The following is a 46508-nucleotide window of genomic DNA, read 5'->3' as shown; positions in this document are numbered from 1 at the left end:
TTATACAGTGAGTCCTGTTTCGGACTTCTGTTGGCAAAACTGATCATTGCCCTTAAAACGACATCGCCCGCAGCCATCACTGACCGCGGGCGAAAGTGTAAAACAGGTGCCTTACCACCCTGACCTGACAACCGGATATGCGGGGATTACTCTCCGCACAACGGCTACTTCTTCGGTTCGTAAGCGAGAACAGCCTTAAACTCAATATTACGTTCCTTCACCGTAAACTCACACAGCGAGTCTCCGACCAGAAGCGTAAATCCCAGCACCGTCAAACACAGCACTATGACTGCCACAAGGGCATATTTCGTCAGCATGTTTATATTGCCTCCATGCGAAGAAGGGACTACCATCCAAATTGTTCGGGTTTGGAGTGGCAGCCCCAGGGTTGATAGAAATATCTCCTGGGGCTTCATCTTTCCAGACCTCAGAGTAAACCTGAAACCGGAAAGCTTCAGGCACCCGCAGTCATCTTACCCTTCCTTAGCAAAATAGCTGTTTATTTATACAGTTGGTCTTATTTCGGACTTCTCACTACGCATTAGATCAACCGAAACTAAGCCAGTTTTTCCTTCGCCCCTCAATCATCAAAATTCTCCGCCGCCAGCCAGCTCTGCCATAACTTGGCACATTGCAAAAGTAGCCAAACTTCTTCAGTCACAATCAGTTCACCATCACCAAAAAAAAGAAACATTCCAGAACTTCCGCATCTCCCCCGGCCGCTCCCACTTCTATACTGAAATGAAAACGCCAACATAAGAGAAACCTATGCCAATACCCGATTTTCAAGTCTCTGAACCTTTTACCCTCGGTATTGAACTGGAAATGCAGGTGGTTAATCCGCCGGGCTATGACTTAAGCCAGGACTCTTCAACGCTGATTGACGCGGTTAAAAATCAGATCACTGCCGGGGAAGTAAAGCACGATATCACCGAAAGCATGCTGGAGCTGGCGACGGATGTTTGCCGTGATATCAACCAGGCTGCCGGGCAATTTTCAGCGATGCAGAAAGTCGTATTGCAGGCAGCCGCAGACCATCATCTGGAAATTTGCGGCGGTGGCACGCACCCGTTTCAGAAATGGCAGCGTCAGGAGGTATGCGATAACGAACGCTATCAACGAACGCTGGAAAACTTTGGTTATCTCATTCAGCAGGCGACCGTTTTTGGTCAGCATGTCCATGTTGGCTGCGCCAGTGGCGATGACGCCATTTATTTGCTGCACGGCTTGTCGCGGTTTGTGCCGCACTTTATCGCCCTTTCTGCCGCATCGCCGTATATGCAGGGAACGGATACACGCTTTGCTTCCTCAAGACCGAATATTTTTTCCGCCTTTCCCGACAATGGCCCAATGCCGTGGGTCAGTAACTGGCAACAATTTGAAGCCCTGTTTCGTTGTCTGAGTTACACCATGATGATCGACAGCATTAAAGATCTGCACTGGGATATTCGCCCCAGCCCCCATTTTGGCACGGTGGAAGTTCGGGTGATGGATACCCCATTAACCCTTAGCCACGCGGTAAATATGGCGGGATTAATTCAGGCCACCGCCCACTGGTTACTGACGGAACGCCCGTTCAAACATCAGGAGAAAGATTACCTGCTGTATAAATTCAACCGCTTCCAGGCCTGCCGTTATGGGCTGGAGGGTGCCATTACCGATCCGCACACTGGCAATCGTCGGCCACTAACGGAAGACACCTTGCGTTTACTGGAAAAAATCGCCCCTTCCGCAGATAAAATTGGCGCATCGAGCGCGATTGATGCCCTGCATCGCCAGGTCGTCAGCGGTCTGAATGAAGCGCAGCTGATGCGTGATTTCGTCGCCGATGGCGGCTCTCTGATTGGACTGGTGAAAAAGCATTGTGAGATTTGGGTCGGAGAATAAGTCGGGAATTGCCTTACAGAAGAATATCCCTGACAATGGTGTTTTAACTTACATTTAACAATGTTATGAAACACCCTTTAGAAACCTTAACCACCGCAGCAGGCATTTTGCTGATGGCTTTCCTCTCTTGCCTGCTGCTGCCCGCCCCCGCACTGGGGCTGACGCTGGCACAAAAACTGGTGAACACGTTCCATCTGATGGATCTTAGCCAACTTTACACTTTATTGTTTTGCCTGTGGTTTTTAGTGCTGGGCGCAATTGAGTATTTTGTTCTGCGCTTTATCTGGCAACGCTGGTTCTCACTGGCGGATTAAACGTCGATTATCACCGTACTTCACGGCATACTTTGCTTATTCTCCTTCGCCTAAAGGAACGTTTATGGATAAGCAATCACTGCACGAAACGGCGAAACGCCTGGCCCTTGAGTTACCCTTTGTCGAGCTTTGCTGGCCTTTTGGCCCGGAGTTCGATGTTTTTAAAATTGGCGGCAAGATTTTTATGCTGTCGTCGGAGCTGCGCGGCGTCCCCTTTATCAATTTGAAGTCCGATCCACAAAAATCCCTGTTAAATCAGCAGATATACCCGAGCATTAAGCCAGGGTATCACATGAATAAGAAGCACTGGATTTCAGTGTATCCAGGCGATGAGATCTCCGAAGCGTTACTGCGCGATCTTATCGATGATTCATGGAATTTAGTGGTTGATGGCTTATCTAAACGCGATCAAAAAAGAGTGCGCCCAGAGTAAAAGCGAAAATCTATAGCGCATTTTTCTCGCTTACCATTTCTCGTTGAACCTTGTAATCTGCTGGCACCCAAAATTACATACACATGGAGTCTTTATGGATATCATTTCTGTCGCCTTAAAGCGTCATTCCACTAAGGCATTTGATGCCAGCAAAAAACTTACCCCGGAACAGGCCGAGCAGATCAAAACTCTTCTGCAATACAGCCCATCCAGCACCAACTCCCAGCCGTGGCATTTTATTGTTGCCAGCACGGAAGAAGGCAAAGCGCGTGTTGCCAAATCCGCCGCCGATAATTACGTGTTCAACGAGCGCAAAATGCTTGATGCCTCGCACGTCGTGGTGTTCTGCGCGAAAACCGCGATGGACGATGCCTGGCTGAAACAGGTTGTTGACCAGGAAGATGCCGATGGCCGCTTTGCCACGCCGGAAGCGAAAGCCGCGAACGATAAAGGTCGCAAATTCTTCGCCGATATGCACCGTAAAGATCTGCATGATGATGCTGAGTGGATGGCAAAACAGGTTTACCTCAACGTCGGTAACTTCCTGCTGGGCGTTGCGGCGCTGGGTCTGGACGCGGTGCCAATCGAAGGTTTTGACGCCGCAATCCTCGATGAAGAATTCGGTTTGAAAGAGAAAGGCTACACCAGCCTGGTGGTGGTTCCAGTGGGCCATCATAGCGTAGAGGATTTTAACGCGACTCTGCCGAAATCTCGTCTGCCGCAAAGTATCACCTTAACCGAAGTGTAATTCTCCTTTGCCGGGCATCCGCCCGGCTATTTCCCCTCAGATTTTCCTTATTTGCATAACCCTGTTTCAGCCGTCATCATAGGCTACTGTTGTATAAAGGAGACGTTATGCAGGATTTAATATCCCAGGTTGAAGATTTAGCGGGTATTGAGTTTGATCACACCACCTCGATGGTGATGATTTTCGGTATTATTTTTCTGACTGCCGTTGTGGTGCATATTATTTTGCACTGGGTAGTACTACGGACCTTCGAAAAACGTGCCATCGCCAGTTCACGGCTATGGTTGCAAATCATTACCCAGAATAAACTCTTCCACCGTTTAGCTTTCACCTTGCAGGGGATTATCGTCAATATTCAGGCGGTATTCTGGCTGCAAAAAGGCACCGAAGCGGCTGATATTCTGACCACCTGCGCGCAGTTGTGGATCATGATGTATGCACTGCTTTCAGTCTTCTCGTTGCTGGATGTTATTTTGAATCTGGCGCAGAAATTCCCGGCGGCGTCTCAGTTACCGCTGAAAGGGATATTTCAGGGGATTAAACTGATCGGCGCGATTCTGGTCGGCATTTTGATGATCTCGCTGCTGATTGGTCAATCGCCAGCGATTCTGATCAGCGGTCTTGGTGCAATGGCTGCCGTGCTGATGTTGGTATTTAAAGATCCGATTCTTGGTCTGGTGGCAGGTATTCAGCTTTCCGCGAACGATATGCTGAAACTGGGCGACTGGCTGGAGATGCCGAAATACGGCGCGGATGGCGCGGTGATCGATATTGGGTTAACCACCGTCAAAGTGCGTAACTGGGACAATACCATTACCACTATTCCTACCTGGTCTCTGGTTTCTGACTCCTTTAAAAACTGGAGCGGGATGTCAGCATCCGGCGGGCGACGTATTAAACGCAGTATCAGCATTGATGTCACCAGTATTCATTTTCTTGATGAAGACGAAATGCAACGTCTGAATAAAGCGCATTTGTTAAAACCTTATTTAACCAGCCGCCATCAGGAAATTAATGAGTGGAATCGCCAGCAAGGTTCTACGGAGTCGGTATTAAACCTGCGTCGAATGACCAATATTGGAACCTTTCGCGCCTATCTGAACGAATATCTACGTAACCATCCACGGATTCGTAAAGATATGACCTTAATGGTACGCCAACTGGCTCCTGGCGATAACGGTTTACCGCTCGAGATCTATGCGTTTACCAACACCGTGGTGTGGCTGGAATATGAAAGTATTCAGGCTGATATTTTCGACCACATATTTGCGATTGTCGAAGAGTTTGGTCTGCGGCTTCATCAGTCGCCAACCGGCAATGATATTCGCTCCCTGGCAGGTGCATTTAAGCAGTAATTAAAAAATCCGCTCTCATCGAATGGATGAGAGCGGATTCAGATGGTTGACTTCGTTTTGTCGGATGCGGCGTGAACGCCTTATCCGACTTACAGAATCGTTACAAATTGTAGGCCCGATAAGCTTGCGCATCGGGCAAATCAGCCTCACATCAGCTTAATTCGCTTTTCTACGCAATGTTTTAAACGCCACAAACAGGAATACAATCCACACCGGCAGCAAAATTGCCGACAAGCGCATATCATCCAACGTGCACATCAGCAGCAAAATCATGCCGAGGAAGGCAATGCAGAGATAGTTGCCGAACGGATAGAGCAGCGCTTTAAACTGTGTTTCTCGTCCCTGACGTCGCATCGCCGCGCGAAAACGCAGATGCGCCAGACAGATCATAATCCAGTTCAACAGCAGCGTTGCCACCACCAGCGCCATCAGCAGACCAAACGCTTTTTGCGGCAGCAGATAGTTAATCAGCACCACCAGAGAAGTGATCGCCCCGGAAAGCATCAGCGAGTTGATCGGCACACCGCGATGGCTAACGCGGGTAAGAAACTTCGGCGCATTACCCTGCACAGAAAGGCCAAACAGCATGCGGCTGTTAGAGTAAACCCCGCTGTTATACACCGACAGCGATGCCACCAGAATGACGAAGTTCAGCGCAGAAGCCACCACGTTGCTGTCGAGATTATGGAAAATCATCACAAACGGGCTACTGTTGGATTTCACTTCCACCCACGGGTAGAGCGCCAGTAAAACCACCAGTGAACCGATATAAAACAGCAGAATGCGATACACCACCTGATTTACCGCTTTCGGAATGCTTTTTTCCGGATCGCGCGCTTCAGCAGCAGTAATCCCAATCAGCTCCAGACCGCCGAAGGAAAACATGATCACCGCCAGGGACAAAATCAGCCCATTCCAGCCAGTGGCAAAGAAACCACCGTAGCGCCAGAGGTTGTCGATACTGGCTTTCTCGCCGCCGTGACCAGAAAACAGCAGCCACAGGCCAAAGCCAATCATGCCGATAATTGCCAGCACTTTAATCAGCGCAAACCAGAACTCAGTTTCGCCATATAAGCGCACGTTCACCAGGTTAACGGCGTTGATGATAATAAAGAAGGCGGCAGCCCAGATCCACGTTGGAACATCCGGGAACCAGTACTGCATATAGATGCCCGCAGCGGTCAGCTCAGCCATCCCCACCAGTACGAACATCACCCAGTAGTTCCAGCCAGAGAGGAAGCCCGCAAACGGTCCCCAGTATTTATAGGCAAAGTGGGCAAACGAACCGGATACCGGCTCCTCAACCACCATCTCGCCAAGCTGGCGCATAATCAGGAAAGCGATGATCCCGGCGACGCCGTAGCCCAGCAACACAGCCGGACCGGCCATCTGAATCGCCGGGCCAATGCCAAGAAACAGACCAGTACCAATGGCGCCGCCCAGCGCAATCAGTTGAATATGACGGTTATGTAATCCGCGATGAAGCGTCGGCTCTTGATTCGACGCAGTATCTTCCGATACGGTTGACGCGTTTTTCACGCCTTTCCCCTGTGTGTCTTTTTTGTTGAGGGGCACCTTTTAACATTTAGTGCCCATCGTCGCAAGACACAATCCACACGGTTAAACCGGGTATCTTGCTTTTATTTCCGTACCCGGTGTCGGTGCAGCCACATCAGCTTATACGCCGCCGGAATAATAAACAGCGACAGCAAAGGTGCGGTGATCATGCCGCCAATCATCGGCGCGGCAATCCGGCTCATCACCTCTGAACCTGCCCCCGTTCCCCACAAAATCGGCAGCAGACCCGCGATAATCACCGCCACCGTCATCGCTTTCGGGCGCACACGCAGCACTGCGCCGTGATACAACGCCTCATCCAGCTTCTGCTCGCTGAATGTTTGCGGATTATTCAACGACGGCTCTGCCTCTATGGCGTGACGTAAATACATCAGCATCACCACGCCAAATTCGGCGGCGACTCCCGCGAGGGCGATAAAGCCAGTGCCCGTTGCCACGGAAAGATGAAAGTCCATCCACCACAGCAACCAGATGCCACCCACCAGCGCAAACGGTACGCTGCTGATAATCAGTAACGCTTCACCCACGCGACGGAACGCCAGATACAACAGCACGAAGATGATCATCAACGTCATCGGCACCATGAGTTTCAGCTTATGGTTGGCGCGCTCCAGTAGCTCGAACTGCCCGGAGAATGCCACGCTGGTGCCCGGTTTTAACTGCACTTTCCCGGCAATCGCTTTTTGCAAATCGTGAACCACCGACACCATGTCACGATCGCGGGCATCGATATAAATCCAGCTTGTCGGACGCGCATTCTCGGTTTTCAGCATCGACGGTCCGGTAGAGACTTTAACGTCGGCCACATCCGCCAGGGTGATTTGCTGCTTCATCGGCGTCAGGATCGGTAGCTGGCGCAGCGCCTGTGGGCTATCGCGCCAGCTTTGCGGATAACGCAGATTAATTGGATAACGGGCAATCCCTTCCACCGTTTCACCAACCATCGCCCCACCCACCGCAGATGTCACAAACAACTGCACATCCGCCACCGTCATACCGTAACGGGCGGCTTTTTCACGGTTGATCTCAACGTTGATATAGCGCCCACCTTCCAGACGCTCGGCAAGGGCAGAAGCCACGCCTGGCACCGTTCGCGCCACTTCTTCAATTTGCTCCGCCATCGCGTCGATATCCGCCAGCACAGTGCCGGAAACTTTAATGCCGATGGGGCTTTTAATGCCGGTTGAGAGCATATCGATACGGTTACGGATTGGCGGCACCCACAGATTCGCCAGCCCCGGCAGACGCACGGTGTTGTCCAGTTCCTCAATGATTTTGTCCATCGTCATGCCTGGCCGCCACTGATCCTGTGGCTTAAGCTGGATGGTCGTTTCTACCATCTCCAGCGGTGCGGAGTCGGTGGCGGTTTCCGCTTTCCCGGTTTTGCCAAACACCCGCGCCACTTCCGGCACGCTCATAATCAGCTTGTCGGTTTTTTGCAGCATACTCGCCGCCTCCGCTGCGGAAATCCCCGGCAGTGTCGATGGCATATACAACAAGTCGCCTTCATTGATCTGCGGTAAAAATTCTCCGCCAACTTTATTGAGCGGCCAGAGAACCGTCAGCACCGAAAGCGCTGCCACCAACAGCGTGGTTTTCGGCCAGTGCAGTACTTTCAGCAATAGCGGATGATAAACACGAATCAAAAAGCGATTGAGCGGGTTACTGCTTTCCGGTGGAATTTTTCCACGGATCCAGTAGCCCATCAGGATGGGGATCACTACGATCGCCAGCAGCGCCGCGCCCGCCATCGCATACGTTTTGGTGAACGCCAGCGGGCCAAACAGACGCCCTTCCTGCCCTTCCAGGGTGAAGATCGGGATAAACGACAGCGTGATAATCAGCAGACTGATAAACAGCGCTGGCCCCACTTCAACAGATGCATCGGTGATCACCTGCCAGCGCGTTTTATTATCCAGCGTGGCGTCAGGATGCTGGTGCTGCCACTCTTCCAGCCGTTTATGCGCATTCTCGATCATGACGATAGCGGCATCGACCATCGCCCCGACGGCAATCGCAATACCGCCCAGCGACATAATATTGGCATTCAGCCCCTGGAAGTGCATGATAATAAAAGCAATACACAACCCCAGCGGCAACGAAATAATCGCCACCAGCGCCGAGCGCACATGCCAGAGAAACAGCGCACAGACTACCGCCACTACAATAAACTCTTCCAGCAACTTGCCGCTGAGGTTGTCGATGGCGCGGTCAATGAGCTGGCTGCGATCGTATGTTGTAACTATCTCCACGCCTTCCGGCAGACTGCTTTTCAGCGTTTCCAGTTTGTCCTTCACGGCAGCGATCACTTCACGGGCGTTTTTGCCGGAACGCAGGATCACCACCCCACCCGCCACTTCTCCTTCGCCATTCAGTTCGGCAATGCCCCGGCGCATTTCCGGGCCAACCTGGACCTTCGCAACATCACGCAGATAGACGGGCACGCCATTTTCACTGGCTTTTAAAACGATGTGATTAAAGTCGTCGAGCGTTTGCAGATAGCCGCTGGCGCGCACCATATATTCCGCTTCCGCCAGTTCGATCGACGAACCGCCCGCTTCCTGGTTTGAAGCATCCAGCGCGCTTTTTACTTCGGCGAGACTGATGCCATATTGCGCCAGGCGCTGGGGATCGATAACCACCTGATACTCTTTCACCACACCACCTACCGACGCCACTTCCGCAACGTCAGGGATAGTTTTTAACTCATATTTGAGAAACCAGTCCTGCAATGAGCGTAAATCGGCCAGATCGTGCTTACCGCTGCGATCCACCAGTGCATATTCATAGATCCAGCCAACACCCGTGGCATCTGGTCCCAACTCGGCGCTGACTCCCGCAGGCAGCTTACCCTGTACCTGGTTGAGGTACTCCAGCACCCGCGAGCGCGCCCAGTACGGATCAGTGCCATCTTCGAAAATGACATATACATAAGAGTCGCCAAACTGCGAGAAACCGCGCACAGTCTTCGCGCCAGGTACTGACAACATGGTGGTGGTTAGCGGATAAGTCACCTGATTTTCAACGATTTGCGGTGCCTGACCGGGATAGCTGGTTTTAATAATCACCTGCACATCGGAGAGATCCGGCAGCGCATCCACTGGCGTGTTAATGATAGTCCAGGTGCCCCAGATACTCAGAAACAACGCGCCCATCAGCACCAGAAAACGGTTCGCCACCGAGCGACGAATAATCCATTCAATCATTGGTTATTCCCTCAATGCGCATGGGTAGCACTTTCAGAGCGCATCCGCTCCAGTGCGCCAGAAATATTGGCTTCAGAATCAATCAGGAACAGGCCGCTGGAAACCACCTTTTCACCTTCCGCCAGACCAGAACGTAGCGCGGTGACGCCTTGCGACGCCTGGAAAACAGCAACGCGTTTCGGTACAAAGCGCCCGTCGGCATCAACGGTAATCACCCGCTGTTCGTTACCAGTATCAATCAGTGCCTGTGACGGAATGAGCAGCATCGGTTCGCTGGCGGTGTTGAGTTGCAACCAGGCGTTCATTCCCGGTTTTAGCGCCTCGTCGGCGTTGTCGACTTCCAGACGCAGTTGCAGCGTGCGGGTCGCGGCATCCACGCCGGGTAGAAGGGTCCATTTGCGGATGCTGAGCGTTTTATCCGGTCGCGCCGGAACGGTGAGCGTAAACTGCGAGGCATCTTTCACCAGCCAGGCGATGGACTCCGGGATCGCAGCAGTGACCCACACCGGGTCCATACCCTGAATTTTCGCGACCACGTTATCTTTGGCGATATTCATTCCCGCGCGCAGATCAAACGCGGTGATCACGCCATCAATGGGCGCTTTGAGCGTAAAGCGAGTCTGGATTTTTTGCGTGGCGATCAGGCGGCGAATATCGGCCTCCGGCATTCCCGCCAGCCGCAGGCGTTCAAGAATACCGTCGGTCTGGGTCGCCGTCCCGCCGGTTTCACGCAGCAGTAAATACTCACTCTGCGCTTCCACCCAGTCGGGAATGGTCAGGTCGAGAAGCGGTGTGCCCTTTTGCACTTTATCGCCCACGGTGAGCGGATACACCTTGTCGATAAACCCAGCGGCGCGGGCCTGCACAATGGCAAACTGATACTCGTTGTAACTGACATTCGCCGGGAAACTCTGGGCAAAAGTCAGCGGCCCGCGCGTGACGGTCGCCGTTTTCACCCCCAGATTTTGCGTCTGGGTCGGGTCAATGCGCACACCAGACGCAGAACTCTCTTCATCGGCATATTTCGGCACCAGATCCATATCCATAAACGGCGATTTACCTGGTTTATCGAACCGCGTATTGGGATACATCGGGTCGTACCAGAATAATATTTTACGTTCTGCGGTCGGCGTTTTTTCTGCGGGCGGTTCAGCCTTTGCAAACCAGGTAAAACCTGCCGCAGAAATAATACCGCCCGCGATCATGCTGCCGATAATAAGCGCGATTTTTTTCATCTCATTAAACCTGGGTTACTGGCTGACTTTAATATCCTGTAATAAAGAAAGGTTGCCCTGCTGGACAAAATTAAACGCTACTTTGTCGCCAGTTTTAATTTCACTCATTTTCGTCTGCGGGGTGATGGTAAAGCGCATGGTCATCTCCGGCCAGTTCACGGCGGCAATCGGATCGTGGTGGATGGTGATTTTTTTGCTTTCCAGATCAATAGTTTTTACCACACCGGTGGCGCTAATGACCTGTGGTTGTGCCTCGCTCATGGTTTCATGATGATGTTCGTTAGCCTGGGCATTAAAGCCAATAACAGTAAACAGACTGAACATTGCGACTTGCAGTGCTTTTTTCATTTATTCTCTCCTGAAGTTAAAAATTATTGCTGCCAACCGCCCCCTAAGGCGGTATATAAAGAAATTTCGTTAACCTGACGGGCATAATTCAGGTCGAGTAAAGTTTGTCGGGTTGCAAATAAGGAACGCTCGGCATCCAGCACTTCCAGATAACTTACCGCGCCGTGCTGATATAATGCCCGCGCCCGTTGCAACGTAATTTGCAGCGACGCCAGATAACGCTGCTGGGCGCTGATTTGATCGTTCAGGCTTTGACGTAATGCCAGCGCATCTGCCACTTCTTTAAAGGCGTTCTGAATTTTCTGTTCATAATTCACCACCGACTGCTGCTGGCGAATTTCGGCGATATCCAGATTGGCCTGGTTGCGTCCGGCATTAAAAATGGGGATCTCAATTTTGGGAATAAAATTCCACATCCCGCTGCTGGCGTTAAATAATGATGACAGATCGCTGCTGGCGGTTGATATTCCACTGGTCAGGCTTATAGACGGGAAAAATGCCGCACGCGCAGCACCAATATTGGCATTAGCCGCCATTAACGCGTGTTCAGCTTCCATAATATCCGGGCGCTGCAACAAGATTTGCGACGACAAGCCCGCCGGTAATTTAACGCTTTGCAGGCTGTCGCTGTTTACTGTCTGCGCTTGCGGCAGCTTGCCGTAGTTTCCCAATAACAGTTGCAATGCATTATTCGCCTGCGCCAGTTCCCCCTGACGTTTAGCGATATCACTGCGGGTACTTTCTATCACCCCGCGAGCCTGTTCCAGCGCCAGAACATTGCTGCTACCGGTCAACAGTTGTTTTTCAACAAACGCATATGACTGCTGATAATTACGCAGCGTTTCTTCGGCTATTTGTAATTGCGCATAAGCCAGTTGCTGATTGAAATAGCTTTGCGCGACATTAGAAACCAGCAGAATATGCACCGCGCGCTGAGCTTCCTCAGTGGCTAAATAATTTTGTCGCTCGGCTTCGCTCATGTTCTTTAAGCGACCGAAAAAATCGAGATCAAAGCTGGCGTTAAGGCCAGTCGAGAACTCCCGCGTCGTGGCTGAATCGCCTTTAAGATTGCCGCTCCAGCTGCCGCTACCCTCGCCATTGAGCTGCGGGTAGCGGTCGGCATCGGTCAGACGATATTGCGCCCGTGCCTCCTGCACTTTCAGCGTCGCCATGCGCAAATCCCGATTATTCACCAGCGCCTCGCTAATCAGCGTCTTCACCTGATTATCAACAAAAAAGGTGCGCCAGCCCGCGTTCTGGTAGTTATCTACCGCGTTAACCAGGCCGTTCTGGCTGAGTGAGAACTGCTGCGGCACGGGCATTGCCGGACGCTGATATTCCGGTGCCAGTGAACAACCGGTTAGCGCAAGGGCCACACAAAATGGCAGAAGTTTACAAGGAGACATAGGCACATAATTTCTGGTGATTTTATGCCGCCAACTTTACACGCCAGGCTCTGATTTTCCGGTGACAGGAAAATGACAAAATTGTCATTTTGCCAATAAGCGATTGCCATCTGATCCCGCTACTCTAGAATTGCCCGGGCAACATGCGGAGGAAATATGAAACTGTTGATTGTCGAAGATGAAAAGAAAACCGGCGAATACTTAACCAAAGGGTTAACCGAGGCCGGTTTTGTGGTTGATTTGGCCGACAACGGGCTGAATGGCTACCATCTGGCGATGACCGGAGATTACGACCTGATAATCCTCGATATTATGCTGCCGGACGTGAACGGCTGGGATATCGTGCGCATGTTGCGTTCCGCCAATAAAGGGATGCCGATTCTGTTGCTTACCGCGCTTGGCACCATTGAACATCGCGTCAAGGGGCTGGAGCTGGGAGCGGATGACTATCTGGTGAAGCCGTTCGCTTTTGCTGAACTGCTGGCACGGGTGCGCACTCTACTGCGGCGCGGAGCGGCGGTAATTATCGAAAGTCAGTTTCAGGTTGCCGATCTGATGGTCGATCTCGTCAGCCGCAAAGTCACCCGCAGCGGCACGCGCATCACTCTGACCACTAAAGAATTTACCCTGCTGGAATTTTTCCTTCGCCATCAGGGCGAAGTGCTGCCCCGCTCGCTTATCGCCTCGCAGGTGTGGGACATGAATTTCGACAGCGACACTAACGCCATTGATGTGGCGGTGAAGCGGCTGCGCGGCAAAATCGACAACGACTTTGAGCCAAAGCTAATTCAGACCGTGCGCGGCGTAGGCTATATGCTTGAGGTGCCGGATGGCCAGTAAGCCGTTTCAGCGCCCGTTTTCGCTGGCAACCCGCCTGACCTTTTTTATCAGCCTTGCCACCATTGCAGCGTTTTTCGTCTTTGCCTGGATCATGATCCACTCGGTAAAAGTGCATTTTGCCGAGCAGGATATTAATGATTTAAAAGAGATTAGCGCCACATTCAAGCGCGTTCTTAATCATCCCGAAGAGACACAAGCCCGACGCTTAATGACGCTGGAAGATATCGTCAGTGGTTATTCCAACGTGTTGATTTCCCTGGCAGATAGCCACGGTAAAACGGTGTATCACTCTCCCGGTGCGCCGGATATCCGCGAGTTTGCACGTGATGCCATACCCGATAAAGACGCTCGGGGCGGCGAGGTGTATCTCCTTTCCGGCCCGACAATGATGATGCCAGGCCACGGTCACGGGCATATGGAACACAGCAACTGGCGGATGATTAACTTGCCGGTTGGCCCGTTGGTGGACGGCAAACCGATTTATACGCTCTACATCGCGCTGTCTATCGATTTTCATCTTCATTACATTAATGATTTGATGAATAAACTTATTATGACAGCATCGATCATCAGCATCCTGATCGTCTTTATCGTGCTGTTGGCGGTACATAAAGGCCACGCGCCAATTCGCAGCGTCAGCCGTCAAATCCAGAACATTACCTCGAAAGATCTCGACGTTCGCCTCGATCCACAGACCGTGCCCATTGAACTGGAACAACTGGTGCTGTCGTTCAACCATATGATCGAGCGTATCGAGGATGTCTTTACCCGCCAGTCCAATTTCTCAGCGGATATCGCCCACGAAATTCGCACGCCGATTACGAATCTCATAACGCAAACGGAAATCGCCCTCAGCCAGTCGCGCAGCCAGAAGGAGCTGGAAGATGTGCTCTACTCTAATCTCGAAGAGCTGACGCGAATGGCGAAAATGGTCAGCGATATGCTGTTTCTCGCTCAGGCCGATAACAACCAGTTAATCCCCGAAAAGAAAATGCTCAACCTGGCGGATGAAGTTGGCAAAGTGTTCGATTTTTTCGAGGCGTTAGCGGAAGATCGCGGCGTAGCACTACGGTTTGTTGGCGACAAATGTCAGGTTGCGGGCGATCCGCTGATGCTGCGCCGGGCGCTAAGCAACCTGCTTTCTAACGCCCTGCGTTATACGCCGCCCGGAGAGGCAATTGTAGTGCGCTGCCAGACGGTCGATCACCAGGTGCAAGTTACCGTCGAAAACCCCGGTACGCCCATTGCGCCCGAGCACTTACCGCGTTTGTTTGACCGTTTCTACCGCGTTGATCCTTCCCGCCAGCGAAAAGGTGAAGGTAGCGGCATTGGGCTGGCGATAGTGAAATCGATTGTTGTCGCGCATAAAGGCACGGTTGCGGTAACGTCAGATGCGCGGGGGACAAGGTTTGTTATCGGGCTACCGGAGAGGGAGTGATTGGTCAGATAATACAGTGGATGTTAATTGAATTGAGAATTAGCTATTTCGTCACGAGAAAAAGCGTAAAATCCGTTTCGTGCAGATGGTGAGTTTTATCAGGGTATGGCGGTAGCGCAACTGCCTTCGGATAATATATATAGTGTGAATGTATACCCCAGATAACTTCACCATCCCAATATATTCTTGAGATTAAAATATCGTATATTAATCGTATGGGTGAAAATCCTGTTAATATTTTAACGAATCATGAGTACTATAAAGTGGAAAAAATCATAGAACAGATAAAACCATTTTGGACAAAATATGATTCTTTGTCAGAAAAAGATATGATGTTGTTAGAGTCCAATTTCACGCATCGTTTTCCAGAAGATATGAAAGAGTTTTTTCTGTGGTCTAACGGTGGAGCAGGTAAATTTCACAATATTTACATTTCCTTGTGGCCATTAGACGAAATCAAGGAATTAAATGATGGTTATTTAATCAATCATTATCTAGGTGAACAGTTCATGGCTTTTGGTTCTGATGGTGGGCCGATATGTTTTTTACTGGATTATCGTAATCCAGAACACACCAGAATATCTTCCGTAAATTTTGGTGACCTGGATATAGCTGAAGTAAAACAAATAGCAATTTCATTCGATGTTTTTTTAGAGTTGGCAGGAAATGGAGAAATTATAAGTAATAATTTATAATCAAGTAATTTCCCCTCACGCTGGCGATTGTCGTGGAATGCAGCGAAATTAATTTTATGAATAATAAAGTATTAGGGCAGGATTAAGACATAAGATACGGATAAAATTCTCATATACAAAGGATTACGAATGGCAACTGCAAGGATAAATGTTTTTTGCACGAATGAAGAGCTGTCTGATTGGCTCGCTATTATAGCCTCAAAGTATCAATTACATTCGATTTGGTTTGCGCTACAAGATGAATACTCTCAACAACTAAATATTTTAACAGAAAAAAATCCCTGTTGTAGCATATCGAATTTATCTTATGCCCAGCATTAAATCTAATAATAGAAAAATAAAGTTTAGTAGCATTGATCGTTGTTGTGGTTGGATTGAAATAAAACCGGGGCATTTAGTTGAGCATACCGGGGTAAAGATGTTACAACTTACTGAAATTAACACTACTGATTCTGAGGATAAATTAATATGTTTATGCAAAGCCATTAACTGGCTTAAACGACAGATTAAAACCAATGAATTCTCCGGTGTAACGGGAAGGAATATAATTTATGGTGGGAAAACTATTTACCCTCATATTTTCTATACGCATCAAGCCAAATCTCTTTTTTATGATAAAGTTATATGGAAACAAGACTTCCTATTCAATTCTGTCTATGAACCATTTTCACCTTAATTCTTTCAGCAAACTATATTAACCACGATGAATATGACTAAAAAAGAAGCATTAGCATTCCTTGCTCTAAATCAACCTATGCCTAATGATTATGACATCACTCAGGAACTTATCGATAAATATGACGACGTAAGACTTTATTTTTGTGCAAATCCTGCTGAAGAGGCCATACCGTTATTTTTACAATCCTTTGGGGAAGGTGATGGCTTAGGAGTATATCAGTTGGTCGAAGATTTTTTGTACAAGTGTGATAAAAACATTGTAGCTTCAAATATAGCCAACATACTGGAAAATCCTCTGACAATAAAAAGTGTCCGATATTGGTGTACATTATTAGCAATGGCTTTTCCCGATAACACCTTAATTAAAGGATTAAATATTTCTCTACAATCTGATGATGAAGATACCCGAGACATGGCTATGTTAAGTTTAAAGATGATTACAGAGGAATATAAAACATTTGAATTCCAATAATTCCCCCTTGCATAAAAGATCACCATCATGACAAAAACACAAGCAAAGTTGCTTATTTATAAAGCATTTGTTATTTTAACGTTCATTATTTCCCGGTTGAATATTAAACTTAATTAATCTAAAGAGAAATGAAGTTAGCCTTCCTGTACCCACAGCAACGCCGTCTTTTTGTTCAGCACGGGGAAAATGTTCTCCCCTGCTCACCTCCTCCAGGCACTTCCACAACATGATGACCTGATCGGTTGCCGCCTATCCTCCTCACCATGACCTTCACCTCCGCGCTTTTGTCTACATTCTACACAATCGGCAACTTTTATAACCAGTGTAAAAATAACGTGCCGCAATAATCCTACCTATTAATGATAAAAAGCTGTCACAATTCATAAAAAACTTTAATATACGCCACCCTAAACATAACCAGCGTTAATGTAAGGTTTTTGTGTGGACTGGCTTCTTGATGTTTTTGCAACCTGGCTATATGGCTTAAAAGTAATCGCGATAACGTTAGCGGTCATCATGTTCATCAGCGGGCTGGACGATTTTTTTATTGATGTCGTCTACTGGGTACGCCGCATTAAACGCAAGTTGAGTGTTTATCGCCGCTACCCGCGAATGAGTTACCGCGAACTGTATAAACCAGATGAAAAACCGTTAGCGATTATGGTTCCGGCGTGGAATGAAACGGGCGTCATCGGCAATATGGCCGAGCTGGCGGCGACCACGCTCGACTATGAAAACTATCATATCTTTGTTGGCACCTACCCCAACGACCCCGATACTCAGCGTGATGTTGACGAAGTGTGCGCTCGCTTCCCAAACGTGCATAAGGTAGTCTGCGCGCGTCCTGGCCCCACCAGCAAAGCCGACTGCCTGAACAACGTGCTGGACGCCATCACACAGTTTGAGCGTAGCGCCAATTTCGCTTTTGCTGGTTTTATTCTGCATGACGCCGAAGACGTAATTTCACCGATGGAATTGCGTCTGTTCAACTATCTGGTCGAGCGTAAAGATCTGATTCAGATCCCGGTATACCCATTCGAACGCGAATGGACGCACTTCACCAGCATGACTTACATTGATGAGTTTTCAGAACTGCATGGCAAAGATGTTCCGGTACGTGAAGCCCTCGCCGGACAGGTGCCCAGCGCAGGCGTCGGTACTTGTTTCAGCCGCCGCGCCGTGACCGCACTGTTAGCTGACGGTGACGGTATCGCTTTCGACGTGCAGAGTCTGACTGAAGATTACGACATTGGCTTCCGCCTGAAAGAAAAAGGTATGACGGAAATTTTTGTCCGTTTTCCGGTGGTGGACGAAGCCAAAGAACGCGAGCAGCGTAAATTTTTACAGCACGCGCGGACGTCAAACATGATCTGCGTGCGCGAATATTTCCCCGATACCTTTTCGACGGCGGTTCGACAAAAATCTCGCTGGATCATCGGCATTGTTTTCCAGGGCTTTAAAACCCATAAATGGACCTCCAGCCTGACGCTGAACTACTTTCTCTGGCGCGACCGCAAAGGGGCAATCAGTAACTTTGTCAGCTTCCTCGCGATGCTGGTGATGATCCAGCTTTTGCTGTTGCTGGCGTATGAAAGTTTCTGGCCCGATGCCTGGCATTTCCTTTCTATTTTTAGCGGCAGCGCATGGTTAATGACCCTGCTGTGGCTAAACTTTGGCCTGATGGTTAACCGCATCGTGCAGCGGGTGATTTTTGTCACTGGCTACTACGGTCTGACGCAGGGGCTGCTATCTGTCCTGCGTCTTTTCTGGGGCAACCTGATTAACTTCATGGCCAACTGGCGCGCGTTAAAACAGGTACTTCAACACGGCGATCCACGTCGTGTCGCGTGGGATAAAACAACGCATGACTTCCCCAGCGTCACTGGCGATACCCGCTCGTTGCGCCCGTTAGGTCAAATTCTGTTGGAAAATCAGGTCATCACTGAAGAACAACTCGATACAGCACTGCGTAATCGCGTCGAAGGTCTACGTCTGGGCGGTTCAATGCTGATGCAGGGGCTGATTAGCGCCGAGCAACTGGCACAGGCGCTGGCAGAGCAAAACGGCGTGGCGTGGGAATCTATCGATGCCTGGCAGATCCCTTCTTCGCTGATTGCCGCGATGCCGGCCTCCGTGGCGCTGCATTATGCAGTACTGCCGCTGCGTCTGGAAAATGATGAGTTAATTGTCGGCAGTGAAGATGGTATTGACCCGGTTTCGCTGGCAGCCCTGACGCGTAAAGTCGGACGCAAAGTGCGTTACGTCATTGTTCTGCGGGGACAAATTGTCACGGGGTTACGTCACTGGTATGCACGCCGACGCGGTCACGATCCGCGGGCAATGTTGTACAATGCGGTTCAGCATCAGTGGCTCACGGAACAGCAGGCCGGTGAAATCTGGCGGCAATATGTGCCGCATCAGTTCCTGTTCGCCGAAATACTGACCACGCTCGGTCATATTAATCGTTCAGCAATTAACGTGTTGTTATTGCGCCATGAACGCAGTTCTCTGCCGCTCGGCAAGTTTTTGGTCACCGAAGGCGTTATCAGCCAGGAAACGTTGGATCGCGTCCTGACAATTCAACGCGAATTACAAGTTTCGATGCAATCACTATTACTCAAAGCAGGTTTAAACACAGAACAGGTTGCGCAACTGGAGTCCGAAAATGAAGGAGAATAACCTTAATCGCGTCATCGGATGGTCTGGTTTACTGCTGACGTCTTTATTGAGTACCAGCGCACTCGCAGACAATATCGGCACCAGCGCAGAAGAGCTGGGGCTGAGCGATTATCGCCATTTTGTTATTTATCCCCGTCTCGATAAGGCGCTGAAGGCACAGAAAAATAACGACGAAGCAACCGCCATCCGCGAATTTGAATATATACACCAGCAGGTGCCGGATAATATTCCGCTGACTTTATACCTTGCGGAAGCCTATCGCCATTTTGGTCATGATGACCGGGCGCGGCTGTTGCTTGAGGATCAACTGAAACGTCACCCAGGAGATGCCCGACTTGAGCGCAGTCTGGCGGCTATTCCAGTTGAAGTGAAAAGCGTTACGACTGTTGAAGAACTGCTTGCCCAGCAAAAAGCGTGCGACGCTGCGCCGACCCTGCGTTGTCGCAGTGAAGTCGGGCAGAATGCCCTGCGGCTGGCACAATTACCTGTCGCCAGAGCGCAACTGAACGATGCGACGTTTGCTGCATCGCCGGAAGGAAAAACGCTGCGAACCGATCTGCTGCAACGCGCAATCTACCTGAAACAATGGTCCCAGGCAGATACGCTATACAATGAAGCACGCCAGCAGAACACATTAAGCGCGGCAGAACGCCGTCAGTGGTTTGACGTGCTTCTTGCCGGGCAGCTGGATGATCGGATCCTGGCGCTGCAATCACAGGGGATCTTCACCGATCCACAGTCATATATTACTTACGCGACCGCGCTGGCTTATCGTGGCGAGAAAGCACGCCTCCAGCATTATCTCATTGAAAATAAGCCGCTGTTTACCACGGACGCACAAGAGAAAAGTTGGCTCTATCTGTTATCTAAATACAGCGCCAACCCCGTTCAGGCGTTGGCGAATTATACGGTACAGTTTGCCGATAACCGCCAGTATGTTGTTGGCGCGACGCTACCGGTGCTGTTAAAAGAAGGTCAGTACGACGCAGCGCAAAAACTGCTCGCCACCCTCCCCGCCAATGAAATGCTTGAGGAGCGTTATACCGTTAGCGTAGCGACCCATAACAAGGCTGAAGCTCTGCGTCTGGCACGATTGCTGTATCAGCAAGAACCGACAAATCTTACCCGCCTGGATCAACTGACCTGGCAACTGATGCAGAACGAGCAGTCACGCGAAGCTGCCGATTTGTTGCTGCAACGCTATCCCTTCCAGGGCGATGCGCGCGTCAGCCAGACTTTAATGACGCGACTAGCGTCTCTGCTGGAAAGTCATCCTTACCTGGCAACTCCGGCGAAGGTGGCGATTTTATCGAAACCCTTACCGCTGGCGGAGCAACGTCAGTGGCAAAGTCAGTTGCCGGGTATTGCAGATAATTGCCCAGCAATCGTTCGCTTGCTGGGCGATATGTCGCCTTCCTACGATGCCGCCGCCTGGAACCGTCTGGCAAAGTGTTATCGGGACACGCTACCCGGTGTGGCGTTGTATGCATGGCTTCAGGCCGAACAACGGCAACCGAACGCCTGGCAACATCGTGCGGTAGCCTATCAGGCGTATCAGGTTGAGGATTACGCCACCGCACTGGCGGCCTGGCAGAAAATCAGTCTTCACGACATGAGCAATGAGGATCTGCTTGCTGCTGCCAATACCGCCCAGGCGGCAGGAAATGGTGCGGCTCGCGATCGCTGGCTTCAACAGGCAGAACAACGTGGGCTGGGAAACAATGCCCTCTACTGGTGGCTGCATGCGCAACGTTACATTCCTGGTCAGCCGGAACTCGCACTGAACGATCTCACGCGCTCAATCAATATTGCGCCTTCTGCCAACGCTTACGTTGCGCGGGCGACAATTTATCGCCAACGTCATAATGTCCCGGCGGCGGTGAGTGATTTGCGCGCCGCTCTGGAACTGGAACCGAATAATAGCAACACCCAGGCAGCGCTTGGTTACGCCTTGTGGGATAGCGGTGATATCGCACAGTCGCGGGAAATGCTCGAACAGGCGCATAAAGGGCTACCGGACGATCCGGCACTTATCCGACAACTGGCCTACGTGAACCAGCGTCTGGATGATATGCCTGCGACGCAGCACTACGCCCGGCTGGTGATTGATGACATTGATAATCAGGCTCTGATAACCCCACTGACCCCAGAGCAAAATCAGCAACGCTTCAATTTCCGCCGTCTGCATGAGGAGGTCGGTCGTAGCTGGACGTTCAGTTTCGATTCTTCTATCGGCTTGCGTTCCGGCGCAATGAGTACCGCTAACAATAATGTCGGCGGCGCAGCGCCAGGGAAAAGCTATCGTAGCTACGGGCAACTGGAAGCCGAGTACCGCATCGGACGCAATATGCTGCTGGAAGGCGACCTGCTCTCGGTTTACAGCCGTGTATTTGCCGATACCGGAGAAAACGGGGTGATGATGCCGGTGAAAAATCCGATGTCCGGCACCGGTCTGCGCTGGAAGCCGCTGCGCGATCAGATCTTTTTCCTCGCCGTCGAACAGCAGTTGCCGCTGAACGGGCAAAATGGCGCATCCGATACCATGCTGCGCGCCAGCCCTCATTCTTTAATGGCGGCAAATACAGCGACGAATGGCACCCGAACGGTTCAGGCTGGTTTGCCCAAAACCTGTACCTCGATGCGGCGCAATATGTCCGCCAGGATATTCAGGCGTGGACGGCAGATTATCGCGTAAGCTGGCATCAGAAGGTGGCGAACGGACAGACTATTGAGCCTTACGCTCACGTTCAGGACAACGGCTATCGGGATAAAGGCACTCAGGGCGCGCAGCTTGGCGGTGTCGGGGTCCGCTGGAATATCTGGACCGGCGAGACGCACTACGACGCCTGGCCGCACAAAGTCAGTCTCGGCGTCGAGTATCAACATACCTTTAAGGCGATTAATCAACGTAACGGAGAGCGCAACAACGCGTTTCTCACCATTGGAGTGCACTGGTAAATGCGTAAGTTCATTTTCGTATTGCTGACACTGCTTTTGGTCAGCCCTTTTTCCTTTGCGATGAAAGGTATTATCTGGCAACCACAAAACCGTGATAGTCAGGTTACCGATACCCAGTGGCAGGGGCTGATGAGTCAGTTACGTTTGCAAGGCTTCGATACCCTGGTTTTGCAATGGACCCGTTACGGCGATGCATTCACCCAGCCAGAACAGCGCGCGTTATTGTTTAAGCGTGCCGCAGCTGCGCAACAGGCTGGCCTGAAGCTGATTGTCGGGCTGAACGCCGATCCGGAATTTTTTATGCACCAGAAACAGTCATCCGCGGCGCTGGAAAGCTATCTTAATCGCCTGCTGGCTGCCGATCTCCAGCAAGCCAGATTATGGAGCGCCGCACCTGGCGTAATGCCGGATGGCTGGTACATCAGCGCGGAAATTGACGACCTGAACTGGCGCAGCGAAGCCGCCCGTCAGCCTTTGCTGACATGGTTAAACAACGCGCAGCGGTTGATTAGCGATGTTTCAGCAAAACCGGTTTATATCAGTAGTTTTTTCGCCGGAAATATGTCGCCCGATGGCTATCGCCAACTGCTGGAACACGTTAAAGCAACCGGCGTTAATGTCTGGGTTCAGGATGGCAGCGGCGTTGATAAACTTACCGCTGAACAGCGTGAACGTTATCTACAGGCCAGCGCCGATTGCCAAAGTTCCGCCCCTGCCAGCGGCATTGTTTATGAACTGTTTGTCGCCGGCAAAGGCAAAACCTTTACAGCGAAACCGAAACCGGATGCAGAGATCGCCTCGCTGTTAGCGAAACGTTCCTCTTGTGGTAAAGACACGCTCTATTTCTCTCTGCGCTATTTGCCCGTCGCGCACGGCATTCTCGAGTATTAAATCTCCTCCAGGTAAGTCGGGTACGACCTGGCTTACCTCTTTCGCTCTCGTCAGAATTCCATCAAGATTAATTGCTAAAAAGCGTGCTAAAGAAAGAAGATCGTTATCGGCGAACGGGCCGATCACTCATGCAGGAAGCATAGATCCTTTGAGCGGAGTTTCTGATATCTGAGGAGTGCGAAATGCAATTGAGCAGCAGTGAACCTTGCGTGGTGATCCTGACCGAAAAAGAGGTAGAGGTAAGCGTCAATAACCATGCAACGTTTACCCTTCCGAAAAACTACCTGGCCGCCTTCGCGTGCAACAATAACGTCATTGAACTCTCAACGTTAAATCACGTATTAATCACCCACATCAACCGTAACATCATCAACGATTATCTGTTGTTTTTAAATAAGAACTTAACCTGTGTAAAGCCCTGGTCGCGGCTGGCAACCCCGGTTATTGCTTGTCATAGCCGTACACCGGAAGTGTTCCGGCTAGCCGCCAACCACAGCAAGCAGCAACCCAGCAAACCCTGCGAAGCGGAGTTGACGCGCGCATTGCTTTTTACCGTATTGTCTAACTTTCTTGAGCAATCGCGGTTTATTGCCCTACTGATGTATATCTTACGCAGCAGCGTCCGCGACAGCGTCTGCCGCATTATTCAAAGCGATATTCAGCATTACTGGAATCTGCGAATTGTCGCCAGTTCGCTATATTTAAGCCCCAGCCTGCTCAAAAAGAAATTAAAAAACGAAAATACCAGCTATAGCCAGATTGTCACAGAGTGTCGTATGCGTTACGCCGTACAGATGTTATTGATGGATAACAAAAATATCACTCAGGTAGCGCAATTATGTGGCTATAGCAGCACGTCGTACTTTATCTCTGTTTTTAAGGCGTTTTACGGCCTGACACCGTTGAATTATCTCGCCAAACAGCGACAAAAAGTGATGTGGTGAAGGGCAAAGCGGAAACAGATAAGACTGGCATAAATGAAGAAGAAATGGCGCGCCCTGCAGGATTCGAACCTGCGGCCCACGACTTAGAAGGTCGTTGCTCTATCCAACTGAGCTAAGGGCGCGTTGATACCGCAATGCGGTGTAATCGCGTGAATTATACGGTCAACCCTTGCTGAGTCAATGGCTTTTGATCTGGTTGCTGAACAAGTGAACGACCGCGTCTGATTTTCTGATTTATTTCGCTATAGCGGCAAACAAACGTACACCGCTGCGCGTCTGAATCAAGAAAACCCGTATTTTCATGTATCAAAGTACAATTTCCCGCCCTAACGGAAAATTGTCCGATCCTATGAGACTGATAACTATGAGACCAACGTCGGTGATCATTATGGATGCCCATCCTATCATCAGAATGTCCATTGAAGTTCTGTTGCAAAAAAACAGTGAATTGCAGATTGTCCTGAAAACGGATGATTACCGCATAACCATCGATTATCTCCGAACCCGTCCTGTTGATTTAATCATTATGGATATAGACTTGCCCGGTACAGACGGTTTTACCTTCCTGAAAAGAATCAAACAAATCCAGAGTACGGTGAAGGTATTATTTTTATCATCAAAATCAGAATGCTTTTATGCGGGCAGAGCGATACAAGCGGGTGCTAACGGTTTTGTCAGTAAATGCAATGATCAGAATGATATTTTTCATGCCGTTCAGATGATTCTCTCCGGATACACTTTTTTTCCCAGTGAAACGCTCAACTATATAAAAAGTAATAAATGCAGCACCAATAATTCAACAGCTACTGTGCTATCTAATCGTGAAGTGACTATATTACGCTATCTGGTTAGCGGATTATCTAATAAAGAAATTGCCGACAAACTATTACTTAGCAATAAAACAATTAGTGCGCATAAATCTAATATTTATGGCAAACTCGGTTTGCATTCAATTGTAGAACTTATCGACTACGCCAAATTATATGAATTAATATAATATTAATTATAATTGATCATAAATATCGCATCCGCTTTCGCCACACCTGGTTGGACACCGCTGGCTAACGCTCGATAATTGGCAAAAAAGTTTAGCGTTACATTGCCATTTGCATCTACCTCCTCAGTCGGGCTCGCCTCGCCCAGCGCAAGCCGGGAGCGATCGCTCTTGCGTAATTCGATAGCGACGGTTTGTGCCATTGCGGGATCGTCCAGGGCCAGCAGGTTGGTATCGGATGCCGGCGTTCCCGTAAATAAAATCGCGACTGAACCCGGAGGACATCCCTCCAGCCGCAGGCTAAAAGGGACGAGTGCCGTGGTATCGCCAGCGGTCAGTAGTTGTGTCGTAGGCCATCTGCCTAAATCTACCGTCTTATCAACATCCGCTGTATTTACGGTACAGGAGAAATCAACAACGTTACCGTGCAAATTGATATTAATCGTTCCTAAAGGGTCAGCTGCCCATCCACTGGAACTCCACAGTAGCCCGCAGAAACAGCTAAAGAGTTCTCTTCTCATTCTCCGTACCTCATTGATAATCGACGCGTAAATACCCCAGCGCGCTAAACGGCCCTTCGGTCGGTTTTTGACCGGTAATACTGATAGGCCAGGCGCGAAGTGTGACATTGGCTGCCGCAGCTGCATCCAGACGGAAAGGAATAACGCTATTGAGATCGTTAGGCGTGATCGGCGTATCGTTCTGATCGGCGACAATAAAACCTAAATCCTGATTGTCCGACACCATCGCCTGACCAGAAACGGCACTGGCTTCCAGACGCATTGTTAAATAAGCCTGCGCAGCAACATTCGTACATTTGATCGCAATGCTCTTGGTTTGTGGCATGACACCAACAGGTCGATTACCCGGCCCTGCCGCACTAAATAACGATGCGCCGATATCACCAAAATCAAATTCAACAATCTGCCCGGCATTTAATTCGCAGTTTTGCGGTACTTCAACCCGGCCACCAAAACTAATGGTATAAACAGGTGTAACCAACGGATCGTAAGGCGTTGATGTCACATACACGGTAAACATCACCTGTCTGGGGATCTCCACCATGTTAATAAAAGGACGAATAACCTTTAAACGAAATATCAAACGAGAATCCATCACCCCGAACGGAAGGTTTTGCGAAACGTTAGGATCTGTTCCCATACGGATATAATTTTGCGGGGGAAATTGAATATCCATCACGCTATCAACCAGACTCATCGCACCTAATAGATAATCATTTAATTGCATATATTTATAATTATCGATAGTTTCCTGAACAACAAAGTTGGTGACATAACTACGGTATGTATAATTCACCAGCGTGCCGGGTGGACAAATTGCTGACACACCTACCCAGCCGGATTTTTCAGGTAAAACAACAATCTGCCCTGGCTGGTTATTGGTGCTATTAAAGACATTTGAGAGATCATAGTGTTCATCTTCTGCTACGCCAGTACTATTTGCACAAACAGTAGCCCAGGATATGTTTGCTAGACACAAACATGCCATCGCCAATAATGACCTGCAGATTATCTTCATTGATAATTTCCTTTATGAGCCAGGATGTGTGCAAACTGCCGAAATAACAGTGACGGCTTGCTGTAAGCTTTGCTTCGGCAATACATAGTGCGCAATGCAGCGTGAGTTCGCGCCGTCTCCCCACTGAACCAGTAATTCACCAGACAATGGCGCACCACTTAAATAAACTTGCCCGTCATCACCCACCATACTGGTTATTCCGGTACTGTTTTCCCGTACCAGTGATCCAAACGGCACCGGTTTTCCGCCCTGGGTAACAGTAATTAGCGCCCGCACACCTATGCGGGTATCAAAATTGGCACGAACCAACGCGCCTTGCGTAGGCACAACGCTGCTAATATTTTTTTCAACATCGATGGAATTCCCCATCGTATTGGTATCAAGCGCGATACGGTTATACCGATAAACCATGGCATACGGCATCACCGCATAGCCGCGCCAGTCGGTTAAAATTCCAGTTTGATTTTCAATGCGTACACCGCCTGCGCCAGGCGCTTTAATCAAAACATTGGTATCCCCTAAAGGCTGGCTCAGCGTTATACCATTTTCATGCCCGACCACACCGCCAGACAGCTGCCAGTTAACGTCATGTTGATCGCGGTCGTAGTTATACCCGACCCCCAGCGTACCGTAAGCGGCCTGCCAGTTTGCCGTGGCGCTGCCCGTGTACCCATTATTCGAGGTATCGCCCTGGCTTACGTGATAACTCAGGTTGTGGCCTTCCAGTAAGGTCCCACCAACGCCTGCCAGCCAGCTATTTTGCCCGTTGCTGTTACGGTTGGCGTTAAAGGAGGCATAAGCGCGATCGAGCGCATTTTCCCGGGTGTAGCGACGTTTGGTCAGAACATTGAAAGGCACTGAAACATTAAGTCCGACAATACGTTCGTTATCGGGGATCCCTACAGATTCATTCCACGAAAATGAGAGTGAATAACTGATGCCAACCCAGCTGCTGGTATACCCCACCTGATACCAGGTATCTGAATCCGAAGTATTCCAGTATTTTTGATGGGTACCAGAAATATAAAGCGAGCCAAAGTCATTAAGTGATTGTGAAATATTTAACTGCAAACGGTCTTTACGACTAAAGCGTAAATTGTGGTAATTCACGATTATCGGTTCATCGCGATGCTCACCGTCATAATCGTAATCATATTCGTACCCCTCCATTCGACGATACGCAACATCATCAAGGGTATAAAAACCTTGTGTCGAATAGCGGTAACCCATTAACTGAAAATTGGTGCCGAAAGTGTTCATTGATTTCGCATAGAGGAAGCGAATGGAATCCCCCTCATGACGACTGTCGTCGGCTAACTGACTGCGCGCATGCGTTACATCCAGCGACACTGCGCCCCAGTTCCCGAGGTTGCGCCCCAGCCCTAACAAAAAGGCGGTGTAATTTGCAGATAATTGCGTCCCGCCGTAGGCAGTAAATTCCTGGGGTAAACCGCCGAGTGCCGTGCCCTGAAAAAAGAAAGGCGACGATTGCTGACTATTACCGCTACGAAAATCGCCCGCCGTCAGGTCAAATTTGAAACGCCCTTCGCGTTGTAAAATTGGCACTGTTGAATACGGAATAGTGTAATTCTGCTGATTACCATCGCGCTCGTCGATGGTGACGTCCAGATCGCCATTTGAAGATGTCGGGTGCAAATCTGTAATTTCGAAAGCGCCGGGGGAAACATAGCTTTGATAGATAATAAAACCATTTTGCCGAATCGTTAGCTGGGCCGCCGTACGGGCAATCCCACGTACCGTTGGGGCAAACCCTTGCTGGCTATCTGGATACATATTATCAGAAGAATAAAGCCGTACACCTCGAAATCCGACGCCATCGAAAATATCACTCCCTGTATTACCGTCTCCCATTACCAGTTCACTTTTCAGCGGAATAATGGCGCGCTGTACCCAGGTGCCAATATTATTCCACTGTTCTGAATGATATCCATTTCCGCGAAAATAGTTCCAGGAACCATTGTTGCGTAAACGCCACGGGCCAATATTAATCCCACTGAGTTCACTAAAAAAATAGCTATCGTTACCATTACCTCTGTTACCGGTGAAATTATAATTCAGGAGTAAAGCAGGAATACCTTCATCCCACTCTTCAGGCGGAATGTAACCGTGAGCGCTACTCAACAACGCTATCTGAGGAATAGTGATGTTCAGGCGCATCGCTGCAAAATCAAAGTTAATTGTGGCATCAGGTACAGCTTTCAGTAAATTAATGCATTTATTATTTTGCTGCTGGGCTAACTCGGGGAATGCACTGCTATTAAGGCCAATTCGTTCAAGGAGTGCCTGGTTAAAACAAGGCATTAACCCACCTGATTTATCACCTGTATTTACTGTCGTCGATTCAAATACGATATCCTGTGAACCAATGAACTCATCATTACGCCAGAGATCCACCCGATACACACCCGCAGGTTGATGATTACCTCTCTCAAAGCGCGATAAATCAGCAACGGATGTGCCATTCTCTAATAAAAATGCCGGGTTGAAATAACTTTCCGCATAGCTTAAAAAGGAGGGTAAAATGGCAAGAGATGAATAACAAATTCCGGCCAGACACCAGGTATACCTCTGCGGAATATCCGTAGTAGTGGGTATTTTCATAATTAGCTCTGATATTGTCAGATGATTCGGTTAGTTTAAGTTCACTTCTCTGACCGGGGTTACTGAACCATAATCATTAACGGTCTGAAATTTCAGCTTTCCCTGTACTCCTGAGGGTAAGGGAATTTGTGAATTAACTCTGGGTGCAGCCATAGCATTCCCCAACTTTTGGCTGCCCACTTGCAGGTTAACCAGGGTGACATAAAAAGGTGATGGATTATGAACATTGATATAGTTACCGGATCGCGAAAACTTGAGTGTGTCCGGCGCTTCTGCGGGTAATTCTTGTAGTTGAATTGGACGGAGAAATAACTTCATGCGCGATAAAATCGCCAGTTGCAAAACATTCCTGCCGTTCAATGCATTTTTATCTACCGAAGGGATCGTCTTAACATTCATCCAGAACAAAGACTCACGATCTGCCGCCAGCGGTGGACCGGTGTAAATAATACGCAAGGTATTTTCGCTTTTGGGTTCACTAACAAACAGTGGCGGTGTAATGATGAATGACTTTTCTTTTACACCGCTACTGTTTTCAATCCACGAATTGACCAGAAAGCGCTCATTGGTATGGCTATTTCTAATCCATACCGCAGTCTGTTTAGCATCAGCGGGATAAATAATACGCGTGGCACCTAATGCGATCCCTCCGGCAGCATGGGCGCTGGCCGAAATGATTAAATGAAATATAATGAGCATCAATAACTTTATTTTAGTCATCATAGTTAATACGCCTTGTGTATTCCTGACGGCAAAAATAAGAAATATAAAGAAATGATTGCTTTGGTTTCTTACAACACATCATTCCCTTTTCATTTAATAAAGCGGCATGATACAAAGTGAACATGATTTCGATTTACATTGCCACCATACCGCTTCAGACAACCGGTACATTACTTTGTTATAAGACGTGATATATAATTCAAAACAACGTTGTTTTGATTATTCGTATCTCATAATAAAAGTCGCGTCAGCATTTGCTTGCCCTGCTGATGCACTTGTACCGGTGCCTTTATAACGTGCAGAAAAATGAAGAACGTTGGTCCCGGGGATCAAGTTCTGGTTGGTTGAGAAGCTATTCCCATCAGGTTTGAGAATTGCGGATGTATTATCAAGTATTTCAATACCGACACCCGTTGCTGTTGTTGTATTGGTACTGGATGCAATGGCCAATAAATTATCATTGATTGCATCCGCCTGACCAGAAAATGCAACGGCAGCATTAGCGGCAACAACAGGATCGCAGTCGTTCAACTGTATAGTGAATGGAATTAATGCAGAGGTATTACCAACAGCATTGAAAATATCGGTACGATATTGACCGAGTGTGACAACCTGGTCTGCCGAGTCAGTATTCACTGAACAGGCAGCATTCACCAGTTCGCCTTCAAAGTGAATTGTACCGCCATCTACAACGGCAGCATAACTACCCGTAGCGGCGAATAGTGCGGCAGCCAGCGCAGACGAAATAAATCTTAATTTCATATATATTCCTTCAATCTCATTTATCGACTCCACATCCGTATATAACCGATTACTTTATTTAAGACACTGATAGTAGTAAAATTCCTTTTTATCCTCTAAGAAGGTCTTAATTGAAAATATGCACTCTATTCTAAAAAATAGAGAGCCCCGTTAGATGAATATTTCCGCGCAAAATATATTCAACACAAATATAGACCTGAAGCGGTAAATTACCAGGCTGAAAATTCTTTTTATATTGTCAGGTATTTCTTAAATTATCTTAATCCTTAGACAAGGAAATAAATCAGTTCCAGATTTACAACGTCATCATGGACGAAAAATGAAGTTTTCAATCTCAGCGACGGTGTGCCTCACCTTCGCAAGAGGCCGCTTCACACGATAAATCTGAAACGAAACCTGACAGCGCGCCCCGCTTCTGACAAAATAGGCGCATCCCCTTCGACCTACGTAACAGATGGAATCCTCTCTCTGATGGCAGCAAAGATTATTGACGGTAAAACGATTGCGCAGCAGGTGCGCTCTGAAGTTGCTCAAAAAGTTCAGGCACGTATTGCAGCTGGACTGCGGGCACCAGGACTGGCCGTAGTACTGGTGGGTAGCAACCCTGCATCGCAAATTTATGTCGCAAGCAAACGCAAAGCTTGTGAAGAAGTCGGGTTCGTCTCCCGTTCTTATGACCTCCCGGAAACCACCAGCGAAGCGGAGCTGCTGGAGCTTATCGATGCGCTGAATGCCGACAACACCATTGATGGCATTCTGGTCCAACTGCCGTTACCGGCGGGTATTGATAACGTCAAAGTGCTGGAACGAATTCACCCGGACAAAGACGTTGACGGTTTCCATCCTTATAACGTCGGTCGTCTGTGCCAGCGCGCGCCACGTCTGCGCCCCTGCACCCCGCGTGGTATCGTCACACTGCTTGAGCGTTACAACATTGATACCTTCGGCCTTAACGCCGTGGTGATTGGCGCATCGAATATCGTCGGTCGCCCAATGAGCATGGAACTGTTGCTCGCAGGTTGCACCACCACCGTGACTCACCGCTTCACTAAAAATCTGCGTCATCACGTAGAAAATGCCGATCTACTGATCGTTGCCGTCGGTAAGCCAGGCTTTATTCCCGGTGACTGGATCAAAGAAGGCGCAATTGTGATTGATGTCGGCATCAACCGTCTGGAAAATGGCAAAGTTGTGGGCGACGTGGTGTTTGAAGACGCGGCTAAACGCGCCTCATACATTACGCCTGTTCCGGGCGGCGTTGGCCCGATGACGGTTGCCACGCTGATCGAAAACACGCTACAGGCGTGCGTTGAATATCATGATCCACAGGGTGAGTAACATGGCGACATTTTCTTTAGGTAAACATCCGCACGTTGAGCTGTGCGACTTGCTGAAACTGGAAGGCTGGAGCGAAAGCGGCGCACAGGCGAAAATCGCGATTGCTGAAGGCCAGGTAAAAGTCGACGGCGCGGTTGAAACGCGCAAACGCTGCAAAATCGTCGCCGGTCAGACAGTGAGTTTTGCAGGTCACAGCGTACAGGTTGTTGCCTGATCCCTTTCCCGGCCTGTATCAACAGGCCGGTTCTCTTTTCAGACTTTTGTCCTCTACGTCCCTGTCATCCATGCTGATAGCATCGACATTTTGCCGAAGCGACCATCATGCCAACCGTTATTACGCACGCCGCCGTTCCCCTTTGCATTGGTTTAGGGTTGGGTTCGAAAGTCATCCCTCCGCGCCTGTTATTTGCCGGAATCATCCTGGCGATGCTGCCCGATGCCGACGTATTGTCGTTTAAATTTGGCGTTGCTTACGGCAATGTTTTTGGTCATCGCGGGTTTACCCATTCGCTGGTGTTTGCGTTTGTTGTCCCGCTGTTATGTGTGCTGATTGGACGTCGATGGTTCAGGGCTGGGCTGATTCGCTGCTGGCTGTTTTTAACCGTCTCCTTGTTATCGCACAGCTTGCTGGATTCGGTAACCACTGGCGGTAAAGGCGTTGGCTGGCTGTGGCCGTGGTCAGATGAACGCTTTTTCGCTTCCTGGCAGGTGATTAAGGTCGCGCCGTTCGCGTTGTCTCGTTACACCACGCCGTACGGGCATCAGGTGATTATTTCTGAATTGATGTGGGTGTGGTTGCCGGGGATGCTACTGATGGGAATGTTGTGGTGGCGCAGACGATAACCGGATGCGAAAACTCGCATCCGGCAATAGCGCAATTACTTACGACGCCAGGTGCTCCCTTGTGGGCCATCTTCCAGCACGATCCCCATCTCGTTAAGACGGTCACGCGCCGCATCTGCCGCCGCCCAGTCTTTCGCTTTACGGGCATCCAGACGCTGTTGAATTAAGGCTTCAATCTCAGCCACTTCGCTGTCGTCTGCCTGCGCGCCGCTTTGCAGGAACGCTTCCGGTTCTTGCTCCAGCAGGCCCAGCACGGCTGAAAGTTTACGCAGATGAGACGCCATCGCGTTTGCCGCTGCCATATCTTCTGCTTTCAGACGGTTCACTTCACGCGCCATATCAAACAGCACGGAATAGGCTTCCGGGGTGTTGAAATCGTCGTCCATCGCTTCAATAAAGCGCGCTTCAAACGCTTCGCCACCGGCAGGAGCAACGGTTTTGTCTGTGCCGCGCAGCGCAGTGTAGAGACGCTCCAGCGCCGCACGCGCCTGCTTCAAGTTCTCTTCGCTGTAGTTCAGCTGACTGCGATAGTGACCGGACATCAGGAAGTAACGCACGGTTTCCGCGTCGTAGTATTTCAGCACATCGCGCACGGTAAAGAAGTTACCCAGGGATTTCGACATCTTCTCTCGGTCAACCATTACCATCCCCGAGTGCATCCAGTAGTTCACATACTGACCATCATGGGCACAGGTAGACTGCGCGATTTCGTTCTCGTGGTGCGGGAACATCAGGTCAGAACCGCCGCCGTGGATATCAAAGTGGTTACCCAACTGCTTGCAGTTCATTGCCGAACATTCAATGTGCCAGCCTGGACGGCCCGCGCCCCACGGAGACGGCCAGCTCGGTTCGCCCTCTTTCGACATCTTCCACAGAACGAAGTCCATCGGGTTGCGTTTGTCGTCGACCACGTCAACGCGCGCGCCTGCCTGCAGCTGGTCGAGATCCTGACGCGACAGCACGCCATAGGTCGGATCGGTCGGTACGTCGAACATCACGTCGCCGTTGTCCGCCACATAAGCGTGACCTTTGGCGATCAGTTGTTCAGTGAGTTCAATAATTTCTGCGATATGGTGCGTCGCGCGCGGCTCCATATCCGGGCGCAGAATGTTCAAAGCATCAAAATCTTTGTGCATTTCGGCGATCATGCGATCCACCAGCGCCACAAAGCTTTCGCCATTTTCATTGGCGCGTTTGATGATTTTGTCGTCGATATCAGTAATGTTGCGCACATACTTCAGCTTATAGCCGAGGAAACGCAGATAGCGCGCAACCACGTCAAAGGCAACAAAGGTACGCCCGTGACCGATATGACAGAGATCGTAAACGGTGATTCCACACACGTACATGCCGACTTCCCCGGCGTGAATAGGCTTAAATTCCTCTTTTTGGCGTGTCAGAGTATTGAAGATTTTTAGCATCGAAGATTCCGTTTAGACATGTGTGGGTAATTGAGTTGCGTATAATACCCATATTTCCCGCGCGAATCAGCATACATTGCGTGATGATCCGATCGTGCGGTTATGCTATAACACCACCCTATATATGACCCGAATCGGGTTGAAGCACCAATCAAACGGAACAGGATGCAAAAATGGTTACTTTCCACACCAATCACGGCGATATTGTCATCAAAACTTTTGACGATAAAGCACCTGAAACAGTTAAAAACTTCCTGGACTACTGCCGCGAAGGTTTTTACAACAACACCATTTTCCACCGTGTTATCAACGGCTTTATGATTCAGGGCGGCGGTTTTGAGCCAGGCATGAAGCAAAAAGCCACCAAAGAACCGATCAAAAACGAAGCCAACAACGGTCTGAAAAACACCCGCGGTACGCTGGCAATGGCCCGTACTCAGGCACCGCACTCTGCAACTGCACAGTTCTTCATCAACGTGGTTGATAACGACTTCCTGAACTTCTCTGGCGAAAGCCTGCAAGGTTGGGGTTACTGCGTGTTTGCTGAAGTGGTTGAAGGCATGGACGTGGTTGACAAAATCAAAGGTGTAGCAACCGGTCGTAGCGGTATGCACCAGGACGTGCCAAAAGAAGACGTTATCATTGAAAGCGTGACCGTTAGCGAGTAATCGTGGCGACACTCTTTATTGCAGATCTTCATCTCTGCGTGGAAGAACCGGCGATCACCGCCGGTTTTCTGCGTTTTTTAGTGGGGGAAGCCCGCAAGGCCGACGCGCTGTATATTCTTGGCGATCTGTTTGAAGCATGGATTGGCGATGACGATCCCAACCCACTCCATCGCCAGATAGCCGCAGCGATCAAAGCGGTATCCGATTCCGGCGTTCCCTGTTATTTCATTCATGGCAACCGTGATTTTCTGCTTGGCAAACGCTTTGCCCGTGAGAGTGGCATGACGTTATTGCCGGAAGAAAAAGTGCTCGAACTTTATGGTCGTCGGGTGTTGATTATGCATGGCGACACGCTGTGCACCGATGACGCGGGTTATCAGGCTTTTCGCGCCAAAGTCCACAAGCCGTGGTTGCAAACGCTATTCCTCGCCCTGCCGTTGTTTGTGCGCAAACGCATTGCCGCGCGAATGCGAGCGAACAGCAAAGAAGCCAACAGCAGTAAATCGCTGGCGATCATGGACGTTAACCAAAACGCGGTGGTCAGTGCGATGGAAAAGCATCAGGTGCAATGGTTGATTCACGGGCATACGCATCGCCCGGCGGTGCATGAACTGATCGCCAATCAGCAACCTGCTTTTCGTGTCGTGTTGGGTGCCTGGCATACGGAAGGTTCGATGGTGAAAGTCACGGCAGATGACGTTGAGTTGATCCATTTTCCATTTTAAAAAACGCGCAACTTTGCTGATTTCATAGCCGCGCAACCGTTTTCCTTGCTCTCTTTCCGTGCTATTCTCTGTGCCCTCTAAAGCCGAGAGTTGTGCACCACAGGAGTTTTAAGACGCATGTCTTCCCGCAATAATCCGGCGCGTGTCGCCATCGTGATGGGGTCCAAAAGCGACTGGGCTACCATGCAGTTCGCCGCCGAAATCTTCGAAATCCTGAATGTCCCGCACCACGTTGAAGTGGTTTCTGCTCACCGCACCCCCGATAAACTGTTCAGCTTCGCCGAAAGTGCCGAAGAGAACGGTTATCAGGTGATTATTGCGGGCGCAGGCGGCGCAGCGCACCTGCCGGGCATGATTGCCGCCAAAACGCTGGTGCCAGTGCTGGGTGTGCCAGTACAGAGCGCCGCACTGAGCGGTGTCGATAGCCTCTACTCCATCGTACAAATGCCGCGCGGCATTCCGGTGGGTACGCTGGCGATTGGTAAAGCTGGCGCGGCAAACGCGGCGTTACTGGCAGCACAAATTCTTGCGACTCATGATAAAGAACTGCACCAGCGTCTGAATGACTGGCGCAAAGCACAAACTGATGAAGTGCTGGAAAACCCGGACCCGCGAGGTGCGGCATGAAACAGGTTTGCGTCCTCGGTAACGGGCAGTTAGGCCGTATGTTGCGCCAGGCAGGCGAACCGTTAGGCATTGCTGTCTGGCCGGTCGGGCTGGACGCTGAACCGGCGGCGGTGCCCTTTCAACAAAGCGTGATTACCGCTGAGATCGAACGCTGGCCGGAAACCGCATTAACGCGCGAGTTGGCACGCCATCCAGCCTTTGTGAACCGCGATGTGTTCCCAATTATTGCCGACCGTCTGACTCAGAAGCAGCTTTTCGACAAGCTTCACCTGCCGACCGCACCGTGGCAGTTACTTGCCGATCGCAGCGAGTGGCCTGCAGTGTTTGATCGTTTAGGTGAACTGGCGATTGTTAAGCGTCGCACTGGTGGCTATGACGGTCGCGGTCAATGGCGTTTACGCGCCGATGAAACCGCACAGTTACCGGCTGAATGCTACGGCGAATGTATTGTCGAGCAGGGCATTAACTTCTCTGGCGAAGTATCGCTGGTTGGCGCGCGCGGCTTTGATGGCAGCACTGTGTTTTATCCGCTGACGCATAACCTGCATCAGGACGGTATTTTGCGCACCAGCGTCGCTTTCCCGCAGGCCAACGCACAGCTGCAGGCGCAGGCCGAAGAGATGCTGTCGGCGATTATGCAGGAGCTGGGCTATGTGGGCGTGATGGCGATGGAGTGTTTTATCACTCCGCAAGGTCTGCTGATCAACGAACTGGCTCCGCGTGTACATAACAGTGGTCACTGGACGCAAAACGGTGCCAGCATCAGCCAGTTTGAGCTGCATCTGCGGGCAATTACCGATCTGCCGTTACCGCAACCGGTAGTGAATAGTCCGTCGGTGATGATCAACCTGATTGGTAGCGATGTGAATTATGACTGGCTGAAACTGCCGCTGGTGCATCTGCACTGGTACGACAAAGAAGTGCGTCCGGGCCGTAAAGTGGGGCATCTGAATTTGACCGACAGCGACACATCGCGTCTGACCGCGACGCTGGAAGCATTAATCCCGCTGCTGCCGCCGGAGTATGCCAGTGGCGTGATTTGGGCGCAGAGTAAGTTCAGTTAACCTGGTACTCATATTCCTGCCGGATGCGGCGTGAACGCCTTATCCGGCCTACTAATCCGGTACCCATTGTAGGCCTGATAAGACGCGTCAAGCGTCGCATCAGGCATGGTGCGCCGATTACCGGATGCGGCGTGAACGCCTTATCCGACTACCAATCCGGTACCCATTGTAGGCGTGATAAGACGCGTCAAGCGTCGCATCAGGCATGGTGCGCCATATGCTGGATGCTCCCATCACGACAGCGAAATACAGGTCCCCGCTTCGCCCGCCAGCGTCTCTTCAATCCGCGATAACGCCCCAATCCACGCAGGTTTACCACGGCTTCTGACATAGCCACTTACCGCCGTCACCTTCGGTCCCATCGCCCCATCGGCTTTGGCAAATGGCGCTAACTCATCCGGTGTGGCATGACGAATAGCGCGTTGCTGCGGCGTTCCCCAGTTTTCATATACCGCATCAGCATCGGTGAGGATCACCAGTCCATCGGCATTAATCTGCTCGGCGAGCAACGCAGCGGCGAGATCTTTATCAATCACTGCTTCACTCCCTGCCCCGTCTTTCGTCACAGGCACACCGCCGCCGCCACTGCAAATCACCACATGCCCCTCTTTGAGCAACAACTCGATGGCTTCACTGTCGAGAATTTTACGAGGCTGGGGAGATGCCACCACCCGGCGTAAATATTTGCCATCACGCTTCATTTTCCAGCCGTAAGCCGTTTCCAGTGCCTCTTGTTCTTCTGGCTGATAAACCGGGCCGATAAACTTCTCTGGCTGCAAAAACGCCGGATCATCAGACGAAACCTCAATGCGCGTCAGCACCGTCGTGACAGGCGGCATCTGCGGCTGTGCGCTCAAACTCTGCGCCAGCATATAGCCAATCATCCCCTGACTTTCCGCCACCAGCACATCCAGTGGATACGGTTCGACCTCTTTCCAGGCCAGATTTTGTAACGCCAACAAACCCACCTGCGGCCCGTTGCCGTGAACAATCGCCAGTCGATAAGCACGCGCCAGGCGCGCCAGCGCGGGAACAGCACTGGCAATATTGCGATATTGATTTTCTGCCGTCAGCGCCTCACCGCGCTGGAGTAAGGCATTGCCCCCAAGAGCTACAACCAGTGTTTTCATGGTGTTCCTTGTAATAATTGTTGACCAAGCCAGAACCCCAGCAGCGTATCTGCCCCTGACGTATGCCCCAGCGCCAACAGCGAATCAATCGCAACAGCGGTACGTTTCGGGCAACTCAGAGCATGAACAAAGTGCAGGACTGGCGAGGCGAAATATCCTTGCGCGGCATAACGTAAATAATTAACGCTCACCGCTGTGGTAACGAGTTGAAGATTGTCGGAACAGGCAAAAAACGGGCGACCGGAGCGCGCATCTAAAGCGCCATAATACCAGGCCGCCAGCAGCATTCCGCTCAGCGTATCATCATGACTTGGCGTTAATCCGGGGCCTTTACCCAGCCAGTGCCGCCAGTCGGTCTTAACGCCATTGAGCGCGGCCTGAAAACAGTGACGAAACTGGCGTAATTCAGCAGGCAGCGGATCGCCTGCCGCCAACGCCAGCGGCCCGAAAAGCCCGGTTTCCTCCGCGCGTTGCATCCATGCCGCTGCAAGCGGTTGAGGATGCGCAGGCGGCGTAATACGCAGCAAACAATAACGCTGTGGCTGTTTAACCGTGAAACGCCCGAGGCGAATCCCTTGAGCCACAACCTGTGGTCGTTCATTGCCGCATAATCCACCGCATAACGCATCGAATTGTGCGCGGCGAAGCACCCATCCTCCGGGACCGAAACCACTACCCTGACGATGCAGCGTTAACAATTCACCGCTTTCCGTCATCAGGTTAATCGCCCGCCGCCACACGCCCGCTAACCGCCAGGACTGGCGATAATTCGGTGCACTACGGCTGGCAAGCAGAGGAAGGATGATCGTCATTGCGCGTTCCTCAACCAATCCCCATGCTTTCAGCCAGAGCTTCCAGCGCCTGTTCAAAGCACGCCAGCGGTGCCCGCACAGTGCCTGCACCAATCTGCCCGATCCCCGCCTCTTTATGGGCGATACCCGTATTGATGAGTGGTGTAATACCGGTTTCTACCACGCGACGAATATCCAGCCCCAGACACGCGCCCTGGAAATCCCAGCCAGGGATCTGCAACTGCATATTGCGCTCAAGGAAGATTTCTGCCATCTCTTCAGATTCTGCTCTGGCTGCTTCCATACCACCCGCACCGACAAAGCGTGTTACGCCAGGGGCGGCGATCATTGCCGCACCACCGATACCAAAGGTTTCGGTAATCGCGCTATCGCCCATATCCGGGTTCGCCTGCTCCTGCGAGAAGCCGGTGAAAAACAGACCTTGCGGAGTGTTTACTGGCGCAGTAAACCAGCGTTCGCCCAGCCCGCTGACCCGAATCCCGAACATATTGCCGTTGCGGGTCATAGCCGTGACGATGCTGCCTGCGCGGATCATCGCACCAGCATCCATCGCCGCCTTGCAGTAAGCCATCGCGAGGTTAAGGAAGAACTGATCGGTCACGCTGAGGAAATCCATCACTTCCGCGATGTGTTGTTTATCATGATCGAGGCGAGCAATTTGTGGGGCCAGCGCACGCATTAACAGTGCTGAGGAAGCAATATTGCGCTGATGGAACTCATCGCCCATGGTAATGCCCTGCGCCATCATCGCGGTGAGATCGATACCGCGCTCCATGCGCCCCAGCGCCGCGCTTAATACTGGCATTAACACATCGCGCATCCAGCGATGGCGAGTCAGGACATCTTCGCCGTAAGCGCCAAAACGCATCACTTTGCCGATACCTTCGTTGAGGTTGCAGTACGCCCGATTGCCGTCGGTCACGTTCTCGACCACCAGCATCGGCATACTGGCAGAAGTAATGCCGCCCATTGGCCCGACAGCATTCACATGGTGACAAGGAATGAAGTTCACTTCCCCCTGCTCCAGCATTGCCAGTGCCTGCGCTTCATCTTTCGCCCAGCCTTCAAACAGACATGCGCCCACACATGCCCCTTTCATGGGTCCGGTCATCTCCTGCCAGCGCATCGGCGGCCCGGCGTGAAGCAGTGTTTTACCCTGATTTAATTCATTAATTAGTGAAGAAGCCGGTTGCACATCCAGCCAGTGTGGACGAGCGCGACGAATTTGTTCGATAACCGCAGCATTGGCTTGCGCCACTGATGTAAACATGGGAACCCCTTATTGCAAACGTTCTAATAAACGAGCCAGTTTTTTATTGCCGCCAGCGACTGGTGACCATTGGTAATGCACAACCGGTTTGCTGGCGCTTTGTAGTTCCAGCGCAAAGCTGCGTAACCCGATGTTAATCACGGCGACGTTTTCCAGTAGTGACGGTGTGTGTTGCTGTGTGGCAGGCGAGAGCGGATGAATTAACGCCGCCGCCAGCAAGGTGGCTTCTGGCAGCGAACTCACTACCGCGATCCCTGCATCTTCCAGCGTGGCGATTTGCTGCGAGCGGCATTGCGGGTCACGTTCAGTGCCTGTCACCGTGGCAATGGCATACAGTGGTTGATTGTCTGGACGCGCGGCACAGGCTTTTTGCCAGGCGCTTACCAGCGAGGCTGCAGGATCGGTGGTCGCACCGAAGCCAATCACCACATCAAGCAGCAATACGCGCACTTGCGGTTTAGCGCCGAGATCGGCAATTAACTGGTTGCGTAAGGTTGGGTCGATCATCGGATGGGGACGCCCGACGGTGTAGAAATCATCGCCGAGGTCAATAATCTGGTGACCATCGGCGTCGAGCATCATGCCGTGATGATGGGTATCGTCGGCTACCACGCCAAGATGCGCGGCAAGTAATCCCGCCGCTTCGGCGGCTAACGTACCGCCGGTATACAAGCCGCAAATAAATCCGCTGCTGGCAGGCGCTATCGCGTTACGTCGCGCCGTAACGCGTGAAAGCAGGCAAGCCAGGCGTGAGGCATCATCCAGCGAGGAGGCAAACCAGACATTCTCGTCGCGGGCCACCGCCGGGGTATAACCTAAAAACAGCGCCACCGTTGGTTTGCCGGTTGCTTTCATGGCATTAACAATTTTCAGACGCACAGCTTCGGCAGGTGGTTTTGAAACAAATGCCAGCACTTCGCTTTTCGCATCGGTGCTTAACATTTCCAGCGCCGTTAGCGCACTGATGCCGCCCACTTCACGGCTGAGATCGCGCCCGCCAAGACCAATCGCGTGAGTAATTCCCTCACCTGCCAGCGCAATCTGTGAGCACAGCTCCTGAATCCCGGTACCGGAAGCGCCAATGACGCCAATGTTGCCTTCCGGCATCACGTTAGCAAAAGCCAGCGGCGTGGCGGCAATCATCGACGTACCGCAGTCTGGCCCCATCACCAGCAAGCCTTTTTCCCGTGCGCGGGTTTTAAGTTGGATTTCATCTTCCAGCGTGACGTTATCGGAGAACATCATCACGTTGAGGTTGCGATCCAGCGCCTGATTCGCCAGCTCCGCCGCATACTCGCCAGCCACTGAAATCAGCGCCAGATTGGCATTGGGTAATTTCTGACTGGCACTGTCCCAGCGACGTACCTGCGTCAACGCCTGGCTGCTGCCTGTACCCTGTGCCAGTTGTTTTAGCGCCTCTTCAAGCTGCCGCATAATCGCCTGCGCGATCCCTGCATCCGCCGCTTCGCTACGAATCGCCACGCAAATATCGTTCGGCGTGGCGTGATTAAAATCGTCATGCCAGAAACCTGTAGTCTCTAATAACGCTTTATTGGCGGGCGTACCCATCATTACGGAAACATCATCAACATTTTCTGATTCGCTGAGTTTTCGTGAAATAATCATTAAACTGACCGAATCCTGAAAACACCCTTTTTTAATAAAGGCGTGGATCATAACAACTCCTTAAAAATTGCACCCATGGCAATTGCACGAGCAGTGTTAATGTGGCGATTACGGTATCGATGGATGGTGATAAATAAGGTGATGAATATCACACAGACATTATTAACAAAAGAATTCAAATAACCGCCAGACTATTACGCGTTATTTTTTAATAAGCATAGTTGTTTTAAAAACCAGGTTAAAAGCGAGCGGATTATCAAATAAATTCTAACTATATTTTTTTGCCTGTCTGGATCACATAATCCAGATATTTTCCCTGTATGTTAATTGCAGTCATGCTTCACACCGTCGTTAAAAAGGAAGACAGATGAAAATCAGTCGGGAAACACTCCACCAGCTAATCGAGAATAAACTCTGTCAGGCTGGGTTAAAACGTGAGCACGCTGCAACCGTGGCTGAAGTATTGGTTTACGCCGATGCCAGAGGGATCCACTCTCATGGCGCGGTGCGCGTTGAATACTACGCAGAGCGCATATCAAAAGGCGGCACCAACCGCGAACCAGAGTTTCGTCTTGAAGAAACCGGACCGTGCTCGGCAATTTTACATGCCGACAATGCCGCCGGACAGGTCGCGGCAAAAATGGGTATGGAACATGCCATCAAAACCGCCCAGCAAAAAGGCGTTGCGGTGGTCGGTATCAGCCGGATGGGTCACAGCGGCGCAATCTCTTATTTTGTACAGCAGGCAGCCCGCGCCGGGTTAATTGGCATTTCGATGTGCCAGTCCGATCCAATGGTGGTGCCGTTTGGCGGCGCGGAAATTTACTACGGTACTAACCCACTGGCCTTTGCCGCGCCGGGAGAAGGCGACGAGATCCTTACCTTTGATATGGCGACTACCGTACAGGCATGGGGAAAAGTGCTCGACGCCCGCTCGCGCAATATGTCTATCCCCGATACCTGGGCGGTCGATAAAAATGGTACACCAACCAGCGATCCCTTCGCGGTTAACGCCCTGCTCCCGGCTGCCGGACCGAAAGGTTATGGCCTGATGATGATGATCGACGTCCTCTCCGGCGTCTTACTCGGCTTACCGTTCGGGCGTCAGGTCAGTTCGATGTATGACGATTTACACGCCGGACGTAATTTGGGGCAATTACATGTAGTTATTAATCCGAACTTTTTCTCCTCCAGCGAATTATTCCGTCAACATCTTAGCCAGACCATGCGCGAATTAAATGCCATTACCCCCGCGCCCGGTTTTAACCAGGTTTATTATCCCGGACAGGATCAGGATATTAAGCAACGCAAAGCCGACGTCGAAGGCATCGAAATTGTTGATGATATTTACCAGTATTTAATTTCCGACGCGCTTTATAACACGTCATACGAAACGAAAAATCCCTTTGCGCAATAATTGTTGAGACAGGACTTTCTTATGATTACACATTTCCGTCAAGCTATAGAAGAAACGCTGCCCTGGCTTTCCTCTTTTGGTGCTGACCCAACGGGTGGAATGACCCGTTTACTTTATTCGCCGGAGTGGCTGGAAACCCAGCAGCAATTTAAAAAAAGAATGGCAGCAAGTGGGCTGGAAACACGTTTCGATGAAGTGGGGAATTTATACGGCCGCCTGAACGGCAGCGAATACCCTCAGGAAGTGATTCTGAGCGGTTCGCATATTGATACCGTGGTTAACGGCGGTAACCTCGACGGACAATTCGGCGCACTGGCGGCGTGGCTGGCGACTGACTGGCTGAAAACGCAATACGGCGCGCCGCTGCGAACGGTCGAAGTGGTGGCAATGGCGGAAGAAGAAGGCAGCCGCTTCCCGTATGTCTTCTGGGGCAGTAAAAATATCTTTGGGCTGGCGAATCCTGACGACGTGCGGAATATCTGTGATGCCAAAGGAAATAGTTTTGTCGATGCAATGAAGGCTTGCGGATTTACTCTGCCGAACGCCCCACTAACTCCGCGTCAGGATATTAAAGCCTTTGTCGAACTGCATATCGAACAGGGTTGTGTGCTGGAAAGTAATGGTCAGTCAATTGGCGTGGTGAATGCAATTGTCGGGCAACGTCGCTATACGGTGACGCTGAACGGCGAATCAAACCATGCAGGCACCACGCCGATGGGTTATCGTCGTGATACGGTTTACGCTTTCAGTCGCATTTGCCATCAGTCAGTTGAGAAAGCGAAAAAGATGGGCGATCCGCTGGTGCTGACCTTTGGCAAGGTGGAGCCGCGCCCGAATACGGTGAATGTAGTGCCGGGTAAAACCACGTTCACCATTGATTGTCGTCATACCGACACTGCCATGTTGCGCGATTTTACCCAACAGTTAGAAAACGACATGCGGGCGATTTGCGATGAAATGGACATTGGTATTGATATCGATTTATGGATGGACGAAGAACCCGTGCCGATGAATAAGGACCTGGTCGCCACCCTGACAGAATTGTGTGAAAGCGAAAAACTGAATTACCGGGTAATGCACAGTGGTGCCGGGCACGACGCACAAATTTTCGCGCCTCGCGTACCAACCTGCATGATTTTCATTCCCAGCATCAACGGGATCAGCCATAACCCGGCGGAACGCACCAATATTACCGACCTTGCCGAAGGGGTCAAAACGTTGGCACTCATGCTTTATCAACTTGCCTGGCAGAAATAAGGAGTCATAAATGGGATATTTAAATAACGTCACCGGTTACCGCGATGATTTACTGGCTAACCGTGCGATTGTTAAACACGGTAATTTCGCGCTGTTAACCCCGGACGGTCTGGTAAAAAATATTATTCCGGGCTTTGAAAATTGTGACGCGACAATCCTCTCCACGCCAAAGCTGGGGGCCTCTTTTGTTGATTATCTGGTCACACTGCATCAAAACGGGGGTAATCAGCAGGGCTTCGGTGGCAAAGGAATTGAAACCTTCCTGTATGTGATTTCTGGAAATATCACTGCCAAAGCCGAAGGGAAAACATTTACCTTAAGCGAAGGTGGTTATCTTTATTGCCCGCCAGGCTCCTTAATGACTTTTGTTAACGCCCAGGCCGAAGACAGCCAAATCTTTTTATATAAGCGTCGCTATGTTCCGGTAGAAGGTCATGCGCCGTGGCTGGTTTCTGGCAATGCCAGCGAACTGGAACGCATTCATTATGAAGGCATGGACGATGTTATTCTGCTGGATTTTCTGCCCAAAGAGTTAGGTTTTGATATGAACATGCATATCCTCTCTTTTGCGCCAGGTGCCAGCCACGGTTATATCGAAACTCACGTCCAGGAACACGGTGCCTATATTCTTTCCGGTCAGGGGGTTTATAACCTCGACAATAACTGGATCCCGGTGAAAAAAGGCGATTACATCTTTATGGGCGCTTATTCCTTACAGGCCGGTTATGGCGTAGGGCGTGGTGAAGCGTTTAGTTATATTTATTCAAAGGATTGTAACCGCGACGTTGAGATTTAAGTCATACCACACGCCTGATTATTTTTAGCTATGTTGGATTTTGCCACGGTTTATACCGTGGCTTTTTTGTAGTCAATTCAGGTAAAAAAAGATGCGATATAAATCGCATCCGCTTTAAAGGTAAGAGTCAGTTTTTAATTCCCTGACCTATTTTAATGGCGCAGGCAATATTTCGCGCACTGTTGAAGAGATTGGTTTCACCGCTGGCGAGCACTTCGGCTAAAGGTGCCAGACGTGGCAAAATGCTGAATACCGCGTCAATGCCGTACTGGTGCACCACTTCCACGCCATCACCCAATACGCCAGCAATCCCAATCACCGGGACATTAAACTGCTTCGCCACCGATGCCACACCCAGCGGCGCTTTACCGCCTGCCGTTTGCGAGTCGATGCGCCCTTCCCCGGTGATCACCAGTGCTGCACCCTGCACCGCCTGCGCAAGATTGACCGCATTCAACACAATCTCAATACCCGGTTTAATATCCGCATTGAGGAATACCGCTGCGGCAATTCCCATGCCTCCGGCCGCGCCGCCGCCCGCCATCTGGCAGACGTTGATTTCAGTTAGCTGTTGTAAAACACGGGCGTAATTTTGCAGCCCCTGTTCCAGCTCTTCGACCATTTCTGGCGTTGCCCCTTTTTGCGGGCCAAACACCGCCGCCGCGCCGCGTGCCCCTACCAACGGATTATCTACATCGCACGCTACTTCAATATGGCAGTTCGCCAGGCGCGGATCGCACTCCTCCATCTCAATGCTTGCCACGCGCGC

General features: G+C 50.6%; 41 protein-coding genes, 1 tRNA gene and 2 pseudogenes (1 of these 44 only partly in view). 26 read left to right on the top strand and 18 right to left on the bottom strand.

Translation table 11 applies throughout. The annotated features are described in order from the left end of the window. Positions 1-164 precede the first annotated feature (164 nt). Positions 165-317 (bottom strand): type I toxin-antitoxin system toxin HokE, encoded by a 153-nt coding sequence (gene hokE, locus ATB02_RS17915; protein ID WP_000956465.1) that lies wholly within the window; start codon positions 315-317, stop codon positions 165-167. On the opposite strand from hokE, the pseudogene ATB02_RS27005 reads away from it, so the two are divergent. From ATB02_RS27005 to ybdG, 6 genes and pseudogenes are all read left to right on the top strand, one after another. Next, a pseudogene (locus ATB02_RS27005) lies at positions 286-545 on the top strand (hypothetical protein). The gene hokE and the pseudogene ATB02_RS27005 sit on opposite strands and share 32 nt — an antisense overlap. A 223-nt stretch (positions 546-768) precedes the next feature. After that, on the top strand, positions 769-1887 hold the full coding sequence (locus ATB02_RS17900; protein WP_105272009.1) for a YbdK family carboxylate-amine ligase: 1119 nt from the start codon (positions 769-771) through the stop codon (positions 1885-1887). 65 nt (positions 1888-1952) lie between these two features. Beyond that, a complete protein-coding gene (locus ATB02_RS17895) occupies positions 1953-2201 on the top strand; it encodes a DUF1158 domain-containing protein (protein ID WP_105272008.1) in 249 nt (82 codons plus the stop codon). A gap of 64 nt (positions 2202-2265) precedes the next feature. Further along, complete coding sequence (locus tag ATB02_RS17890) at positions 2266-2634, top strand: MmcQ/YjbR family DNA-binding protein (RefSeq protein ID WP_000360943.1); 369 nt, start codon at positions 2266-2268, stop codon at positions 2632-2634. Positions 2635-2728: 94 nt separating this feature from the next. Further along, entirely contained in the window at positions 2729-3382 is a 654-nt protein-coding gene (nfsB, locus tag ATB02_RS17885; protein WP_105272007.1) for an oxygen-insensitive NAD(P)H nitroreductase, read from the top strand. Positions 3383-3489: 107 nt separating this feature from the next. Then, positions 3490-4737, top strand: coding sequence for a mechanosensitive ion channel YbdG (gene ybdG / locus ATB02_RS17880; protein WP_001153126.1), 1248 nt, complete (start codon positions 3490-3492; stop codon positions 4735-4737). Positions 4738-4893: 156 nt separating this feature from the next. Here the strand turns inward: ybdG and pheP are convergent, their stop codons facing one another. The 5 genes from pheP to cusC form a co-directional block, all read right to left on the bottom strand. Next, positions 4894-6276, bottom strand: a complete 1383-nt coding sequence (pheP, locus tag ATB02_RS17875; protein ID WP_105272006.1) for a phenylalanine transporter — start codon at positions 6274-6276, stop codon at positions 4894-4896. Between the two features lie 101 nt (positions 6277-6377). Continuing rightward, positions 6378-9521 carry a Cu(+)/Ag(+) efflux RND transporter permease subunit CusA gene (cusA, locus tag ATB02_RS17870; protein ID WP_105272005.1) on the bottom strand — a complete coding sequence of 1048 codons (3144 nt, stop codon included), beginning with the start codon at positions 9519-9521 and terminating at the stop codon, positions 6378-6380. Positions 9522-9532: 11 nt separating this feature from the next. Then, positions 9533-10756 carry a Cu(+)/Ag(+) efflux RND transporter periplasmic adaptor subunit CusB gene (cusB, locus tag ATB02_RS17865; RefSeq protein WP_046080577.1) on the bottom strand — a complete coding sequence of 408 codons (1224 nt, stop codon included), beginning with the start codon at positions 10754-10756 and terminating at the stop codon, positions 9533-9535. A 15-nt stretch (positions 10757-10771) separates the two neighbouring features. Then, positions 10772-11104 carry a Cu(+)/Ag(+) efflux RND transporter periplasmic metallochaperone CusF gene (gene cusF, locus ATB02_RS17860; protein ID WP_000709876.1) on the bottom strand — a complete coding sequence of 111 codons (333 nt, stop codon included), beginning with the start codon at positions 11102-11104 and terminating at the stop codon, positions 10772-10774. A gap of 23 nt (positions 11105-11127) precedes the next feature. Next, positions 11128-12510, bottom strand: coding sequence for a Cu(+)/Ag(+) efflux RND transporter outer membrane channel CusC (cusC, locus tag ATB02_RS17855; RefSeq protein ID WP_105272004.1), 1383 nt, complete (start codon positions 12508-12510; stop codon positions 11128-11130). 156 nt (positions 12511-12666) lie between these two features. Here cusC and cusR point away from each other — a divergent pair, with 156 nt between their 5' ends. The 9 genes and pseudogenes from cusR (at position 12667) to envY (ending at position 24105) form a co-directional block, all read left to right on the top strand. After that, entirely contained in the window at positions 12667-13350 is a 684-nt protein-coding gene (gene cusR / locus ATB02_RS17845) for a copper response regulator transcription factor CusR (protein ID WP_046083680.1), read from the top strand. After that, the gene (gene cusS / locus ATB02_RS17840) at positions 13340-14788 is read left to right on the top strand and encodes a Cu(+)/Ag(+) sensor histidine kinase CusS (protein WP_105272003.1); all 1449 of its coding nucleotides are present in this window, start codon (positions 13340-13342) and stop codon (positions 14786-14788) included. The genes cusR and cusS overlap by 11 nt, the downstream gene beginning before the upstream one ends. A 263-nt stretch (positions 14789-15051) precedes the next feature. After that, positions 15052-15483: an SMI1/KNR4 family protein gene (locus ATB02_RS17835; protein WP_237710163.1), complete on the top strand. Its 432-nt coding sequence runs from the start codon at positions 15052-15054 to the stop codon at positions 15481-15483. 307 nt (positions 15484-15790) lie between these two features. Then, positions 15791-16159: a hypothetical protein gene (locus ATB02_RS17825; RefSeq protein WP_236474927.1), complete on the top strand. Its 369-nt coding sequence runs from the start codon at positions 15791-15793 to the stop codon at positions 16157-16159. Positions 16160-16192: 33 nt separating this feature from the next. Next, complete coding sequence (locus ATB02_RS17820) at positions 16193-16633, top strand: hypothetical protein (protein ID WP_236474925.1); 441 nt, start codon at positions 16193-16195, stop codon at positions 16631-16633. Between the two features lie 441 nt (positions 16634-17074). After that, the gene (nfrB, locus tag ATB02_RS17815) at positions 17075-19312 is read left to right on the top strand and encodes a cyclic di-3',5'-guanylate-activated glycosyltransferase NfrB (protein ID WP_000383913.1); all 2238 of its coding nucleotides are present in this window, start codon (positions 17075-17077) and stop codon (positions 19310-19312) included. Then, positions 19299-22270, top strand: a pseudogene (nfrA, locus tag ATB02_RS17810) (bacteriophage adsorption protein NfrA). The gene nfrB and the pseudogene nfrA overlap by 14 nt, the downstream one beginning before the upstream one ends. After that, positions 22271-23161, top strand: coding sequence for a DUF4434 family protein (locus ATB02_RS17805; protein WP_105272001.1), 891 nt, complete (start codon positions 22271-22273; stop codon positions 23159-23161). It begins immediately after the preceding pseudogene. A 182-nt stretch (positions 23162-23343) separates the two neighbouring features. Then, on the top strand, positions 23344-24105 hold the full coding sequence (gene envY, locus ATB02_RS17795) for a DNA-binding transcriptional regulator EnvY (protein WP_105271999.1): 762 nt from the start codon (positions 23344-23346) through the stop codon (positions 24103-24105). Positions 24106-24150: 45 nt separating this feature from the next. On the opposite strand, the gene ATB02_RS17785 is transcribed toward envY, so the two are convergent. Then, positions 24151-24227, bottom strand: a tRNA-Arg gene (locus tag ATB02_RS17785). 242 nt (positions 24228-24469) lie between these two features. On the opposite strand from ATB02_RS17785, the gene fimZ reads away from it, so the two are divergent. Continuing rightward, on the top strand, positions 24470-25102 hold the full coding sequence (gene fimZ, locus ATB02_RS17780) for a fimbria biosynthesis transcriptional regulator FimZ (protein ID WP_105272010.1): 633 nt from the start codon (positions 24470-24472) through the stop codon (positions 25100-25102). A 2-nt stretch (positions 25103-25104) separates the two neighbouring features. On the opposite strand, the gene sfmF is transcribed toward fimZ, so the two are convergent. The 5 genes from sfmF to fimA form a co-directional block, all read right to left on the bottom strand. Then, positions 25105-25620, bottom strand: coding sequence for a fimbria assembly protein (gene sfmF / locus ATB02_RS17775; RefSeq protein WP_105271998.1), 516 nt, complete (start codon positions 25618-25620; stop codon positions 25105-25107). 10 nt (positions 25621-25630) lie between these two features. After that, positions 25631-26638, bottom strand: coding sequence for a type 1 fimbria D-mannose specific adhesin FimH (gene fimH / locus ATB02_RS17770; protein ID WP_105271997.1), 1008 nt, complete (start codon positions 26636-26638; stop codon positions 25631-25633). Between the two features lie 12 nt (positions 26639-26650). Then, complete coding sequence (locus ATB02_RS17765) at positions 26651-29260, bottom strand: fimbrial biogenesis usher protein (RefSeq protein ID WP_105271996.1); 2610 nt, start codon at positions 29258-29260, stop codon at positions 26651-26653. Between the two features lie 30 nt (positions 29261-29290). Then, entirely contained in the window at positions 29291-29983 is a 693-nt protein-coding gene (fimC, locus tag ATB02_RS17760) for a type 1 fimbria chaperone FimC (protein ID WP_039021581.1), read from the bottom strand. Positions 29984-30202: 219 nt separating this feature from the next. Further along, positions 30203-30745, bottom strand: coding sequence for a type 1 fimbrial major subunit FimA (gene fimA, locus ATB02_RS17755; protein WP_000776555.1), 543 nt, complete (start codon positions 30743-30745; stop codon positions 30203-30205). Positions 30746-31216: 471 nt separating this feature from the next. Between fimA and folD the strand changes: the two genes are divergently transcribed. From folD to ATB02_RS17740, 3 genes are all read left to right on the top strand, one after another. Further along, positions 31217-32083, top strand: coding sequence for a bifunctional methylenetetrahydrofolate dehydrogenase/methenyltetrahydrofolate cyclohydrolase FolD (folD, locus tag ATB02_RS17750; protein ID WP_000729155.1), 867 nt, complete (start codon positions 31217-31219; stop codon positions 32081-32083). A 1-nt stretch (position 32084) separates the two neighbouring features. Continuing rightward, entirely contained in the window at positions 32085-32297 is a 213-nt protein-coding gene (ybcJ, locus tag ATB02_RS17745; protein WP_000190288.1) for a ribosome-associated protein YbcJ, read from the top strand. A gap of 107 nt (positions 32298-32404) precedes the next feature. After that, positions 32405-32926: a metal-dependent hydrolase gene (locus ATB02_RS17740; protein ID WP_105271995.1), complete on the top strand. Its 522-nt coding sequence runs from the start codon at positions 32405-32407 to the stop codon at positions 32924-32926. 35 nt (positions 32927-32961) lie between these two features. On the opposite strand, the gene cysS is transcribed toward ATB02_RS17740, so the two are convergent. Continuing rightward, positions 32962-34347: a cysteine--tRNA ligase gene (gene cysS, locus ATB02_RS17735; RefSeq protein ID WP_105271994.1), complete on the bottom strand. Its 1386-nt coding sequence runs from the start codon at positions 34345-34347 to the stop codon at positions 32962-32964. Positions 34348-34520: 173 nt separating this feature from the next. On the opposite strand from cysS, the gene ppiB reads away from it, so the two are divergent. From ppiB to purK, 4 genes are all read left to right on the top strand, one after another. Then, the gene (gene ppiB / locus ATB02_RS17730) at positions 34521-35015 is read left to right on the top strand and encodes a peptidylprolyl isomerase B (protein ID WP_000256002.1); all 495 of its coding nucleotides are present in this window, start codon (positions 34521-34523) and stop codon (positions 35013-35015) included. Positions 35016-35017: 2 nt separating this feature from the next. Next, the gene (gene lpxH / locus ATB02_RS17725) at positions 35018-35740 is read left to right on the top strand and encodes a UDP-2,3-diacylglucosamine diphosphatase (RefSeq protein ID WP_105271993.1); all 723 of its coding nucleotides are present in this window, start codon (positions 35018-35020) and stop codon (positions 35738-35740) included. Positions 35741-35857: 117 nt separating this feature from the next. Further along, a complete protein-coding gene (purE, locus tag ATB02_RS17715) occupies positions 35858-36367 on the top strand; it encodes a 5-(carboxyamino)imidazole ribonucleotide mutase (protein WP_001295318.1) in 510 nt (169 codons plus the stop codon). After that, positions 36364-37431: a 5-(carboxyamino)imidazole ribonucleotide synthase gene (gene purK, locus ATB02_RS17710; protein ID WP_105271992.1), complete on the top strand. Its 1068-nt coding sequence runs from the start codon at positions 36364-36366 to the stop codon at positions 37429-37431. Before purE ends, purK begins: the two co-directional genes overlap by 4 nt. A gap of 233 nt (positions 37432-37664) precedes the next feature. On the opposite strand, the gene ATB02_RS17705 is transcribed toward purK, so the two are convergent. The 4 genes from ATB02_RS17705 to ATB02_RS17690 are packed head-to-tail and all read right to left on the bottom strand — an operon-like array spanning position 37665 to position 42320. Continuing rightward, positions 37665-38561: a carbamate kinase gene (locus tag ATB02_RS17705; RefSeq protein WP_105271991.1), complete on the bottom strand. Its 897-nt coding sequence runs from the start codon at positions 38559-38561 to the stop codon at positions 37665-37667. Next, complete coding sequence (locus tag ATB02_RS17700; RefSeq protein WP_105271990.1) at positions 38558-39373, bottom strand: DUF2877 domain-containing protein; 816 nt, start codon at positions 39371-39373, stop codon at positions 38558-38560. The genes ATB02_RS17705 and ATB02_RS17700 overlap by 4 nt, the downstream gene beginning before the upstream one ends. A 10-nt stretch (positions 39374-39383) precedes the next feature. Continuing rightward, positions 39384-40643, bottom strand: a complete 1260-nt coding sequence (locus ATB02_RS17695; RefSeq protein ID WP_105271989.1) for a DUF1116 domain-containing protein — start codon at positions 40641-40643, stop codon at positions 39384-39386. A 9-nt stretch (positions 40644-40652) separates the two neighbouring features. Further along, positions 40653-42320, bottom strand: coding sequence for an acyl-CoA synthetase FdrA (locus ATB02_RS17690; protein WP_105271988.1), 1668 nt, complete (start codon positions 42318-42320; stop codon positions 40653-40655). Between the two features lie 316 nt (positions 42321-42636). Here ATB02_RS17690 and allD point away from each other — a divergent pair, with 316 nt between their 5' ends. Genes allD through allE form a run of 3 tightly spaced genes read left to right on the top strand, consistent with a single transcriptional unit; the run spans position 42637 to position 45739 of the window. Then, entirely contained in the window at positions 42637-43686 is a 1050-nt protein-coding gene (gene allD, locus ATB02_RS17685) for an ureidoglycolate dehydrogenase (protein ID WP_105271987.1), read from the top strand. Between the two features lie 21 nt (positions 43687-43707). Next, entirely contained in the window at positions 43708-44943 is a 1236-nt protein-coding gene (gene allC, locus ATB02_RS17680) for an allantoate deiminase (RefSeq protein WP_105271986.1), read from the top strand. Between the two features lie 10 nt (positions 44944-44953). After that, positions 44954-45739, top strand: coding sequence for a (S)-ureidoglycine aminohydrolase (gene allE / locus ATB02_RS17675; RefSeq protein WP_105271985.1), 786 nt, complete (start codon positions 44954-44956; stop codon positions 45737-45739). Between the two features lie 127 nt (positions 45740-45866). Here the strand turns inward: allE and glxK are convergent, their stop codons facing one another. Further along, positions 45867-46508 carry the 3' portion of a glycerate 3-kinase gene (gene glxK, locus ATB02_RS17670; RefSeq protein ID WP_105271984.1) on the bottom strand. It continues 504 nt past the right edge of the window, so only the last 642 of its 1146 coding nucleotides appear in the window; its start codon lies off the right edge, out of view — the gene reads right to left on this strand; the stop codon is at positions 45867-45869.

The sequence above is a fragment of the Escherichia sp. MOD1-EC5189 genome, from assembly GCF_002966045.1.
Classification (GTDB): Bacteria; Pseudomonadota; Gammaproteobacteria; order Enterobacterales; family Enterobacteriaceae; genus Escherichia; species Escherichia coli_F.
This window is presented reverse-complemented; position numbering and strand designations above follow the sequence as displayed.

Bases quoted from the DNA above. Each gene is read 5' to 3' on its own strand.
- ATB02_RS17700 (WP_105271990.1), bottom strand. From the start codon at position 39,373: ATGACGATCATCCTTCCTCTGCTTGCCAGCCGTAGTGCACCGAATTAT.
- ATB02_RS17820 (WP_236474925.1), top strand. From the start codon at position 16,193: ATGACTAAAAAAGAAGCATTAGCATTCCTTGCTCTAAATCAACCTATG.
- fimZ (WP_105272010.1), top strand. From the start codon at position 24,470: ATGAGACCAACGTCGGTGATCATTATGGATGCCCATCCTATCATCAGA.
- sfmF (WP_105271998.1), bottom strand. From the start codon at position 25,620: ATGAGAAGAGAACTCTTTAGCTGTTTCTGCGGGCTACTGTGGAGTTCC.
- cysS (WP_105271994.1), bottom strand. From the start codon at position 34,347: ATGCTAAAAATCTTCAATACTCTGACACGCCAAAAAGAGGAATTTAAG.
- hokE (WP_000956465.1), bottom strand. From the start codon at position 317: ATGCTGACGAAATATGCCCTTGTGGCAGTCATAGTGCTGTGTTTGACG.
- cusB (WP_046080577.1), bottom strand. From the start codon at position 10,756: ATGAAAAAAATCGCGCTTATTATCGGCAGCATGATCGCGGGCGGTATT.
- cusS (WP_105272003.1), top strand. From the start codon at position 13,340: ATGGCCAGTAAGCCGTTTCAGCGCCCGTTTTCGCTGGCAACCCGCCTG.
- allE (WP_105271985.1), top strand. From the start codon at position 44,954: ATGGGATATTTAAATAACGTCACCGGTTACCGCGATGATTTACTGGCT.
- ATB02_RS17900 (WP_105272009.1), top strand. From the start codon at position 769: ATGCCAATACCCGATTTTCAAGTCTCTGAACCTTTTACCCTCGGTATT.
- cusA (WP_105272005.1), bottom strand. From the start codon at position 9,521: ATGATTGAATGGATTATTCGTCGCTCGGTGGCGAACCGTTTTCTGGTG.
- cusF (WP_000709876.1), bottom strand. From the start codon at position 11,104: ATGAAAAAAGCACTGCAAGTCGCAATGTTCAGTCTGTTTACTGTTATT.
- fimC (WP_039021581.1), bottom strand. From the start codon at position 29,983: ATGATGACTAAAATAAAGTTATTGATGCTCATTATATTTCATTTAATC.
- fimH (WP_105271997.1), bottom strand. From the start codon at position 26,638: ATGAAGATAATCTGCAGGTCATTATTGGCGATGGCATGTTTGTGTCTA.
- allD (WP_105271987.1), top strand. From the start codon at position 42,637: ATGAAAATCAGTCGGGAAACACTCCACCAGCTAATCGAGAATAAACTC.
- envY (WP_105271999.1), top strand. From the start codon at position 23,344: ATGCAATTGAGCAGCAGTGAACCTTGCGTGGTGATCCTGACCGAAAAA.
- purE (WP_001295318.1), top strand. From the start codon at position 35,858: ATGTCTTCCCGCAATAATCCGGCGCGTGTCGCCATCGTGATGGGGTCC.
- nfsB (WP_105272007.1), top strand. From the start codon at position 2,729: ATGGATATCATTTCTGTCGCCTTAAAGCGTCATTCCACTAAGGCATTT.
- folD (WP_000729155.1), top strand. From the start codon at position 31,217: ATGGCAGCAAAGATTATTGACGGTAAAACGATTGCGCAGCAGGTGCGC.
- ATB02_RS17690 (WP_105271988.1), bottom strand. From the start codon at position 42,320: ATGATCCACGCCTTTATTAAAAAAGGGTGTTTTCAGGATTCGGTCAGT.
- ATB02_RS17705 (WP_105271991.1), bottom strand. From the start codon at position 38,561: ATGAAAACACTGGTTGTAGCTCTTGGGGGCAATGCCTTACTCCAGCGC.
- ATB02_RS17825 (WP_236474927.1), top strand. From the start codon at position 15,791: ATGCCCAGCATTAAATCTAATAATAGAAAAATAAAGTTTAGTAGCATT.
- ybcJ (WP_000190288.1), top strand. From the start codon at position 32,085: ATGGCGACATTTTCTTTAGGTAAACATCCGCACGTTGAGCTGTGCGAC.
- purK (WP_105271992.1), top strand. From the start codon at position 36,364: ATGAAACAGGTTTGCGTCCTCGGTAACGGGCAGTTAGGCCGTATGTTG.
- ATB02_RS17890 (WP_000360943.1), top strand. From the start codon at position 2,266: ATGGATAAGCAATCACTGCACGAAACGGCGAAACGCCTGGCCCTTGAG.
- ATB02_RS17805 (WP_105272001.1), top strand. From the start codon at position 22,271: ATGCGTAAGTTCATTTTCGTATTGCTGACACTGCTTTTGGTCAGCCCT.
- cusR (WP_046083680.1), top strand. From the start codon at position 12,667: ATGAAACTGTTGATTGTCGAAGATGAAAAGAAAACCGGCGAATACTTA.
- allC (WP_105271986.1), top strand. From the start codon at position 43,708: ATGATTACACATTTCCGTCAAGCTATAGAAGAAACGCTGCCCTGGCTT.
- ATB02_RS17895 (WP_105272008.1), top strand. From the start codon at position 1,953: ATGAAACACCCTTTAGAAACCTTAACCACCGCAGCAGGCATTTTGCTG.
- ATB02_RS17695 (WP_105271989.1), bottom strand. From the start codon at position 40,643: ATGTTTACATCAGTGGCGCAAGCCAATGCTGCGGTTATCGAACAAATT.
- cusC (WP_105272004.1), bottom strand. From the start codon at position 12,510: ATGTCTCCTTGTAAACTTCTGCCATTTTGTGTGGCCCTTGCGCTAACC.
- ATB02_RS17740 (WP_105271995.1), top strand. From the start codon at position 32,405: ATGCCAACCGTTATTACGCACGCCGCCGTTCCCCTTTGCATTGGTTTA.
- fimA (WP_000776555.1), bottom strand. From the start codon at position 30,745: ATGAAATTAAGATTTATTTCGTCTGCGCTGGCTGCCGCACTATTCGCC.
- ppiB (WP_000256002.1), top strand. From the start codon at position 34,521: ATGGTTACTTTCCACACCAATCACGGCGATATTGTCATCAAAACTTTT.
- ybdG (WP_001153126.1), top strand. From the start codon at position 3,490: ATGCAGGATTTAATATCCCAGGTTGAAGATTTAGCGGGTATTGAGTTT.
- ATB02_RS17765 (WP_105271996.1), bottom strand. From the start codon at position 29,260: ATGAAAATACCCACTACTACGGATATTCCGCAGAGGTATACCTGGTGT.